We start from the raw sequence: 57,671 nt of genomic DNA on the forward strand, positions 1-57,671 counted from the left end.
TGCCAAAAACGAAAACCCCGGTGATCATCGCATAGCTCTTCATCTGCTGGGTGCTGCGAACCAGACTCTTCAGGCCCGATTCGGCCAGTACGTTGGAGGCCGTACGCTTCTTAAAGATCCGCTGGGATTTGCGGAAAAGCAGCGGTTTTCGTCTCGGGAAAGTCGGCTTCTTGGCCACTTGATCGCGCAGAATGAACGCAACGTATTTGTATTTTTGCGCACTGTCCCGCCGAACGTCCGACAGAAGCGCCGCTTTCGCTCGGAACCTTCGACGGAAGAGGGCCCACACGACAACCAAGGCAACAACACAGCATAAGAGTCCCAGGAGGGCGCCCTTCAGAAAGAGCCTTGTTGTTCCCGCGAAGACGAGGGCTAGTCCCATCACAAGGAACGCCTTGGCTAGATACAACCGCCAGCCGGCCAGTCGAATATCCGCAAACTGCAAGATGAGATGGATTCCCATCTGATAGAGCCACACGTAGAGGAAAAGCAGCAGAAACTCCGGCAGATTCAATCGGCCGTTCAAGAGCAGGACCGGCGTCAGAAGAGCGGCTAGGAAGGCAATGACGCCCCCTCCGACCACGGCGGAATATACGGCGCCGTAACGGCGGAACCGGTCAGCCCAGCGCTCTCCCTGCTCAAAATGAAGCTGGTCGGCTTCCACGAGAAAGTACCTAACCGTTCCATTTAGCATGAAGAGGAAGAGTCCAGATCGGATTACACCGAACGTGAGAAACGAGAACCACTCTGGCGGCGTTACCCACCAGGTGACATAAAAGTAACCGAGGATCGCCAAACCCGGAAGCACCACGTAAACCGCAACGATCCAGTCCACGATCAGGCGCAGGACGCGCCATTGAAAAGCCCAATTGGAGCGGACCCGCGAGAGAAAATACGACAAGGGAGCCATCACTCGGTCATTCCTCCTCCGTTAAAGCCGTAAAACATTCGAAGAGCGTAGCTTCGGGAAGCCCGCATGCCTCTCGAATGTCCTGCAAGGTCCCGGAGGCAACGATCCCTCCGTCGGAGACGAGCAAGAAGGAGGAGCAGATGCGCTCGGCCGTGTCGAGCACGTGCGTACTCATGAGGACGCCGGCCCCCCGCTCCCGCTCCCGATCGAGCATCGCCAGAAAGTCGCGGATCGCCTTCGGGTCCAGGCCGATGAAAGGCTCGTCCACAATGTAAAGCTCCGCCTTATGCAGAAAGCCGAGCACGAGCATAATTTTTTGCTGCATGCCCTTGGAGAAGCTTGAGGTCAGATGATGCCTCACTTCGGTCAACCGATAGAGGGTCAACAGCTCTTCCGCTCTCTGCTGAAACTCGTCTCCCTTCAGTCCCATCGCACTGGCGGCAAGCTCCAGATGCTCCCAGAGCGTCAAATCCTCATAGAGCACAGGGTGCTCCGGTATGTAAGCATAATGCGCCTTTCCATCTCCGAAGGTGATTTCTCCCTTCACCTCCGGCAGAAGTCCAAGCAGCGCCTTGATGGTCGTGCTCTTCCCAGCTCCGTTCGGACCGATCAAGCCGACCAACTCTCCCGGTGCAACCTCGAAATGCACGTCCTGAATCACATCCGGACGCCCTCTATAACCTGCTGATTCAATATGGGCGGTTACAACTGCCATGTGGGTTTCCCTCTTTCGCCTATCCCTTATCGGTTGGTTGCCATCATCCTGCTCTATCTAGGTACGATTCAGCGGAGGACTCGTTTCACTTACCCGAGCTGCTTCCGCCAATGGTTTAGCAGGGCCGTTAGCCATTCTCTCTCGCCGGGAACCCGCTCCCGAAGTCTCGCTGCTGCCACGACCGGAAGCCATTCTTCCATCTCAGAGAGTGTCATGCCGGTAAGCTTCCTGTATTCTTTTACATAAGTTTTCTCCATGATGCCATTGAACCAGCCGGAAAGCTTCATCACCATAGCTGGCATGCCGGGAGGCCGGAAGGGAGATCTCAGGAGCAGGAGCGTTCTCGCCACATCGAATCCGGGATGCCCTGTCTCAGCGGTCGTCCAATCCAGCACCATCCATTCTCCGTTACTCTCCATGATATTCCCGGGATGGAAGTCGCCGTGGCATATCGCTTGTCCGACAGGAAGCTGTTCGGCGTAACGGAGGAACGGTTGCAGATCCAGCCCGGTCACGGTCTCGCTGTCTTGGATCCGCCCAGCTAGATTCACCCTCTGCTCGGGCAAGCCAACGGCAGTCGAGCGATGCATGCGAGCATGCAGCTGTGCCATCGTTCGCGCAGCTTTCTTTAGCACCCATGGGGACTTTTGCAGCTTGTCGAGCAGGCATTCCCCTTCGACCCGGGCAAAGACGATGCCCATTCCTTCATCTGTCTCCAGCAATTCATATACTTGCGGAGAAGGGACGCCTGCTTCGAAGACATCCTTCGCCATCTTGTATTCCCATTCGATCATGCCTCGGTCAAACCCGGGTTTAAACTGCTTCAGAACCTTGCCCTCTCCCCATTCCCAAACCTCGGCTGTTCGGCCGCTGCCGATTCGGTTCCCCTTCGTCACCATTCCGATCACTCCTCGTTGTCCAGTACACAAAAGCCCCCGCACCTCGAGTGGGCACGGGGGCTGTTCTTCCCTTATCCTACCACAATATCTCAAAAGCGTGTTTTGCAAATCCATGTCCGGTCGAACAGGGGTTGCAAAACACGCTCCAGGCAGTTCGCGGGCTTAATGATTGATGAGCTTAATGACCTGGGCTTTGACGGGCTCCTCCCGCTTCCCCACATGATCGGGGTAATACCGGCATAACAGCTCGACGAGATCCTCGTCATACTGGATATCGCTCCATCGGTACAGTTCCCCGAGCGCTTCCGCCGTTCCCGTCATTTTGCCGTTTCGGGTATCGGCCACGGTCATGGAGGCAAATCCGTCTGCGACACGCAGAATGCGAGCATGAAGGGTAATATCTTCCCATACGAGCCCATAAGGATAGCCGGTCCCATCCAGATTTTCATGATGGGCCAGGATGGCCTCGCGGTCAATTAAGCCTTGTTCGATGAGGGAGGCAAGCGCCCCGACAGTCAAAAGCGGATGATCGAGCACGGTGGCCGCTCCGTCCTTAGGCTGTCCGGATCGGGCAGGAGCCAGGAGCAGCTTGCCGTAATCCATCAGGAGCGCCGAGCGGTAGACCAAATCCTGCTCCGGCTTTGGCAATCCGAGGCCGCGGGCAAGCATAAGGCTGAAGAAGGCAGAGCGAAGGGAATGCTCATAAACCAATCGGTCATGAGCCTTTAAGCGCTGAAGTAAAAAGGCCGTTTGCGGGTTTTCTCGACAAAATTCGCGGGCTTGGGCTCGATAGTCTTCCCCCGGATTTATTGTGCGGTTCATCATAAAGATCCACCCTTTTCCTATCCTCCATCCTGGAATGAAGGAAGTGTCTATATACTTGTATTTTCTATTTAATTACACAAAAAATCGATCACCTAAGCTTCTCATTTTCCCACTTTTTTGAAAGTGCGGATAATCACACCTTCTTCCTATCATTGTATGACAAAAAATGCTAATTGTCGACATCCTCATGAAAGAACTTTTCACGCGAAAGCACGTCAAATGGGGTGTCCCCCAGGTAGAAAGCCTGGAAAGACACCCCTTTGTCTATGCAAACACGGTGTGATTAACTTCTCTTGTTGAACGATCTATCTGCTGACAAGGGTCAGGGCAAGCGCCACCACCCGCTCTAAATCGGCACGGCACTCAGGTATCCTGGTAACGAAAGCGACAATTCTTTGTCCTTCGCCATTATAGCAGGCCCTTCGCAAAATGCAAAAAAAACCGCCCCTTCGGGCGGCTCTCGAGCGGATAGCTCAAGCAAAGGAAGGCTTGCGGTCGGTTACGCGTCCGCTGATCACCTTCACATATTCTTTGTCTTCGCCATCCAGTGACGGTCCGATGTACACATGGGCAGGACCGTCCGGGTTCCCCCATGGCGCGGCGGCTTTGATGTCCCGAACGACTCGGCGCTCTGCGGATCTGGCGGAATCCGATGCTCGCGCTTTCGTGGACTTCCTCATCTCGAATCCCCTCCGATCAGGTTGCGGATGGTATTCAGCAGCTCGTCGTTCGCCGCAACGATCTCCTCCAGCTGCCGATCATCAAGCGTATCCTCACCCGAGATGTGCACGGATAGGACATGCTCGTTACCTAAAGGATAGCACAGGATGTAGACTTCCTCAATCTCGCGTCGGTTAAAGAAGGACCAGACCTTGCTGTTCAAGGCCTCTAATACATAGACCGGTTCGCCGCTTCCACCCTCGGTTCCGTCCAGTGGAAAAGCACGGCCACGCCCTACGTTACCCCCGACCTGGCGAATGATCCCCTCCACCGATTCCCAGATCGCAGCTCCCGTCGTACGGAAGCCTGCAGGGGTAAGAATGGAGTTGCGAATCGCTTCGGCGAAGGCGGCATAACGCTCCGCTTCGTCCGGCGCCGTGATGTTTCGCAGGTAGCTCCAAAAGAACCGGAGAATGCTTTGCTTGCGCTCCAGTTGCTCCGTCTTGTCTTTCAGTTGACGCACCGGATCGACATAGTGCTTCTCGCGCCGAATGACAGCCGCAATCTCTCCGCACGGAACATCCATGGCCGCTGAATGCCGGCCATCGCTTCGGCTTCCGTATCGAAGCAGCGTCAGACCCTCAAAGTCGGAGGGAAGATGGAACTCCGACGGAATTTTGCCCGAGACAGGTTTACGCAATTCAGGGAGGTCACGGGGGACAAGGCAGAACACGCGTCCCCTGCGCAGCCTCCCCCAGAACAACCCCATCTCAAACAGTGTGTTATCCCGGGTGATGAATACGGGCTTCTCCCGAATCAGCGCGACGTCCTCGGGTGCGAAGACGAATACGCCGTAGTCATTCGTGTCCAGTTCTCGCTCCAAAGCTTCCATCGTATAATCATTCGGTCCAAAGGTACCGGCATACCAAGGGTTTACTTGCGCTATCCGCTCCAGATGGGAGCTGGCAGCACGTGCAAGCTCGATCGCCTCCCGGGAACATCCGAGGAAGACGTTGGGCTTGCGTTCAACGGCTGTCAAGGCCAATGGGTTCACGCTCTCTTCGGCGGCGGCCGCCTCTATTTTTTACGTGAAAGATCAGTTGGCACTAGTATACCTTGTTTTTCCAGTTAAGGGAATAGATGATTACCCGTCCTACGGTCCCATTTTTCCGGGAACCGCCGGACTCTCGTTGAGGCTTATCCCGAATCTCCTGCTTGCTGGTAGCCGAGCTGGTAGACCCAAGCGATCAGCTGCGAGCGATCGTTCACTCCAAGCTTATGAAAGATATTGGTCATGTGATTCTTCACGGTGTGCTCAGAAATAAATAAGGTTTCCGCCACCTCCCGATTGCTCGCCCCGGTGGCCACCAGACTTAGCACTTCCTGTTCCCTTGAGGATAGCGCGGTCAGATCGCGAATCGCCAGCAAGGGATTGACTCGCAGAGAGGCCTCGTCCCGGTCGTAGACCGATTGCCCGAGGGTAAGCTCCAGGTCGATCCGCTCCCTTCTGACCAAGAAAGCTTGAAACGCCTGAGCGAGCTCTTCTTCCACAAGACCCGGACTCAGCTTCCTTCCGGGCCGGGTGCTGTGGAGTGCCAGCGCCGCAATTTGGCTGGCTTGCCGCGTGATGAGTCCGGATAGCCCAAGAGACCCCTCCCCCAGCTTTGGATTGGCCTCCTCTTCCGGGAGCTGGATCGCCTTCAGTTCGAACAAGACCTCTGCCAGCTCCGGCTCCACCTGTTCCTGAACCAGAACAGGGTCATATTCCGCAAGCAGGCAAGCAGTTCCGGCGAGGCGTTCCAGCCGCTCGTTCCCTTCCTGCGTTCGGGCGAATGCTGCTGCAAGCTCTCTCGCCTGCGCACCGTGTTCATAAGCGTCCGGTGCCCATTGCTTCAGCGCCAGGTGGAGCAAGATCGGCCGGTCGCGGCTTTCGCTTCGCTCCTCCTGCCGAATTCGGTGGATGGCTCCGCTTGCCGTCAGGGCCAAGGTCTCCAGATAGCTTCGATGCTCCTCCGCCTGATTTCGATCCCGCAAGGCGACTAGAAGCACCCCATAGACCTCATAGCGAGAGGAAAGCGGGCATTCCAGCACCGGCACCCCCTGCCATTCGGCCAGCACGGCTTCTCCCTGGATGAGGTTGTCCGACGTCCCTCCCGCATACCGCTCTGTCATCTCCTGAAGGGCTTGTTCCCCCTGCTGTTGAGATAGACCGCGCGAGACCAATTGGGCTTTGCCATCTTCGCGCAAGTGCAGCGCCGCTGCGAAGGAGCCTTCAGCAAGGCTTAAGCTCATATCGATCAAAAGGTACAGGACTCGTTTGACATCCTGCATCTGATTCACGGTACGCTGGATCTCCATCAGCATGGAGAGCTTCAGCACGACCGAATTCCGCTCGTCCCGAAGGTTCTGCGCCGCAACACGGACATGAATAAGCGAGTGAAGGGTTTGCCCAACATCAAACAGCTCATCGGAAATTTCCTGCAAGGTGCGGCTTCCCCCGAACAGGATGCCGACCAGCTCGCCCTCTCGAAGAACAGGGAAGCTGAACAGCGAGCGAATGGGCACATTGTTTTGCCGAAAAAACAAGATGCGCGGATCGCGCGACACGTTGCCCCAGCGGCCCGGTTGGCGAGTCGTTGCCGTCTGTCCGAGAAAACCCTCGCCAAAGGAAAAGCCGGAGCCGATCATACTGAAGCCCTCACCCAGCACCTCTGTGATTCGAAAGCGAGCTTCGCCCTCCTTGGCCGCATATCCGATAAAGTCCAGGCCGTTGCCAAGTGCGAAGATCGGCTGCAGGCTGTCCTTCACCCGCCCTCCCGGGCTATCGATGGCAGAGGCTGCTTCCCGAATAGCGGCAAGCGTCCGCTTCCCTGCCCGCTCCAGACGCTCGGTCTCCATGAGACGGCCTGCGATGGAAGCAAGCGAGGCCAACTTCGCCGACAATCTGCGCTTCCGCTCCCCATTCAGCTCGGGAACCGCATCCCTCAGCTCTCGATAGAGCGCCCCCTCACTCTCCTCTCCTTCATAATAGCTTTGCAGGAAGAGGCGAGCGCGGGAATCGGTAAAGAAAACAGCCCAAAGATAAAACCGCTCTGCTGATGGTCCCGGCAGCCGCGTCGTCATCAGCTTCATACCGGGCCGAAATTCAAACTCCATGGGTCGACTCACGCCATCAAGCGATGGAAGAAGGCGAAGCGCCTCTCCCGCGAGACGTCCGGGTTCCCTCTTTTCCTCCAACGGACCGAGCCATTCCCTCTTGCCTGAGGGTCTTGTAACCCAGCGTCCCTCTTCGTCCGAAATTAACAGGCAGATTCCGCTGTCTGCCGCGTAGGTGTCCTGCAACTGCTGCAGCTGCTCTACAGTTCGGTCCATGGCGACTCGTCCCGTGCGGAATGATCGGGAAGCTTATACCAATAGACGGAGCGCGGACCGTCTTTGCTTTGTTCCAAAATCCTCAATTCCATCAACCGCTCCAATACCTGCTCAAGCTCCTCCGGCTTTTTTCGCAAAAGCAAGGCCAGCCCTTCGCAAGTTTCCCTCGCATGGGGATGATCGCGAAAATAGGCCGCGCACTCCATTTGCAGCTGCATGACGAGCCGACAATCCCGTTCCTTCATGTGTGATCCCCCCTCCACCCTTCATCATCAGGCACAGCGATCCCCATACCCCCTCTTTACCCACAGGGCGTGTTTGCAAACCCTTGAAAAGGTCGAATGGCAGTCAGCATTCCGCTGCATTGGAGAAGCGGTGTTCTTTACAAATAATGAAAAAACGCCCTCCCCGAATGGGAAAGGCGCTTAAAGCGAAAGTCAGTGCGTAGGGTTACAGGATCAGCGTGTAGATCAAGTGATAAACGAGGAACCCGATGACCATCGAGATGGGAATCGTAATGACCCAGGTCATGATCATCGTAGTGACGACGCCCCAGTTGATCGAACGAGCGCGAATGGCGGTTCCCGTCCCGATAATGGACGAGGTTACGACGTGCGTGGTGGAGAGCGGAAGCCCGAAATGCGTACCCACGGAGAGCACCGTCGCCGACGTTAAGTCGGAGGCGAAGCCGTTCATCGGCTCGATCTTGATGATCTTGCTGCCGACGGTCTGGATGATCTTCCAGCCGCCTACTGAGGTTCCCAGCCCCATCGCCGTAGCCGCAGCCAGCTTGACCCACAACGGAATGTGGTCGGTGACCTGCAAATAATCTCCCGATACGAGCGCGAAGAAGATGATCCCCATTGCCTTTTGGGCGTCGTTCATGCCGTGGGACAGTGCTTGCCAGCCGGCAGAGAGAATCTGCATGCTGCGGAAGCCTTTGTTGATCGTCCCGGGCGAGGTTTTGCCGAACCAGCGGAGAAGCTGGCGAATCATCTTCAGAACGAAGAAACCGGCCACGAACGCAATGAGAGGGGACAGCAGAAGCCCGCTCATGATCTTCCCGAAGCCTGCCCAGTGAACTTCATTCACCCCGGCGCCCGCGATGACCGCACCGACCAAGGAGCCGATCAGAGTGTGGGACGAAGACGAGGGAATGCCGAAGTACCAGGTCAACAGGTTCCAGAAGATCATCGAGATGAGAGCCGCGGTGACGATGGCAATGCCGTTGTCCAGATGGCCGGGATCTGCGATCCCCTTGCCGATGCTGTGCGCCACCCCTTCTGCGATGATCGCACCGACGAAGTTCAGAATGGCTGCATAGAAAATGGCCACCCGAGGCTTGAGCGCCTTGGTGGAGACGGAGGTGGCGATGGCGTTGGCTGTGTCGTGAAAGCCGTTGATGAAGTCAAACAGCAGCGCCAGGATGACGATGATGACGATCGAAGTCACGTGGTTCCTCCTAATTATGGGTAATGGACGGTAACGAGCCCCCGCCGAATGACCGATCAGCAGTTTGTCGAGCATAAACCTTCCATGCAAAGGCATGTTATGGCTAATGGCAACATGAAAAATAATATCACAATCGCCGACAAATGTTGAGGAAATTTTAAGGCGCTTCTGCCAAGAAAGCGCTTTAAAGATTGAACAATTGTTTTATTTTTGTCGGAGGGGCTATTCATTATCCATTCGTTAGGAGGGATATTCCATGTGGAAGCGGACCATTCTCACCGAGCTGCTGGGGCTTGACTGCCCCATTGTTCAAGCCGGAATGGGGCATATCGCCGGGCCGGAGCTCGCTGCAGAGGTCTCGCGAGCCGGGGGACTCGGGACCCTCGGCGCGGAAGGCCTCCCTTCTGAGGAACTGCGAGAGAGGATTCGGACGCTTCGTCGGCGAACCGAAAGCCCCTTCGCGGTCAATGTCCACGTTCCGACACCCGAATCCGGTTCTCCACCGGACGAAGAAGCGCTTCGTAGAACGATGATGGGCTTGGCAGAAGCCCGGCAGGAGCTTGGGCTCCCTGACAGCCGGGAAGAACCAGTCGAGCTCGCCCAGGAGCGACAGAGGCGCAACCGTCTTCACGAGGAGCAGTTGGCTGTGCTCCTCCAGGAGCGGGTGCCGGTCGTCAGCTTTACCGGCGGCATCCTCGACAATGAGTGGATCGACCAGCTGAAGAGGGCTGGCATCTTGCTGATCGGAACCGCGACGACCGTGTCCGAGGGGGCTCACCTGGAGCACCAGGGCGTCGATCTCGTCGTCGCCCAAGGCAGCGAGGCCGGCGGAGAGCGCGGCACCTTCCTCGGCGCGGCAGAGCAAGCGGCCGTCGGGACGATGGCGCTCGTGCCGATGCTGGCCGACATCCTGCACGTGCCGGTCATCGCTGCCGGCGGCATCATGGACGGCCGCGGAATCGCCGCGGCGTTGGTCCTGGGTGCCCAGGGGGTGCAGCTGGGCACCGCTTTCCTCGCGTGCCGGGAGAGCGAGGCCTCCCGCCGCACGAAGGAGCTGGTGCTCTCCAGCATGGAGGAGAGCACCGTACTCACGCGCGCGTACACCGGGCGGCTCACGCGCGCGCTGCGCAACCACTTCGTCGCCCATGGGTCGGGCGGCGAAGACAGGATTGCCTCCTGGCCGTACCAGGAGGCGCTGACCCGAACCATCCGGGAGGCGGCGGAAGAGCAGGAACGGCCGGATTACATGGCCGTCTATGCGGGGCAAGCCTCCCGGCTGGGCACCGACGAGCTGCCCGCCGCCGATCGGCTGGCGCAGCTCGTGAGCGAGACGGACGCCGCCTTCACGCGGCTCCGGGAGCTGGCGGGCCCGGCGAACACCGGTGAAGGGCCGGGCGAAGCCTAAGGTGGACGAAGCTTCGTCCGATGCTACGGATGAAGCAGGCAATAGCCCCAAAAAACAAAAACCCGGGAGCCTCAGGGCTCCCGGGTTTGCTTTAAGTGGATAGCGTTCATGATGCGGACGATATCGAATGCGATGCGGACCAGGCCGATTATGCAGCTACGTTTGGCTGCGCGCCCTAGTCCACCTGGCTTCGACGGCGGGCAATGCCTTCTTCGTAAGCCGCATACAGAACGGCTTGGCGGACCTTCTCCGCCACAGACGCGTTGAAGGCGCTCGGGATAATGCAGGTTTCGGACAATTCCTCGTCCGAAACGGAGGCTGCGATCGCGCGGGCGGCGGCAAGCTTCATTCCTTCCGTCACCCGTTCCGCCCGGCAGTCCAACACGCCGCGGAACAAACCCGGGAAGCAGAGCACATTGTTGATCTGGTTCGGGTAATCGGAGCGCCCCGTTGCCATGACGCGGACATAGCCATCCGCCTCCTCCGGCGTGATCTCCGGGTTCGGGTTCGCCATCGCGAAGACGATCGCGTCCTTCGCCATCCGGCTGACGTCCTCTCGCTTGAGGAGCCCCGGCGCCGAGACGCCGACAAAGATGTCCGCTCCGGCGATTACCTCCGACAGCGTTCCCTCTTCCAGCTCCGGGTTCGTCCGGGACGCATAGAGGTTCCAGGCTTCGTTCGCATAGGACCTGGAACGAACGAGTGCGCCTTGGCGGTCCACCCCGATGATGCGGGTGACGCCTGCCGACAGCAGGATATTCGTGCAGGCCGTACCAGCTGCGCCTACTCCGGAGACGATGACCTTGCACGCAGACAGCTCCTTGCCGACCAGCTTAACGGCATTGAGGATCCCCGCAAGCATGACGACAGCCGTTCCGTGTTGGTCGTCGTGGAAGACCGGAATGTCCAGCTCCTCTACGAGTCGCCGCTCGATCTCAAAGCAGCGGGGTGCCGAGATGTCCTCGAGGTTGATGCCTCCAAAGGCGGGAGCGAGCTGCTTCACGGCCTTAATGATCTCCTCGGTATCCTGCGTGTCCAGGCAGATCGGGAAGGCGTCCACGCCGCCAAGCTGCTTGAACAGCATGGCCTTGCCTTCCATGACCGGCATCGCTGCAAGCGGGCCGATGTTGCCGAGGCCAAGCACAGCCGAGCCGTCGGAGACGACCGCCACGGTGTTCCGCTTGATCGTCAGGCTGTGCGCCCGCTCCGGCTCCTCGTGGATGGCCATGCAGACCCGAGCGACGCCCGGCGTGTACACCTTGGCGAGGTCATCGCGGTCGCGGACCACTATCTTGGGCAGCGTCTCCAGCTTGCCTCCCAGGTGCATACGGAATGTCTCGTCATACACCTCGAGCATCCGCACACCCGCAAGCGCTCGAACCGCCGTCTCGATGCGGTCTACGTCCTCCGCGCGGGTTACATCAATCGTGAGCTCGTACAAGCCCGTACACTCGTGAGCGCGGCTCGTTTCCACCTGAGAAACCTCCCCGCCTGCTTCCCCAATCGCGGCGGCAAGCCGGCCGAATCCGCCCTTCTCGCGAGTCATTTCGACTCGCAGGGTGATCGAAGGCAGCACTGCGGCGGCCCGGTTGGCCTCTTTTTGCAAGAGACTGATGGCCGGTCTCCCCGCTTCGCCGTCCTTCTGCTCCTCGCCTGCCGCCGCCGGACGTGACGGGTCCTGCCGGTAGGCCTCTTCCCTCTCCAGCCATTCGCTCGATCTCTTCGCCATGGTTAATCCTTCCCCAGTTATCCGTTTTGCTGTTCGGATTTCTCTTTTTCCTTGCGGTAGCATTTGCGGCAGAGCGGACGGTACTTGTCGTTGCCGCCGATATCTAATTGTTCGCCGGTGAAGACGGCCTTCTCTCCCTGGAACCGGGTATTGAAGCGCGCCTTGCTGTTGCAGTACCAGCAGACGGTTTTGATCTCCTCAATGCGGTCCGCGAGTTCCAGAAGCCGCTTGCTTCCTTCAAACATTTTGCCCTGAAAATCGGTCATCAGCCCGTAGGCAATGACGGGAATGTTCAACTGGTCGACGATCTCTGCCATCCGGTCAATCTGATGGGTCGTTGCGAATTGCGCCTCGTCGATCACGACGCAATCCGGCATCGCCTCCTTCACCCGCTCGACCATGTGCTCGTCCAGGAGCAGCGCTTCGCGTTGAAAGCCCACCCTCGACGTCACCTTGCCGATTCCGTGCCGGGTATCCACGACGGAGGTGAAGATCAAAACGGACTTGCCTTGCTCCTCGTAGTTGTTGGCGATCTTGAGGATGTCCATCGACTTGCCGCTGTTCATCGTTCCGTAACGGTAATAGAGCTTAGCCAAGGTGTGATAATTCCTTTCCCTCAATTTGCCGGTTACCGGCATCCCCCCAAAATTCTTCCCTATTGTACTCCGACCCCGACCGAAAAGAAATAACCTTTGTCCCCAACCTTTATGGAAATTCCTTGTCTCTTTTCGGCTTTGGCTGGATGGAAAGGCTTTCGTACGACCCCTACCCGCTTTTCGAAAAAATGTCACCGCATGGAACGCTCCTGGTGTGGTATGGTAATACTATTGCTTTCAAATGCTTTCAATAAATCATTCGATTTCGACGGGATGTGGATGGCATGGCGCCAAAGAATCGCTTTGCAACTCCCCTAACGGATTTCATCGCAGAGGAAGTGTGCCGCCTCCGACTATCGGAGTCCCCGCTCCCGATTCCCCTGTATGCTGACTCCCGAATCCAGCTCCAAGACCAAATAAAACCTTCAACCCGGTTGAAGGTTTTTTGTTTCCTTATGGAAAGAAGTTTATAGGAGGGAAAAATCTTGTCCAGTCCGTCTGCCCATCCAGCCAAAAAAATAAGCTCCGCCATCTGGGGAGCCTGGATCAGCCTGATCAGCAACTTGGCCTTAACCGGCATCAAGCTCGGCGTCGGCGTTCTCTTCAACAGCCAGGTTTTGGTTGCCGACGGCGTCCACAACGCAGGGGATGTCATTGCCTCGGGAGCGGCGCTGAGCTCGATGCGCATCTCCAACCGGCCCGCTGACGAGGATCATCCATACGGTCACGGAAAGGCCGAGGTGCTTGGCGCGGCCCTGGTCGCCGTCATCCTCGCCATCGCTTCACTCTACATGGCCGTTCATTCCGTTGAGATGCTCTTTGAGGAACCGGCAGCTCCTCACGTGCTACCGCTCATCGCGGCCATCGTATCGCTCATCTGGAAGTTTCTGCTCTACGTCTACACCATCCGCATCGGCCGGGAAAGCGGAAGCCAAGGGCTGATCGCTACCGCCAACGACCATCTGGCTGATGTCTATGCCTCCGCCGCCGCTGTCCTCGGCATCCTGCTCTCACTCATCGGAGAATGGACGGGCACCTCGTACCTGGCTTACGGCGACCCGATCTCCGGGATCATCGTCTCCCTTCTCGTCATGAAGCTCGCCTACACGATGGGCCGCGAGTCGCTCGACGTGCTGATGGAGCACAGCGTGGACCTGGCTATCTTGAAGGAATACAACGAAGCGGTCCTCACCGTGCCGGAGGTCAAGCGCATCGATCGCCTGCGCGGGCGGAATCACGGCCACTACATCATCGTGGACATCCGCGTCTCCATTTCCGGCACCCTGACCATTCAGCAGGGTCACGACATCAGCCGCACCATCAAAAAAGCGATCATAACCGCTCACCCCGACGTTGGCGAAGTGCTCGTTCACCTGAACCCTTGGTATCCAGAGGATAAGGCGTAACGGCGAAGCTTTTGGCTTTTCATACGCTAGTAGATCCGCCGTACAATCTCTTCGAACTCCGGCTCGGAGGTTTCGACGTCCTCCACATCTCCCCATTCGCTCACGGCTCGCAGAACCTCCATCGCCGTGACCTCGCTGCGGTTGCATTCCACCGTCAGCTGCCGTCCCTCCCATTTGCGAATGCGAAAAGGTGCCCCCGCGAGATCTGCAGCAGATTCCTCCACGCTGGCTCTGAGCGGCGTCAAGCCTACCGCCGCAGACTCCGGCACGTTCGGTTCCCTCTGGAATCGGATGCGGATCACAGTGGGAAGCCCGATCCGCTCCCGCAGCTCGGGGATCGTGCCGTCGTAGCGGAGCATGCCGTCGTTGATCACCAGCACGCGGCTGCAAAGCCGCTCGATGTCATCCATGTCGTGCGTGGTGAGCAGCACCGTCTTGCCGTATTCTCGATTGAGCGTCCGCAGGAAGCCGCGGATGCTCTCTTTGGCATTGGCATCGAGCCCGATCGTCGGCTCGTCCAGGAAGAGGATGTCGGGATCGTGCAGCATCGCCGCTGCCAGATCCGCCCTCATCCGCTGCCCGAGCGAAAGCTTGCGCACCGGGGTATCAAGGAACGAGCTCATCTCCAGGAGCTCGATCATCTCCCCTTCCCGCTTGCGCCGGGCGGCTGCGGGCACGCTGTACATGGCGCCCAGCAGCTCGAACGACTCCTTCACGGGCAGGTCCCACCAGAGCTGGCTCCGGTGCCCGAAGACCACCCCGAGCCGCCGTGCAACCTTGCGCCTTTCCTTGTGCGGGTTCATCCCGCCGATGGTGACGAGCCCGGAGGTCGGGCGCAAGATGCCGGTCAGCATCTTGATCGTCGTCGACTTCCCCGCTCCGTTCGGTCCGATGTACCCGGCGAATTCCCCCTCCGGCAGCGTGAAGCTGATGCCGTTTACCGCCTCCTTCACCCGATAGTCTCGGGCAAAGAGGCTGCGAATCCCGGCGAAGGGTCCTTCCTTCGCCACAGGAGTCCGAAATTGCTTATGGATATCGACTGCTTCAATCATGTTGATCCCTCCCTTGGATTACGAATCGGCCTTGCTTCTCTTCAATAAGATAAGTGGAGGCAGCAGGCTGACCGTCAGCTTCCGGTGCTCTGGTAGCGCGAGGCTCCCACTCGCCAGAAGGCGAGCACTCCCGCAAGACACAGGAGGGCAACCGCAGTGGTAGCGACAAGCAGCCACGGTCCATACTCGTGCCGCAGCACGTAGAGAGACGGCACATAGTTGGCGAAGGCTACCGGGATGAACGTGAAAAAGATCGACCGAAGCCAGCCTGGATAGAGGGTTAGCGGATACTGCGCCGCGCTGCGGGCTGCGTCCTCCGTCAGCGTCTGCAGCACTTCTACCTTCGTGAGCCAGAAGCCGAAAGTCGACGTGGTGAGCCCAATTGCAAACAGGATCATAGCCCCGGTCAGAATGATCCACAGCGTGAGCGGAATGGCGATCCACCCGACCTGTCCCTGCTGAAGGAGCATGACAAGACATACGGCGAGAATGCCGCCTCCCTGAATCGTCTCCCCAAGCATGATGCGGAAATTCTGTGACATCAGCGCAAGAAGTAGCGGCAGCGGACGTGTGAGCAGCTGATCCAGCTCACCGTTCACCAGATAGCGGTCCAGGTTATGAACGTCATTGGCAAAGCTGCGATAGATCACTTTGGACAAGCTGATGACCGCATAGAGATAGCCCACCTCGTAGAGCGACCAGCCCTGAATGCCGTCAAATCGCACGAGAACGACCGCCACCATGAGAAACTCGGAGACGTTCACCAGTGTGGCGAGCAGCGTCGACAGCCAGAAATTGAATCGGTATTGCATGCGGCTGCGGATGCTGGCCCGGATCAGCATGACGTACAGGCGAACAAGGTTCATCCTCCCTGCACCTCCACCCGTTGCCTCGCCAGCCAAGTGACCATGGCGCAGACCAGGCTGAACCCGACGCACCAGACGAGCCCGCCTGTGAGAACGGATGCTGATTCGTGGCCGAGGTAGATTTTGACCGGATGATATTGCAGATAGGGGTAGAAGGAATGCAGGCTGATCGCCCGAAGCCAGGAGGGCAGCCACTCCACGGGAACGAAGAAGCCCGAGAGCAGCATCAGGAAGGCATAATTCAACCAGTGAAACCAGCCGGATTCCGTTGTCCATAAGGCCAGGACCCCGACGAGGTACTGAATGCAGATCGCGAGATAGGCGCCGATCGCCAGAGCCGCGAAGGTTCCGGCATAGGTACTGAACTGTGTGGGAAAAGAAAAGGAAAAGACAATGGCGTAGATGAGGTAGATGGGGAGAAACTTGTAGACGAATTGGTAGGCAACCTGCCCCCATTCGCGCAAGGCCGTCTGGTAAAAGAGGCTGACGGGCCGCATCAGATCGAGTGCGATCTGCCCGGTCCTCACCCGCTGGGGAATGCCCAGACCGAAGGTTGCGAAGCCGGTCACCCACAAAGCCGCCTGGTTAAAGCCGACGTAGTGGATCATGCCGGTCACCCCATAGCCCTCCAGCTCGTGGGTGGCCCCGATGCCCATCCAGATGAAGATGTACATGAAGCCGAAGAGGGAGCTCGCCAGGTTGTGGACGAGATGAGAGCCCCGGTACTGCAAGTTGACTCGATACGCTTTGCGCACGAGCACAGGGAACAGCATGAACAGCACCTCCAGGATTTGAGTTACACGCAAAAGGGAACAGCTTAGAAGCTGCAAGGAAAGTAGGATCCGCTTTTGCTGACAAAAGCTCCACGGTTTAGGGAGTTTTTCAGCAATTTAGCGGTACTTATTTCGTTGCCGTCTCTTGCATGGCGGCTCGTCTTACGCCCTTTTCCAACAAAACGACAGGGCGGCGAAACCGTGCGTACACTTTCAAATCTTGCAGACCAAACGCACATTCGGTGAAAATGCGAGAGCTCTCAATAATAGCAAAGGTTCCCTGCCTTGGCAATGAGAAAAGTACAGCGTTATCGATGCTTCCTCGCAAAGGATCGTCCCGGAATGCAAAAAGACTCTCTTCCGAGGGAGAGAGTCTTTCGATATGGAGAGGTTATAACCCGAGATAGCCATCAGATCATTACGGCTTTCCCGCCTCCTGCGGCGAAGAGTTGCCGCTCGCCTTGAACGAACTCCGCGCTTGTCGAACCGAGCTCAAGGTCGCATCCGGCGGAAGCTCCCCCATGCGAGTCTTCGCCGCACCGATTCGCTGGGAGAGGTAGATGCCGGTATGCCCCGAGAAAAGGTAGCTGACCGCGCAGGCCAGGAACAGGTAGGGCAAAAAGCCGGTGCCGAACAGCTCGATGCCCATGATGAAGCAGGCCAGCGGCGTGTTAGCCGCCCCGCTGAACACCGCGACGAAGCCGAGGGCGGCCAGAAGCGGCACCGACACGCCCAGCACCCCGGCAAGCGTGCTGCCGAGCGTTGAGCCGATGACGAAGAGCGGCGTCACCTCGCCGCCTTGAAAGCCTGCGCCCAGCGTGAGCGAGGTGTACAAGCTCTTCCAAAGGAAGGCGAAGGTCGGCGCCTCGCCCTGAAAAGCCTGTCCGATCAGCGGCAAGCCGAGGCCGAGGTAGTCCCGTGTTCCGCCGAGATAGACGAGGGCGATCACGATCACTCCGCCTGCGAAGCTTTTGAGCGGAGCATAGGGAAAGAGCCGCGTGTACTGAGCCTTGAGCCAGCGCGTGGACTCGCTGAAGAACCACCCGGCCAAGCCGAAGGCCACGGAAGCGAGCGTGACCTTGAGCAGCAGCTCACCGCTCAGCGCAGGCGCCAGGTCGAGGTGATAGTCATGGTGGCGAATGCCCCATGCGCGCGTGACGAGGTCGCCGGTGAGGCTCGCGATGAAGCAGGGCAGGAGGCCCTCCGAGCGCAGCAGCCCGATGGCGAGCACCTCCATGCCGAAGACCGCGCCGGCCAGCGGGGTTCCGAAGACGGCGCCAAAGCCGCTCGCGATGCCGCACATCAGAATGAGCCGCCGGTCGGCCGCATCTAAGCGCGCAAGCTTGCCCACGCCTTCCGCCAGGCTTCCGCCCATTTGCACGGCGGTGCCTTCCCGTCCGACTGAACCGCCGGTAAGGTGGGTCAGCACCGTGCCGATGAATACCAGCGGCGCCATTCGCAGCGGCACGCGGCCCTCCGCCCCGTGGATTTGGTCAAGGATGAGGTTGTTGCCTTTGGCGGACTCCTTCCCGAATCGCACATACAGGAAGCTTATCCCGGCTCCGACAACCGGCAGCAGCCAGAGGAGCCAAGGGTGTGCAAGACGAGCATCGGTTGCTTGATCCAGCAGCTCCAGGAAGAGCGCCGCTGCCGAACCGGCGAAACTGCCGACGATTCCTCCAAGCACCAGCCACTTCAAGAGGAAGCCTCCTGCTGCTAGAGGCCCCCTCTCCTTCCACCTTCCCATCAAGGCAAGCTCCGGTCTTCTCCAGCGTCTCTCCATCTTCTCCATCTTCTCCATCTCCCATGAACGGCGGGACCACTCCCGCAAAATAAACAGACTCCTACCAGCTGCAAATCAAGCTGGTAGGAGTCATCAGCCCTCGTGCGGGCGGTTATGGCGAACTCCATCGCCTTTTGTTTCCATTTGAGAATACGGCAGTTTATACGGGTTGTCAATCTGCGTTTAGGAAGAGGTTGCCTGTCTACTCCTCGTGTTTTACATAGACAACCGAATCCTTCTCGATGTCCTCTGCATTCACACGTTCAAGAATATTGACGCCGATGGACAGGCTGCCCCAGATGGAGAATGACACCTGAACATCCTTTACGGTGAATTCAAAATCCGTTTCATTGCGATTGGCAACTACGATCGTGGACCCTACAGGAATTTTGATGGTGGCAGGGATGTACTTAGGATCATCGTTCTCGATCTTGACCAGCAATACCATGCCTCGGCCCGGGATATCCACGACGTCCACTATTCTCATTTCCTCCATAAGATCATCCCCCCTTCCCCACAGGAAGATGCCGGGAGAGCCCTTTTCCGCCCTCGTAAAAGGAAGAGCAGGAAGGGAGGACCCAGGGCGACGAGCAGCAGAATTCCCCATCCGAGATCTCCCCATCCTGCCACTCCGTCGGTTAGGCATCGATACAGGACATAGTAGGAATAGGGCAGAACAAGGCCGACTGCCGTCCCGACTCCCGGCGTATACCCTTTGAAGTAGATAGACTGAAAGACGTGCGTGAATACATGCAGGAAGAAGATCGCCATCAGCCCGAGAAAAGGCCAGATCCAGGGGGAAAACACGGCCAGAAAGGTCGCTCCCGTTATGAGACTAAACACATACAAAACATCTTGGGCGAACCGATGCGTCGTTGTGTGAAAGGACGGACCGAACACTCTTTGCATCCTGATCGGCATCTGAGGAAGGCGATCCCGGTACTGCGCCCCCCACTTCTCCACGGTCAAAATCTCTTCAAAATCATGAAACAGGAACAACACCGGAAACATCCACACCAGATCGGTCCATGAGACTGTTGCGAATTGAAGGGTCATGATTTCTCTCCTTCCTTCGGAAGGACACCGCTCAGAAACATTCGGGCAACCTGCCGGCTGAGTTCTTCCTTGCTTCTCTCGCCGCTCAGAAGGTATCCATAGGTAAGCTGCTCCACAGCCGCCACCAACGAATAGGCGACGATCTCCGGGTCGATCTCCTCATGGACGATACCGCGAGCCTGATTGCCTCGCAGATTGACTTCCACCTGCTTGGCAAGGATCGTCCGAAGCCGTTCTCCCGATGGTCCCTGCAGGGCAATGCGCGTCAAGTTAGCGTTCTCCCCCAAGAGCGAGAACACCTGCGCCAAAGCCCCTGCAGAGAACTCTTCCAACGATCGATCCAGGTGATGGGGCGCCTCCTTACCGGCATCCCCCAGAGCCGCAAGCTTTTGCTCGAACCGGTCGAGCAGCTCGGTCAACAGCTCCTCCTTGCTCGCGAAATGCAGATAAAAAGAAGCTTGCGTCACTCCGGCCCCGGAGACAATCTGGCTGACAGTAGCCGCATGGTACCCTTTTGCAGCAAACAAGGTCTCCGCCGAAGCCACCAATCGCGCTCGGGTCGCTTCTCCCTTTGGCCCCGCCATATTGGTCCCTCTCTTCGATAAATATATAACTAATTAGTTAGTTATCTCATTATACCACTCTGCCCTGCCGATTGTGAACCCTTCCTTCTGGCGTTATACCGAAATACCTGCACACCTTATTTGCATGATTTCGTACTTGGACCGCAAGGAATCCGAAGACCAAAAGTTGAATAAGAAGGCTATACTTCAAAGGGAGTGACGACATCCATGGAATGCTTGGGCTGCAGAATTGCGAATGGCATTGAACCCAACTTGAACATCGTTTATGAAAACGAGCTGCTTACGTGTGTGCTTGATATCGCTCCGTTTCAGGAAGGACATCTGCTCATCCTTCCCAAACGCCATTACAAGGATGTCGAAGAGCTGGAGCCGCAGACGGCCTATGCGATCATGGATGCATCCATGAAGCTCTCGGTTGTCTTGAAGAGTTTGTTTGCACCGGATGGGATTAGCATTTGTCAAAATGGAGGGAAATTCAACGACCTTAACCATTACCATATGCATCTCATACCCCGGTACGAAGGGGACGGATTTAGCTGGAGTGAGCCCTTGCATCCGCACGGTGCGGAATTGCGATTAGGCGAAACCAAGGAAAAGATGATAAGGGCAATAAATAAAGAGGGAAAAAGTCGATCCTGACTTCTTCCCTCTTCGTTCTACTCTACCGGAATCGTATAGAACGTCCGATTGCCCTTCATGTCGGCGTACCAAACGACCTTATCTCCAGACAAAACCGGATTGCAATCGGATAGTGCAAAATACGGAGCGGTCTGGATGGCTCCGAGCGCCGTCCCTTCCCCATTCACGTAGACATACTTCAGGCTGCCGATCCGGCCCTCTCGATCAAACTCCTGCCACAGCACCATTAGCTTGTCGTCTGTCAGCTTGACCAGCTTTGGAATCGAAGTCGTCTTGTCGCTTCCGACATAGCGGGCCAGCGTGACCGTCTTTGCACCCGTCATGCTGTTTCGGGGCAGCAGGGCCAGCAGAATGTCTCTCTGGTCCAAGTCCAGGCCGACCAGTTCATAGGAGGTGTAGCTCTTCACCTTCGAATGATCCACCGAATTCATCGCGACGATATAATGGCTGGCCGACAGCTCGAAGCCGCCGAGCGAGACACCGGTGGCATTGGCTCCGATCGCGCCGGGAATCTTGAACAAATCGGCTTCGGTATACTGAGATCCGCTGCCTTTATGCAACACGATGGAACGTGGATACGCATCGCCATGGTCCACCAGCACATGAGAGCTGCCGTCAAACTGAACATATTGATCGAAGGAATGGCTTACGTGGTTCTTTTGAAATTTGCCCAGGTCGTTCACGACCTTCATGGTCGAGGTATCCACGATAATGGTGAGCTGAGACTGATGGTTCAGTCCATCCTCGGACGTATATCGTTCCCGGGAAGTATGGAACACCAGCTTATTGCCGCTCTCTGCCATACGCCCTGAACCCGCATCGAACGGGATCACCGTGTAGCTGGGTCCCCCTTTGATCGAGACACTGTCGATTCGGTTGAAGCTCTTGTCGTACCGCACGATGCGGATGACTTCCTTTTCGTCGTTCTCTTCCTTGTTTTTCTGTCCGAAGGCGACGTAGTTATACTTCTCTCCACTGTAAAAGGCCCCGAACAAGGGAAGCTCAAACGGTAAGCTCTTTTGGCCAACCAGCTTGTAGCCGGCATCATACGTTTCGATCGTCAGTTTGTCGGATGCTTCGATGACACTTATCGTTCCATCCTGGTTTTGGATGAGATTCGATTTGACCTGACTTTGCCAGCGGGGAAGCTCGCTCTCGACCACGTTGGATTCGGAGGCAGTGAAAGCCGTCTTCGCTCGATAAGCATGCTCCGGCACCTGAGAATAGACCGCGATTCGATCCTCCTTGCTGTCATATTCGACCTCAAAAGGGATTCGGGTCGCCAGGTCACGCAGTTGAAAATAAGTGCTCCCCTCAATGGTGTACGCGAGAATCTCTTGCTTCGTCCCATTGATGATGACCTTGGAGGTGGAGCGGACCGCACGATAAGATTCAGACGGATAGTAGGAGGGGATCTCCTCTGATTCATCGGAGAAGTATGCCTTCCCCGTCACAATCTCGATGGCGTTCTCCTTACCGTTCCACGTTACGTCGAATTGGCTGGTGGTTTCCGATAGATTGCGGGCCAGGTCACGAAGGCGGTAATAATTGTTGCCCTTGATGTTGAACCCGGCGCTCTCCTTCCACTCTCCGTCAAAGGACGTGCTGCTTGTCGTTACTCGTGCCTGTACGCTGTCGCTCGCATGAGCAGTCGAGCCCACACCTGTTGCGATCAACAAAAAGGCCATGACCAAATGAAGCGTTCTTTTCATCATTTCCGTTCCTCCTGCCGATTCTCTTTCCTCCGTGATTCGACAACCTTCCAGCCTATTCCTGCCCGAACGGGCCAAACAAGAGCCAACAAAGGCCAAAACAACCCAAGATAAAAAGCCTGCACAACGACCTGTGCAGGCTCTTCATCCAACCGCGCCAAAAGGGTTACCCTCTCGGAGAGGCGCAGGTAAGGCTCTATCTCATCTATTGTTCTCTGCCCATTCTACCGATTCGGCAGCAAGCTGTTGAAGAACAAGCGCTCCATCGCATCCATCCGCCGATGGTAATCCTCTTCCTCACCGCCTGCGACAAATTGCAGGGCGATCCCGTCACGCATCGCCCAGAACAAGGCCGCGAGCTCCGCCGGATTCGCGTCCGCTCGGAATTCGCCCGACCCGACGCCTTCTTCCACGATCGCAGCAAGGAAGCCTTCCGCGTAGGCGCTTTGTCGCTCCAGCTCGCCGCGGCGGTCGGTACGACGCGCCGAATCGAGCCAGAATTCCAGGTAGAAGGCAAGCAGCCGCTTGAGCTCCGGCAGAGGCTGCTCGCGGAACGCCCGGATGACCTGCCGCAGCTTATCCTCTGCGCTGTCCTCCGGACGAAACCGCCGCTTCATCCCGTTCAGCGAATGCTGAATGCGCTCCTCCATCACCTGGTTGTACAGCTCTTCCTTACCGGAAAAATAAAGGTAGACGGCCCCTTTGCTCACGCCGAGCCGGGCGGCGATGTCATCGACCGTGGTGGAGCCGTAGCCTTTTTCCGAGAAGCAGTGAAGAGCAGCATCGAGAATGGCCTGTCTTCTCTCTTCCTTGTATGCATCGGACACCTTGGGCGACATGACCGCTCTCCTACTTCAGGTTTTCCGGGTTGAGGATGTCAAGCTCCGGCACGACGAAACGACCGTCCTTGCGGATCAAACGATCATCAAACCAGATCTCGCCTCCGCCGTACTCCGGACGTTGGATACAGACCATGTCCCAGTGGATCGCGGATTTGTTGCCGTTGTATGCCGCGTCGTAGCATTGGCCCGGGGTAAAGTGGAAGCTGCCGTCGATCTTTTCATCGAACAGCGTGTCCTTCATCGGGTGTTGAATGTAAGGGTGGAAGCCAAAGGAGAATTCGCCGACGTAGCGGGCGCCTTCGTCCGTATCGAAAATTTTGTTGATCCGCTCGGTGTCGTTCGCTTCCGCCTTCACGATCTTGCCGTTCTCGAAGGTCAGCTTTACGTTCTCGAACGTAAAGCCCTGGTAAGGCGACGGGGTGTTGTAGGACAGCACGCCGTTAACTGAATCGCGAACCGGAGCGCTGTATACTTCTCCGTCCGGAATGTTGCGCTTGCCGCAGCATTTGACGGCGCCGATGTTTTTGATCGAGAAGGTCAGATCGGTTCCGGGGCCGACAATGCGCACCTTGTCCGTCTTCTTCATGAGGTCCTCGAGCGGGTCCATCGCCTTTTCCATCTTGCGATAGTCCAGCGTGCAGACGTCAAAGTAGAAGTCCTCAAACTCCTCCGTGCTCTTGCCGGCGAGCTGGGCCATGGCCGGAGTCGGGTAACGCAGAATTACCCACTTGGTCCGCTTGACGCGGTTTTCACTGTGAACCTTGTGGCTGTACAGCGCTTGATAGTTCTTCATCTGCTCGGCCGGAACATCCGCCATCTCATAGCTGTTGCTGCCGCCGCGAATGCCGATATAAGCTTGCATCTGGCTCATCATGTAGTTGTCGATGTCCGACCAGGTGTTGATTTGGTCCTCCGTGGAATCGAGAACGAGCGCACGAGTCACCTGCGGGTCGCGGATCGCCACGAACGGGTTGCCTTTGGCCGCATGGACCGCCTTCACAACCTCCTGCACAAGGGCGTTGTCGATGCCGATTGCTTCGATTAGCACATTTTCACCCGGTTGAACCGAGGTTGAGTAGTTGACCAAGAGGTCGGCAAGCTTGGTGAGACGAGGGTCTTTCATCACGAATCGCTCTCCTTCATAAAAGTAGGGTTCCGAAGCGTCGGCCGCTTTCGGTAGTCTTTGCGAAAACTGACCGACCAGTCATGTTAAATTATCTCACAACTCAAAGGGCTTTTCAAGGGAATCGACGGGAGCTCCAAAGTCATGCCCTTGGACAAAGTTCAACCTTCGTAAACATTTGGCCGGCCCTATGCCCGTTGCTCGCGTTATAATGGCTAGAGTGTGCATAAAAGTCATGCTGCAAGCTGAATTTCGATTGGAATGGAAAAGAGGCTTCTTCAGTGGGCAAGCGAAAGATTTATCTATTCTTAGTGTTGGCTAATTTGTTCTGGGCAGGAAATTATGTATTCGGCAAGCTGGTGGTGGCAGAGCTGTCACCCGTTCAGATGACGTTCTGCCGTTGGGCGATTGCGATATGCTTGCTGTTTCCGATTGCGCAGATCGCGGAGAAGCCGGATTGGCGCGCGGTCTGGAGGAAGTGGCCATTGCTCCTGCTGATGGGATTGCTCGGGGTCATTGGCTACAACTTTCTTCTTTACGAGGCATTGCGCTTCACGACCTCGCTCAATGCTTCCTTAGTCAATGCAATGAATCCCGCGTTGATCGTGCTGGGCGCTGCCCTCTTCCTTAAAGAGCGGCTTACGGTTTCATCCGTAGCGGGGCTCTTGGTCTCTCTCGTCGGAGTGTTACTGGTCCTGACCAAAGGATCTCCCGCATTGATCCTCCAGATGGCTTACAATACGGGAGACTTGATCATGTTGGCCGCCATTTCCGTTTGGACAGCCTACTCCCTGTTGGGCAGGAGGACCCGGGGGATTCCGCCGATTACCGCTACTGCCGTATCCGCTCTTCTGGGTCTTACCGTGCTCCTGCCTTTTTTCCTGGCCTCCGGCAACCCGTTCCCCTTGAGCGGCAAGGCGGTCATCGGCATCCTCTATATCGGACTGTTCCCTTCAGTCGCGTCATTTATTTTTTGGAATGCCGGGATTCGAAAGGTTGGGGCTAGCCGCTCAGGCGTCTATATGAATCTGATTACCGTGTTTACAGCTGTCTTGAGCGTCCTCATGGGGAACGCCATCGAGAACTCTCAAATCGTTGGGGGGCTCCTTGTATTCGCTGGTGTCTATCTGACTACATTCGGCTGTTCAAACCAAGAGACACCCGCCGTACACGCCCATCAAAAAGAGGCACCTTAGGGAAGGTGCCTCTCCTGGTCAGGCCTGTCATTTCTTCTTCAATGGCTATTCTCCCGCGGTCAAGGGAGGTCGATGAGCATGAACAAGCTGTCCTCCGCCGCTTCCAGTGCCAGCTCGGTTGTCTCCGTCACGCGCGCCTCATCCCTCCTGGCCAGCTTCTCCCCATCGTTCAGCAGGAGCGCCCCTTCCAGGACAAACAGATAGATACGCCGGCCTTCCGGCTGAGTGAAGGTAAGCGGCTGCCCCTTGGTCAAACGAGAAAGGTATATGGTCATGTCCTGATGAATGGCTGCCACACCGGGTGCCGGGTGCTTGGACACGACCGGCAGGAGAGCACCTTTCAGCTTTTCAAGGTCATAGTCGCTGGCTTCATAAGAAGGCTCAAGCCCGCGCGTCTGTGGCTCGAACCACATCTGCAGCAGCTTAGCGGTCTCGGCACCGGGATTCATCTCCGAGTGAACGACTCCCGTGCCCGCACTCATTCGCTGAACCTGGCCAAACCCGGTGATGGCGGTCTGCCCCGTACTGTCCTGGTGCTTCAGCTTTCCCTCCAACACGATCGTGACGATCTCCATCTCACGGTGAGGGTGAGGAGCAAAGCCGCGATGTCCGTCGATCGAATCGTCATTCAAAACGCGCATCGGGCCGAATTCCATGTTATGCGGGTCATAATAATCCGCGAAGGAAAAGCTATAAGAGGTCTTTAACCAACCGTGGTCTGCCTGGTACCGATCTTGCGCTCGCCGAATGGTAATCATGGAAGCAACTCCTCATCGATAAATTTTAGTAACTTACTTTTATTTAGAATGTTATCAACAAGCACTTACTTTTGTCAAGTAACTGTGTTATGATGAAGGTGGAGATGATGACAATGCACAACTTACATCCTCTGTGCCCCAAATTTGAGGCGGCCTTTGAACTGTTTGGCAAACGCTGGACGGGCTTGATCTTGCAGGTTCTGCTTACGGGAAGCAAACGGTTCGGTGAAATTGTCGACCGCATCCCGAACATGAGCGACCGCATGCTGGCCGAACGGCTGAAGCAGCTGGAAGAGGCGGGAATCGTTACCCGTCAGGTGTATCCGGAAACACCGGTACGAATTGAATATCTGTTGACGGAGAAGGGCCGGGAGCTGGACCCCATCATGCAGGAAGTGCAAAAATGGGCGGATAAATGGATGACGCTCGCTCCCTGCTGTCCAGAAGAAGCCGCTGAGTAACCTTAGGGTGCGCGCGGCTCTCGCATACATTTGGAGCAACTGCGAATACTATCCGTGGTTGCTTTTTCTTTTTGGCAAATCCCGATTCCAAACGCCTCAATTGCTTATTATTTGTTATTAACTTGACAATGATTAGTCTATGAGGTAGGATGGCATCACGAGAACCATTCTAATCTTTCGTTTCTTAAAAAAAGGAGAGAAATCCATGTCGAAACTTCTTTATGTTGTTGCACACCCTCATGATGAGAAAGCTTCTTACAGCGTTGCAGTCGGCAACGAATTCCTGAATGCCTACAAAGCGGCTAACCCGCAAGATGAAGTGGTCGTTCTTGACCTGTATCGCCTTGACATCCCGCAGATCGATAACGATGTATTCAGCGGCTGGGGCAAGCTGGCTCAAGGAAGCGCATTTGATGCCCTCACCGATGCTGAGCAAAAGAAGGTTGCCCGCCTCGGAGAGCTCGTCGATCAATTCGTCGGCTTCGACCGTTACGTGTTCGTAACCCCGATGTGGAACCTGAGCTTCCCTCCTGTTCTGAAGGCGTACATTGATGCCGTAAGCGTAGCAGGCAAGACGTTCAAGTACACCGCAGAAGGTCCTGTAGGCTTGTTGACCGGCGACCGCAAGGTTCTGCACGTTCAAGCAGCCGGCGGCTTCTACTCCCAAGGCGCTGGTGCCGAAATGGAAATGGGCGACCGTTACCTCCGCACCATCACGGCGTTCTACGGCATTCAAAACTACGAGCTGCTTCGTGTCGAAGGCATGGCGTATGTACCGGAGAAGGCTGCTGAAATCAAGGCAGAAGCCATCGAACGCGCCAAGAAGCTGGCCACCACGTTCTAAACAAGTCGAATATCGCAAGAAGCCTCCTGTCACCGCATATGCGGCGAACGAGGAGGCTTCTTTTTATGGGTAACGATTAGATGCGGCGCTCTTCCCGAACCGAGGAACCGGGGTCGCGTTGGAGCTCGGTTTTGTATTCCACCAAACCAATCTCGCAGTTCGGTCCGATGGTTACGTAATTGCCGCGAACCACGTGGGCTCGTGTCGCTTCCAGAACGACATGATCCCCCTCGATCACATTTGCGGTGAGCCGATCGCTGATGCCGATGAAGTCCTTGACCACCTTGCCCAAGCCGCTTCCCATAAACGAGCGCTTGACCTGGATGGTTTCTCCACCGATCTCCTGTGCTTCGCTCGAGCCATGGAGCGTAAGCTCCAGCTTCTCTACATTCAGCAGGCCATCTACGCGGAATTTTCCATTGCAGGCAAGGGTCTCGGCGTCCATCTTCCCGCCTACCGACAGACTGCCGCGAATGTCTACCCGATCGACCGTAACTTGCCCATTGAACCGGGTATGGCCGTCAACCCGAAGCTCCTGCCCTTGAAAGGAGCCGTTTACCGTCGAGGACCCGTGAACCACCAACTGGTTTACGTTCGCGCTGCCTTCGATGATTGAGCTGCCATTGACCTGGCAATAATCAGCCCGCACCTCACCAACCAGCCGGGACCGACCGTTTGTCGTAAGATTGCGGCATTGGAGACCCCCGTTCACTTTGCCATGTCCGTTGATTTCAACGTTCTCATAGGTACCGCCGTTTGCGCTGCCCATTCCATTGATGGAGATATGGTTGCCTTGCTCACTGATCATGCGCGTGCCCTCCCGCTCCCAATTTAAGTTTAAGCTCCTCGCTCCTCACGGCAATGGAACTGCGTGCAAGGACCCTCAGCCCGTCTTCCAGCCACAATGTGTCCCGATTTGCCGTCGCCAGGACGATGGAGATTCCCAGCTTGCGCACCAAGAGCACTTCGCCGCTCAGCCCTTTTTGCTCGTTCAGCTGGGTCTGCAGGATTCCAAGCAGCTTCCTGCCTTCGTCAAGAACCATGTCTCCCCGGTCCAGGAAGCCATGAAGAATGTAAATACTAAGTAGATGGTCGAAGGATAACAGGCCGCTTGTCGAAGCGAAGACCTCTTCATACAAAGCAAGGGCTTCCTTCGAAACGATGCCGCGGCGAACCAGCTCCCACCCGTCCATTTCGATGGAGGCAGGCTCCGGAGAGAACACATCAGCCAGCTCGTCGAGCGAAAGGTCTTCCTTCATGTTCATGATTTTGGCAATGCGCTGCAGGATCTTAGCCCGCGGGAAAAAGGTCTCTTGGCCGGTAAAGGTCGATCGACGGACAAACCAATCCTCTGGAATCAGGTTTTTTCGCTTCCAGCGGTATAGCTGCCCATAAGAAATGCCTGCAAGCTCAAGCAGGTCTTTTTTGGAAATCAAGTCGTCCTCCAACAAAATCCCTCCTTGATCAAGAGCGTAACATAACACTGTTACGCATGTAAAGCGCCACAAGCCCATTGTTTGTGATATGATCGTCCTTGATATCTTTTCACCTGAAAGGAAGACTACTTTATGAAACAATCTACATCTTCATCCAAGACGTTGACTCCCGGTGAAGCTCCAGCCAAACGAAGCGCTGTCTTCATCCTCATTCTTGGCATCCTGTCCGCCTTCGGGCCGCTGTCGCTGGACATGTATCTTCCGGCGCTTCCTGTTCTCACCCGAGAGTTCGAAACGACCGCTTCGCTTGCCCAGCTCAGCATCACCGCGTGCCTCATCGGCCTCGCCTTAGGCCAACTCTTCGCCGGGCCGCTCAGTGACAAGCTCGGCCGCCGCAAGCCGCTGATCGTGTCGCTCTTCCTATACGCCGCCGCTTCTCTTCTCTGCACCTTCGCTCCTTCGATCACCACCCTGCTCGTTCTGCGGCTGCTCCAGGGAATCGGCGGCTCGGCCGGTATCGTCATCTCACGGGCGATGGCTCGCGATCTCTACGCCGGCTCCGAGCTGACCCGCTTCTTCGCCGTGCTCATGCTCGTGAACGGAACCGCACCGGTGCTTGCACCCGTGCTCGGTGGATTCCTGCTCACGCTCATGCCTTGGCGCGGCGTCTTCGTCGTGCTGGCTCTGATCGGGGTCGTCATGCTGCTCGCTGTCGCCTTCCGACTGGAAGAAACCTTGCCAGCCGAACGCCGATCTACAGGTGGACTCGTCCAAACGTTCTCCACCTTTGGACGCCTGCTCAAGGACCGCTCCTTCATGGGCTTCGCCCTCACGCAAGCCTCGACCGCCATCGCCTTGTTCAGCTATATCTCCGGCTCCTCGTTCGTGTTCCAGAATATCTATGATGTGTCGCCCCAAGGGTTCAGCATGATCTTCGCCCTGAACGGCCTGGGGATGGTTCTCGCGAGCCAGATCACCGGACGGCTCGCCGGCAGGGTGCGCACCGAGAAGCTCCTCGGCGTGTCGCTTCTTCTCATCGCATTCGGAGCAGCCGGTCTGCTCACCGCCATCCTCATGGAAGCCCCGCTCGCTTTCATCATGATTCCGCTGTTCGTCACCATCGCCTCAATCGGCGGTGTGAACATCACCTGTAACGCGCTCGCATTGGAAAACCAGAAGCAGCACGCCGGAAGCGCCTCGGCCATCCTTGGCCTGCTGCCGTACACGGCGGGAGCGCTCGCTTCTCCGCTTGTCGGAATCGCCGGTGAGTCTTCGGCGCTGCCGATGGGGCTGCTTGTCGCCGCCGCTGCTCTGCTCGCGCTGCTCTTCTTCCTGCTCACGCGCAGCCGGGGACGTCAGACGGAGGCCGCTTAAGAGGCCCCGTCGAAATAAAAAAGAGTGCCGCCGATCGCTAAGCCAGAGGGCTTAGGGGGATCGAGGCACTCTTTTTGGTGTTTTGCGAGCGAATCAATGAACGTCCTTCGCCCCGCCTTGCGCCTTCAGCAGGTCGCGGATCTCGGCAAGGAGAGCTTCCTCGCGCGAAGGAACGATCGGCTTGGCCGGCTCAACGGGCTTCTCTTTCTTGCGCTGAAGCTTCGTTAGGAGCTTGATGAACAGGAAGATGGAAAAGGCAATGATGAAGAAATCAATGGTTGTTTGCAAGAACTGACCATACTTGATCGCCGAATCCCCCACGGTATAAGACAATTCCTGAAAGTCATACCCGCCCAGCAAAATCCCTACGAGCGGCATGATGATGTCGGCTACCAGCGAGCTGACGATTTTCCCAAATGCTCCCCCGATGATGACCCCGACGGCCAGGTCGAGCACATTCCCTTTTAACGCGAATGCTTTGAACTCTTTCCACATGATCCCGACAGCCCCCTCGTCATTTCAGGACGGACTGAGCCTTCCGTTTCCCCTACTGCGGGACAACCTTGCGGCACTCAGGACAACAGCTTCAACTGCACCACCGCTAGTGTCACGAGGAAACCGGACAGGGCCACGATCGCAAACGAGCCCAGAAACCACAGAATGCGCTGTTTTCCGCGAACATCACGAAGCAGAAAAGCGTTGGCAAGCAGCCAAATCAGCAGGTAGATCGTCGCCATCGTCATGGCTGCCGCTTGTCCCCTTCGGGTTGGCGGACCCATGAACCCGTCGATTCCAATGACGGTAAAGATGAACACGAACCCTCCCGGCGCACCGATCATCAGGTTGATGACGGCCCACCACCATTTGCGATTTCGGGTCATGCTGATCGCCCCTTTTCTTAGACAAGATGGCTCAGGCGTCCCTTCTCCCCCCCATTATAGCCCATCCATTCCGGTCTGAACAGAAGCTTCCACTTCTTTGGACACCTTGCCAAAAAACACCTTCATCAGCGGCGGGGTGACGACCGTCGTGACGAGGACCACCACCACCAGAACCGTAAGCAACGAGTCCGACAGAAGCCCCGCTCCCTGGCCGATTCCGGCAAGGATAAGCGCTACTTCTCCTCGTGATACCATGGCGGAGCCGATTCCAAGCGAGCTGTTCCAGTTGAAGCCCGCCGCTCTTGCACCCAGGGCAGCTCCGACCAGCTTGGTCGCAACGGCAAGCAAACTCAAACCGAGAATGAGCCACAGCTGGGAGGCGATTCCGTCAAAGCTGACCTTGACGCCGATCAAGGTGAAGAAGACGGGGACGAAGAGGGCATAGCCGATGGTCTCCACCTTTTCCGTGACCTCGTGCTTGAACCCGGTTAGGCTGATCGCAATGCCCGCTGCATAAGCGCCAATGATAGCCGCAACGCCCGTATATTCGGCAAAATAAGCGAAACCAAAACAGAGGATGAGTGCCGCTGATATGACGGTCTCCGTGACGCGCAGCCGAGCGAATTGCTTCATCATCCAGGGAACGACCTTCCAGCCAGCAAGGATCGCGACGCCAAAGAAGAGCACCTTTTTCCCCACGATCATGCCCAGGTTTACGTCCCCTCCGGACAGGCTCATGAGGAAGGCGAGCGCGATGATGACGAGGACATCGTCAATGACCGCGGCCCCCAGGATCGTAGCCCCTTCTCTCGATTTCAACTGACCCAGCTCCTTCAGCGATTGAACCGAAATGCTCACGCTGGTCGCGGACAACAGGAGACCGAGGAAGGCGGCTTCCATCCCGGTAAGGCCCATCACACTGACGCCCGCCGCATAGCCCAAAAGGAGCGGAACGACGATGCCTGCCAGCCCCACATAGGTTGAGCTTTTGCCGGAACGCTTGAATTCGTCGATATCGGTTTCAAGCCCCGCCAAAAACATGAGCAGGATCACGCCGATCTGGCTGAACTCCTCTAAGACATGGTTGGGGGAAATGAGTCCGAAAACAGCGGGTCCGAGTATGACCCCGACGAGAAGCTTGCCGAGCACAGCAGGCTGGCGCAGCTTCAAACTAAGCTCTCCCGCCAGTTTGGAGGCGAGCACGATGATGGCAAGTTGCAGAATAAGCAAAGAAGGTCCACCTTTCTATTTAAGTTGGGTTCATTCATGATGCTGCGGCGGTCCGCCTTACCCAAAATACCGAAGGTAGATATACCCGCTGGACAGCACAATCGAGAGGATCATGAGCGGGAACCCCAGCTTCAGGTAGGGCACGAATCGAATCGGGTGGCCTTCCTTGGCGGACAATCCGGCCACCACGAGATTGGCGCTCGCGCCGATCAAGGTGCCGTTGCCTCCGAGGCATGCCCCGAGGGCCAAGCTCCACCAGAGCGGCTCCAGGTTGTGGACACCCATCTGGCCCATCTCCTGGATGAGCGGAATCATCGTTGCCACGAAGGGAATGTTGTCCATAAACGCAGACGCCAGCGCGCTCATCCAGAGGATCAGCATGGAGGCGGTGAGCGAATCGCCCCCCGTCCATTCCATCGCCTTCTTGGCGAGCTCGCCGATCACTCCCGTCTCCACGAGGCTGGCCACGAGAACGAACAATCCGATAAAGAAGAAGATTGTCATCCACTCGACCTTAGTGAACGCCTGCTCCATGGCTTTCTCACCTGTCAGCAGAAGAAGCAGGAACGCTCCGCCAAGCGCCACGGTAGCCGATTCCAGGTGGATAGCCTGATGAAGGAAGAAGCCGAGGATCGTGACGGCGAGGACCGAGAGACTCTTCACGAGCAGTCGCCGGTTTGTGATCAAGCCGCTCATGTCCATCTCCAGAAGCGCTTGCTTTCGCTCAGGGGACGCCTGCAGCTGCTTGCGGAAGAGCAGGTAGAACAGAACCAGGTAAACGGCAAGCACGAGCAGAATAATCGGCGTCAGATTCTGAATGAATGCCAGAAACGTCAACTCCTTGGCCGCGCTGCCGATCATGATGTTCGGCGGGTCGCCAATCAAGGTAGCGGTTCCCCCGATGTTGGAAGCCATGATCTGGGCGAGCAGGAACGGCATCGGATTCACCTTGAGCTGCTTGGTGATGCTGAACGTAACGGGGACCAGCAGCATCACCGTCGTCACGTTGTCGAGGAAAGCCGAGCTTACGGCCGTAATCGTCGTGAGCAGGAGAAGAAGCCGCATCGGTTCTCCCTTGGCTCTTCGCGCCGCCCAAACCGCCGCGTACCGGAAGATCCCGGTATCCGCCGTGATGCTCACCAGAATCATCATGCCGATGAGAAGGCCGAGCGTGTTGAAATCGATATGCTGCAGCACCGTCTCCTGCGAGACGATGCCCGTAGCCAGGACCACGATCCCGCCCAGCATCGCCACAATCGTCCGGTGTACCTTTTCCGAGATGATCCATGCATACGTAACCAGAAAAATCCCTATTGCCCAATAAGCCTGCTGTTCCATATCCACACTCCCTATACCGTCAGCCGCACCTGTTAGAATGTCCGGCGAATGCCCAAAAAAATGCAGAAAGAGCCCGCTTTGGCAGGCTCCTCCGGTTGTTTCGCGTATTTACTTAACGCTAGTATAGTGCATCTCTGCTAGATTGTAAATCGCAGAGGTCAGGCCTCCTCGATGATCGACAGCCCCCATCTGCTTAGCCAGTTTATTCACTTTTGTGAATAGAAAAATCCTGCTTCCACTGGCTCCCTTGATTGTTCCCGCCTTTCCAATGACTCTGGATCTGATCCAACTGCAGTCTACAACAAGTTCGATCCCTGTTATGAACCCACATTGTATGGTGTCTAGTACAGGTAAATATTATTATTTGATATTCACCGACTCGCTGGCATAAGGCGGGAGTTCATGCTAAGCCCTTGAAATGGCTTCCCATTTCCATTATTAATCACACGGTAGCGCTTCTTTATATGAAAAAATATATCTCTGACTATACTGGATGTCCACCTTTAACTAGAATGTATGAAAAAGCAACACCTTTTACTAATAACAAAGGGCAGCCTTTCCTCATTGTCTTTTAGTTTTATTGGTTTCCACCAAGATGGTAGCGTCCGGGGAAATTTGTGCAGTCAACATAATCTCATCTTCATTTAATTTAATTATTTTTAGGTTCTTTTTGTTATTCATGAATACAGCCACCCTTAATTCCAAGACTCCTTCAAGCTCATCTGGAGGTTTAGGAAAGGAGATCTCCAATGTTTTCTGAGACTCCATTTGGTAGGTTGATCTCATAACCCCGTCCCCTTTAATGAATGAAGCCGTGAAAATGAATTCAGCATACACCTGATAGGATTGGGTGGAAACAGCTGGAAGAGGTTTCCCTTGATCGTCTATGTGTAGAACCGTTAGATAATGCTTTCTGATCCAAGCTTCTGGCTTAATCATGGTGATAAGCTTGTTCTCTCGGGCCGATAACTTACCAACCTCCTTAACTTCGGGCCACCCTTTGGGACTATATTTTATCACAGCTTCCCAATTAACTTCCAATGTCTGCATCTCATCTGTAGTCCACTTATGAGAGAGCTTCCCGCCTTTAGAGGTGAAGGTTTGGCTCATTGATAAGCCGTTACTGCCAATCAACGTAACGATCACATGCTCCACGATAGGGTCCCCGGAAACGATCACATGCGTTTCATTCTCAATCTTCGGGTCTGTAATGGTGATGACCTCTGGTCCAAACTGACCCAAATAGATACTGGCAGGCAAATTAAATTGAAATATATTTCTTTCGTCAAATAAAGGCAATCGAGGTTTGGGTTGACCTTCCTCCATGAAATCAATATAGCCATTGCTGTAAGTGATCATAACTTGATGAATGCCAGGAAGTTGTTCTCCATGTTTCTTCTCTAGCATTTCTTTCCACATTAGTGCGCCGCTCTCAGTGAGATTGATTTCAACGAAGTTCAGCATTGAGATAGAAGTGTGAATAGTTTCTTTCGGAAGTTCCAATTTATGCTGTTCTATCTCAATGTCCAATGGTTCGAAATTGGAGCCAATCTTTCCAAGTTCCTCTAAGCCTTTTCTCCAAGTGAACTGTTGTAACTGTATTTCCGAATCAGATACATCGATATCCGCGACGTAAGAAAGGCTTCCGCCAGTAATCTTAATTGTACTGCCGATCACCTCTTTATGAAGAACCAGGTGAAAATCATGTATTTGTGGTATTCGACGGCAAACAAACATAACATGATTATCTTCCGTTGGCCAAAAATAATAGTCCCCAACTTGGAGGGGGTGATCCGCTACAATTTTGGCATTGATGATTTTGATTCCAACACTCCTTAATTGAATGCCGTTAATCTCGAATGGTTTTATAAACTCAATGGGTTCATCAAAATGTGGATCATCTGGATGTGGAGTAAGCCCGACTTCTCGTAAAGGATCTTCCGAGTGCGGAAGAACATCCTCACCACCTCTTCGACTTCGAAGCCGATCATACAGATCGCGCCCCTCAATTACCCTGTCAGAACGAATCAACCTGCCCTCTATTTCCCGTAAGTCACCAGACCTAAAATCCCTAAAGTCATTAGGCATTTCGCTTATCTCCTTACTCAATGTTTAAGGTTCAATTGAAACCCTAACGAGCAACAATTTCAACGCCATCCTTATTTGCCAATAGATAAAGCGTGACTTTCGATAAATCGAGTTGCTGTTCATTTGATTGGATGAGATTCCCCCCAATGACGCCGAAGATGCTCATCGTTGCCGCGCTTGAGCGTCCCTGCATATCGATTGGGTAGGCAAATTCTAAGGGTTCGTTTGGTGTAACTCTCATGGATTCTTTAATGGCTGTCGATAAGTGGGGACCCGAGTATGCAATATTAACTGTCAGATAGTCATCCTTAGATACTTGGCTATGCGGGATAATTTGGTTCCCCTCTCGAATCTCCATATTTATTTTCAGTCTCCCCACCCAACTTGAGGTTTTTATCGTGAGTTGTCTGCCTTCTCGACCCTTTTCCTCCCCGCTTGTTTGGATAATAGGCCAATTGTCAGGCTTATAGTTGATTTCCGCAGTATACCGAATTACTACTTCATCCGGCTTCTGGCTTGTTACAGTATAGGTCTTATTTCCACCCTCACTAGTAAAAACAGGTGATTGTGGAGTACTGGATTGATTCTCCTCATCACTGGCGCTCCAGGAAACGCCAACGTTTTCCAACATTTCATCTGGGTCAACCACGATTGCGGCTGGATAAGAGATCTGGGTTTGAACATCAGTTATATAACTCTCATCAATACCAGCAAACAGAGCAGCTCCACCAACATCCGTATCTTGAGTAATGGATGACCACCCATCAAAATCAAGGGTTAAGTTAAGATCGACTGCGTCTTCCTTCTTAACCCACTTCATTGCAAATTTCCCTCGAGCTAAAAACCCAGAACCTCCGCCTGAAGTTGATGCAGGTTCGACTTCTGGTATTGGCTCGAATAGGAGAGCGAACCAAGACTTCAGAGCTTGATCTAAAAAAGTAGTAACAAGTTGCGATTTAAGTTGCTCAACTTCTGGAGAGCCACTACCTGTGAAATGAACACTAACTGCTCCATCCCTTTGCATATTCTCCCAAACGGTCTCAATTTCTGTCTTCACCGATACCCAACGGTTACCATAAGTTGCCTTGAATGCTGTGGAGAAATGCTCAAACGTCTTCTTGCCATCTAAACGAACTTCTGCACTAACTCGCGGCAGCCATCTTAAGTAATCATATGAGAATAGGACGCCAAAAGGTAACCCGCCCTTCTCTTTGATGCCTTGTTCACATACTTGAGCACCGAGCTCTGTTAAATCAATTAGGAAGGTATTCGTTCCGCCCTGAATACCTGCCTTGATATCATTATGAGCGCTATGGGGAGTACCTATTCTTTGGTCATACACCAGTTGGGACTTAGCGCTTTCCATACGCAAAGGTATAAAGTTTGGATTGTCGGTTTTTGCATTCCCGGAATTAAGTAGAGTAGTACGCCAACTGTCCTTCACCTTACTTAGCTCCTCTACGCTGTACTGTATCGCTGATGTGAGAGTGAATATCACAGAACCTCCTGTAATTTTATACGTGTCATCTGTCTGTTCACGATATATGAACAAAGAGAAGTGATATCTCCCGTCTGAATCTTTAGAGAGGGACGGCAGCTTCTTCGTAAAAAGAATTGTGTCTTCTCTCGAGCTCTGAAATAATTTGAAGTCACCAACATCCCAAATCACTCCAGATGTTGCAACGCCAAGCCCCTCGTTCATTGAACTTGTCAATTTGATTCACTCCTCCATAATGTTTACTGAATGTATGACCCTTGCTCATACCCATTAAAGCTTCGATTAGATTTTCGACAATATATGTCCAGGCATCACGAAGGAGCCTTTGCTCACAGTGTGGTACGAAGCATCATCTACACTTTCGATCAGAGTTAGACATGTCGGAGTTGCAGAACCCTTCCTTAGCCCTTTTTATTATCTACAAAACCAAAAAATTGAATACACTTGGTAATAATTTTACTTAAGTCGAGTAGTAAGAAGCCCTTGGCCGCCGTCTCTCACACCATCTAATATGCGAGTCCGCATTAAGGGAGTTACACTGATTAACAAAGCTCCAGGAAAGCTGCCTTTTCAGCCCTTTCGCTTCCCGGGATTCGGATGGGTGATGTTTACGTCTCGATACATTTCGCATTCACTCCTTTTATACTTAGTCATGACAAGTCAAGCACAGTCTCAAACACAAAATGCCGAAGCTTAAGGATACTGGTCGGCATCAGTGTCCATTGCTTCCATAAACACGTTTCAAACAAACCCATCATTCAAATTTCCCATCTGACTAGTTACTCTAACCAGGCTTTTATGCCTTACAACCAAAAGGAGTTGTCCAGATAACCTGGACAACTCCTTTTGGTTTACGAAGGGTTTTCTTGGCATTTCTACAGTGCGACAGGATCCGATTACGGTAGCACCACAAATTGGATGTTTCCTGCCCGATAGTCAATTTTTTCCCCAACATATGGAAAGATAATATTCTTCATGTACATACAGATACAATGCTACAAGGGTGAAAAATAGTAATGAAATAGTACAGCTATGCTACATGTTCATTCCAAGTGAAACGATCTCCCCTGCAATCATTGGTTAGTCTAAGGTTACCTATAATAGGACTTCTTATACTTTCCTCATAGCTTTTCTTCAGAGCAAATGATTTTTTGCAGAACCGGAGTGGCAATAACCCGAATTACCCACATCTCCCCCGCTTGCTTTACAGCTTATAAGCCTTCATGGCCTTGCGAATTTCCTTGATCGTCGGACGCTTGCCGTACAGGAGGACGCCCGTGCGATAAATCTTGGCGGACAGCCAGCCGAGGAACAGGATGGACAGCACCAGGATGCCGATGGACAGCCAGATCTCCCAGGTGGGGACGCCCGACATGCCGATCCGCAGGAACATGACGTTCGGTGCAAAGAACGGAATGAACGAGGTTACGCGAATGAAGGTATTGGCCGGAGCGTTGATGCCGAACAGGCCGATGTAGAAGGCCGCCAGCGACAGGAGCGTGATCGGCATGACGGCTTGGCCGAGGTCCTCCGTCCGGCTGACGATCGAGCCCATCGCCGCGTACAGGATGACATACAGGAAGAACCCGAGCAGGTAGAACAGCACGAAGTAGACATAGAGCATCGGATCGATGCTGCCAAAGTCGAGGTCATTGCTGATGAAGAAGTCACGATTGCTCGGCAGGTTCAGGTTAATCACCGCGACGAGAATGAATACGGTGATCTGCATGACGCCGAGCAGGAACATCCCGAACACCTTACCAAACATCTGCTTAAGAGGCGCGACACTGGTGATCAGCACCTCCATGACGCGGGAGCTCTTCTCGGCCGTGATTTCAGACGCGGTCATGTTGCCGTACATGGACAGGGCCATGAAGAGCAGGATCATGAGCGCATAGACGAGGATGTAGGAAACGAGCTGCTCGGAAGGCGTCTTCCCTGCCCCCGCGGTGCCGTGGCTCGGGGTGTCGGAGGAACCCGCGTCCACCTGAATCGGCTCAAAATCGACCGGCGCGTTCAGGAGGGCCACTTGCTCAGTCGTTAGCTTCAGCTCCTTCACCGTTTCACTCAGCTTGATCTCTTGCAGGGCTACCTCCAGCTTGGTGCTGGGGCCGGATTGCATGAACGTTCCCTGCGACAAGTAGCGGAACGAAGGGAACTGCCCTTCCTTGGCCGACTGGACGACGAGGAAGCCTTTGACCTCCTTGTCGAATACCTGCTTCTTGGCGAACTCTTCGTTCGCCGCCGCCGAGCCTTGATCCGGGTATTCCGCAATTGTCAGCTTGGTATCGCCCTTGTCTTTGAAATATTGAATCAGAGCAGGAGAAATGGTGGTATCCGCAAAGACGCCGACGGTAGTCGTCGATCCTTTTGAGAAGGAGGAGATGACGTTCGGTGCGTTGATCCCTGCCGCGATCAGAACGGCAAAGAGGATCGTCGTCACGAGAAACGATTTTGACTTCATGCGGTTCAAGAATGTAAATTTGAAGACCGTCCAGAACCCTCTCATTCCCCATCCCCCACTTTCTTAATAAAGATCTCCGTCAGGGTCGGCTCCAGAATCTGAAACCGGTGAATGGCCGACTGAGCCATCGCCTGCTGCAAAATCTGCTGGGCCGCTTCCGGTACGCTTACCCGAAGCTCATAGCGATTGCCCTCACTCTTCACGAGGCTTACGTGATCCAGACGATCGAGTCCGCTTACGGGAACGGCCGTCTCCAGAATAACCTTTTCCTTCGGATAAGATTGTTTAATGTCGCGAAGGTTTCCTTTCAGGACCGTCTCGGACTTATGTAAGATACAGATGTTCTGACACAGCTCCTCGACGTGATCCATCCGGTGACTGGAGAAGAGGATCGACTTTCCTTCCTCCCGCAGTTGAAGGACGGTAGCCTTGAGCAGCTCTACGTTGACCGGGTCGAGGCCGCTGAAGGGTTCGTCGAGAATCAGGATATCCGGGTTATGAATGACCGACGCGATGAATTGAATCTTTTGCTGATTGCCCTTCGAGAGCTCCTCGACCTTCTTGTTGTAATACTCCGGGACACCGAAGCGCTCCAACCAGTCCTTGAGGTCTTTGTCGGCGGTCTTCCGGGAGACGCCGCGCAGCTCGGCAAAATAAAGAATCTGCTCGCTAACCTTCGTCTTGGGATACAAGCCGCGTTCTTCCGGTAGGTAGCCGAGCCGCTTCAGCAATTCGTTGGAATAGGGCTTGCCGTTGTAGAGGATCTTGCCTTCATCCGGGTAGATCAGGCCCAGCACCATACGCATGGTCGTGGTCTTGCCTGCCCCGTTGCCTCCGAGCAGTCCGAAGATTTCTCCCCTCTGAACATCGAGCGAGATTCCGTTAACGGCCGTCTTCTCGGCGTAGCGCTTGGTGACCTTATCAAGCTGTAGAACCGTCATTGTCTGCCTCCCCTTCATCATGGTTACTCTCTTCTTACGTTGGCTTCCTGCAAAATGATTCAGAAACAAGCCGCTTCTCTATCGTATCGGAAGTCGGCAAGGTTTGCCAATACGAATAGAGGATGTTGGATGGAAAAACGAACAGCAAAAAGCAGGCGGCCCGCTGGACCGCCTGCCTGCTTCCTTGCTAAACTGACCGCTTATTTGCTTTCTTGTTGCGCCTTGTAGGCATCCAGCTGCTTTTGCAGCTCCGCCTTCACCTTGTCATAGCCTGCCGTCTTCAGCTTGGCGCGGAATTCGTCGACCGCCTTCACCGGGTCGCCGGCTTTTCCGTAGGCGATGGCCGGTCCAAGCTCGGAGGATACTTGGGAGATTGCCGTCAGCTCGGCTTCTACGTTCGTCTTGTCGAAGACGAATTGCCCATAGAGGTACGGCTTCTTGATCTTGTCATACTGAGCGTATACATCGCCGATCTTATCCCACACCGTTACGCTCGGGATTTCGAATTTGTCCATGCGACCGCCCCAGAAATCGGAGTAGAAGGCGTCATTGGTTTCGTTGTAGCCTTCCGGAAGCACGCGCTTGCCGTCCTTGATTTCATATTGGACGCCTTCCATGCCGTAGTTGATCAAGTGGTAGATTTGTTCGTTGTTGCGGATGAGGTCATAGGCCATGAGAGCACGTTCCGGGTTTTTGCTGTGAGCGCCAAGCGAGGTGCCGCCATGGGTGATGGACAGCGACATCAGGTTGGTGCCGCGGGTGCTGTTGAAGGCGAACATCTGCAGATCAGAACCCGGCTGCTGCTTATCCATTTCCACGCGCAGGGTGCTGTACGTTTGGGTATGGTGCTGGTCGAGACCGGACAGCCCGGCCTTCAAGGCTACGCGGTTGTCGTTCTTGTTGTTCAAGGCATCCTCGCGCCAGAAGCCCTTGTCTGCCCATTCCTTCATCATCGTCGCATACTTCACCATCACATCGGAATAGATCGGTTCTGCGACGGTGTAGGGATCTTCAAAGGAATTGGCAGCGAACAGCGGGATATTGCCGGTGCTGATCGGAAGCTCCAGGTTATCCGAATAAGAGGCGTTGAAGCCGCCGAAGGTTTGAGCGCCCGAAGCCAAATCCCACGGAATTACGTCCGGCTTGTTATCCTTGATATATTGCAGGTATTTGCCAAGCGTCTCCCAATCCTTGATCGGCTCGGTAATGCCGGCTTCCTTCGCCCAGTCTCCGCGATAGAAGAAGCCGTGGTTGACCCATTGGGTATATTGATCCTCGGGAATCAAGACGATTTTGCCGTTGTACTTGCTTTGCTCCCAGTCTTCCGCTTTGACGGATTTCCAGGTTTCCGGCGCGTATTTCGGCAGGAGGTCATCGAGGTTTTTGAAGGCTCCACGCTGTGCGTTCGCCCAGGTGTCCAGCCAGTCGGTTCCGATGGTGATCAGATCGATCGATTCTCCAGAAGCGAGCAAAAGGTTGTATTTCGTTTGCCAGTCCGCCCATTCGACCCATTTCCATTCGAGCTCGGCGTTGATCTTTTCCTTCATGATCTTGTTCACTTCCGCCAATACCTTCTCAAACTGTCCATTCGTCGGCTTGTTGCCTAACACGACATAGCTGATCTTGACGAACTTGGAGGTGTCGATTCCGCCGTCGGTAGCGCTTCCATTTGTGGAGCTGGTGGACGGCTCGCTGGAGCCGTTGCTCTTGGAGCACGCAGCGAGGACGAAGATCATCACGAATACAAGCAGCAGTGCTGAAAGCCTCTTCACTTTTGCCATAAGTGTTGCCTCCCTTTTGTGTATAACGCATCTATGTGACGGCCATTTGGCGCGAACACATCAACCTTTGACAGCGCCTACCGTGATCCCCTGGATAAAGAAGCGCTGGATGAACGGGTAGAACAGGATAACCGGACCCGTGGCGATGACGGCTGTCGCCATCTTCATCGATTCAAGCGGGACATCGCGAAGCTGGACGTTGGATGCAGCAGCAGAGTTTCGGACGAAATCGGCGGTGGTGACCACATTGTAGAGGAAGAGCTGCAGAGGTCGGTATTTCACGTCTGCACTCAGAAACAGCATCGAGTTGTACCATTCGTTCCAGTAGCCGAGGGCGATGAACAGCCCGATGGTCGCGAGTGCCGGCGTAGACATGGGCAGGATTAACTTGAGGAAGATCGTGAAGTCGCCTGCACCGTCGATCTTCGCCGATTCCGTGATGGCGTGGGGGATCGAACGAATGAAGCTTTTCATCATGATGATGAGGAAGGGACTCAGCAAGGCGGGCAGCAGAACCGCCAGGTAGCTGTCCTTCAGGTGAAGGTATTGGGTGATCAGCAGATAGAAAGGCACGAGCCCGCCGCTGAATAGCGTAGTGAAGTAGATGTAGAAGGAAATGTTGTTGCGGTATTCGAAGTCGGGGCGCTGAAGCGCGTACCCGGTCATCGCGACGATGAACAGCCCGATCGCCGTGCCTACCACGGTAAGCCCCACGGTGACCAGATAGGCGCCGAGAATCTGATTGGGATTCTCGAAGACGATCTTGTAAGCGAAGGTGCTGAAGTCCTTCGGCCATAGGTTAAAACCGAATTTCTTGATGGTCGACTCCGCCGTAAAGGAGGTTCCGAGCACCAGCAGGAAGGGCAGCAAGCAGCCCACGGAGAACAGGCCGATGAAGATGTAGCTGAAGACGCGGACAACTATGCTGCTTCCGTCCTTGCGGACTGGATGAGTTGCGGTTGCAGTCGCTTTTGCGGTCATGTTGCTCATGATCATCGCCTCCTAAAACAGGGAATTCTCCGGAGAGACCTTGCGGACGAACCAGTTAGCACCGAGGACCACGAAGAAGCCGAATACGGATTGATACAGGCTCACCGCGCTGCCCATCGAGAAGTTGAAGTTGGTCATCAGGGACCGGAAGACGTAGGTTTCAATGATGTCAGTCGTTCCGTAGAGAGCCGTGTTGTTCGCCCCCACCAGGTTGAAGAACAGTCCGAAGTTCCCCTTCAGGATTCCTCCAAGCGAGAAAAGCAGCAGGATGATAAAGGTCGGCTTCAGCCAAGGCAGAATGATGTAGCGAATGCGCTGGAAGGCGTTGACTCCGTCGATCTCCGCTGCCTCTACGATCTCATTGTCCAGCCCCATGATGGCGGCGAAGTAGACGATGGAACCGTAGCCGGTCGTCTGCCAGAGGTAGGTGATCATGATGATGAAGGGCCAGATGTGCGGGTTGGAATAGGCTTTGACCGGATCCATGCCGAGCGAGGTAAGAAGCGAGTTCAGAACCCCGTAGTCATAGCTCAGGATGTTGTAGGCGATCAAGCCGACGAGTACGGCCGAGATGAAGTGCGGCAGGAACATGAGGGTTTGGGAGATTTTCTTGAACCACTTCCCTCTCATCTCATTCAGCAGGATGGCAACGGCGATCTGGGCAAAGTTTCCGAGCAAAATGAACCCGATGTTATAGATGACCGTGTTGAAGGTCAATCGCCACAGGTCGCCGGTCATGACGAGGAATCGGAAATTCTCAAAGCCGACAAAGGGGCTTTTGAAGATCCCGTCGGAGTAGTTGTATTTGATGAAGGCCAGATAGACCCCTGGCATCGGCAAGTAAGCGAAGATGAGGAAGAAGAGGATTGCGGGAAGACACATGAGCAAGAGCGTACGGTTGTTCATGAAGCGCTTCAGCTTCGAGGAACGGCTCTTCGCCCGTTCGGCTTGGCGAATTTGTGCACTGGCAGCCATAGATACTCCTCCTTGGGTGGTCGATTCGTCAAACGGGCAGCAGCTCAAGCCGCTCCAGTCGGGCGGGGGCTTCCGGGTTGACGGCTTCCAGCAGCAGGACCACCTGCTCGGAGGAAGCATGGAACCAGGCTCCGGGCAAGTAGAACGAATCGGGGCTTCCGCCGGTCATCCGCGGCCGTTCGTTTCCGCCGGGAAGCCACAGCCTGCCTACGGCGCGGCCGGCAAACAAGGCCGTCACCTTCACGTGCTCGCCGGCGACCTTCACCCGATAACCGGCTCCAGAGGAAGAAGCGGGCACGGTTCCGCTCAGCCATGCGACTTCACCCGGCGTAAGCTCGATCGGAAGGCGAACTGCAAGGGCTTCCTTCTGAACCGAGGCAGCGTGTGCGAGCAGCTCCGGCTCTTCGGCTCCCCCGATGCGCCAGTCGGTCAGCTCAAGCGCTTCATAAAGATGCACGCTTCCTCCAGCCTGACCGAGCGACCGCTCGAGAACCACTTGAATCGCCGCTGCTTCTCCAGGCACCACATAGGGGGTGATGGCAACGAACGGATCGAACGGGTGGATGATGCCTGCTTCCTGTCCATTTACGGTGAGGCGTGCTATTCCTTGCAGCCCGCGGAATTCCAAGGTCCAGGAATCCGCATCCGACCGGATCGGAATGGACCGGCGGAACACTTCCCGGGACGGATGGCCCGGGGACAGCCAACCGCCGAAGGCAACCATCGGCCGGAAGGGGACACTCGCGACTCCCTCCTCGGCAAGCGGCGTCATCTGCCAGTTACTGCTGAGGTCGCGCACGGCAAGGACAGCCGCTGCTCCGTGAAGCCCCTTCCGGGAATCGATGCGAATGGCGGGCAAGCGGGCATCATCGAAATTCGAATGCCCCCATATCTCCGTCCGCACGGTCAGCTTCTCCCCGGCTCCCTTCTCCCCAAGCGGCAGATAACGACTCCCGCCGCCGGGGACAATGGTTCCCAAGTAACTCTCTCCCGCGTAGACAGAAGCCACATCGCTTACGCCGCGAAGCAGTAGGCCTTCCGCGATACGCTGTCTCTCGGAGAGAGCGCTTTCATACCAGCTGTAGCCTCGGTAGATTCCGGCATCCTCCAAAGGAATGGCTCTCTCCTGCTGCCCTCCTCCCCTCACCGTTGGGAGTGCTTCCTGCGGCTGTGCTGCTGCGAGCCTCCAATCCGCATCCCAAGCGATCGGCGCTTGCGGCGCGAAGGTCGGTTCGATCCGCTGCACTTCGCCAGTGGGAAGATGCTTCTCCGCGAAGAGCGCTTGCCGGCGCGTCCCCACGACGAGGATCAGGCGCTTGCCCTCAGCCGTTGCAAAGGAGAGGCTTGCTCCGCCCTCCGCATCATCCAGCTCGATTCGCCAGCCCTCTTGGCATTCTTCCACTCGAACCCCTGTGCTGGCGAGCAAGCTTGTTCCGCTCAGGTGGAGCTTCAGTTCACCCGGACCTTCGAGGTGGAACGCGAGCAGCAGGTCTTCCGGTCCGGAGCTTGCATGATAGAGCTCTGCCGTGGAGCTGAGCGCTCCTTCGATTCCCCATGGGGCCATCGGGACGGCTACCGGAAGGGCAAGGGAACGACCGGCGGCCAATGAAACAACCTCACCTTCGGGATAGCGACGGCCGTCGTCGTGTTCAAGCACGAGGCTCTTCTCTACCTCTTCCAGGTTGGTGACAAACACGAGTTCTCCGCCGCCCGGAAGCGAAAGGGTGCGAACCGCGACTCCTGCGACGCTTGCCTTCCAAGCGGTTGCAGCTCCTGCCGATGCTCGGGCAAGCCGTTCTCCGTAGCTTTGAATCAGCCTGCGCAGCAGCCGTCCTTCATAAGCTTCCTCGCGGATATGCCCTTCCGGCGAAATCATGCCGGCAAAATCGTAGTCCGTTGTCAGGAAGGCAAGAGGCTCTCCCCAGTTGTTCGTGGAGGTGGTGAACCCAAAATCGGTTCCGGATACCTGCAGGTAGGGACCGAGCAGTTTGGCTCCGCCGGAGAGGAGCCTTCGGAGGAGGTAATGGCTTCGATTCGTCTCCGTGACGAGGAGCGGATAACCAAGTCCGGCGAGTGCTTCCCGATACGCGCTCACTTTATCATCAAATTCGGGATCGGCGTCATTCGGGTAAAAATTGCAGGTAGGCGTTACTCCTTCCACATGTCCGCTCGCTTCAGCAAGTCCGCCCTGCCCGGCACAAGCGACCAACGGCACGCTCAAGCCGTGAGCCTTAGCCATATCCCGCAGCGCCGCAATGTAAGCCTTTGGATCAGGACAAGCATAGAAATCCAACTCGTTCTCCAACTGGACGGCGATAACAGTCCCTTTTCGGCCGAGCTCATAATCGCGAAGGATCGGCAGAATCCGGTCGAACCAGAGGTTGACGTAGCCCAGATAAGCGGGGTCTGCGGATCGGATCGCGAGTCCCGGCTTCGCCAGCAAGTAGGCCGGCAAAGCCCCTCCATCCCATTCCGAGCAGATGTATGGGCCCGGGCGAGCGACCACCCAGATCCCGACTTCCGCAGCGGTCTGCAGGAACGCTTCCACGTCCCGCTCCCCTGAGAAGTCCCACTGTCCTTCGCTCATCTCGTGATAATTCCAAGGGAAGTACACATCGATGCTGTTATACCCGAACGCTTTCACCTGCTCCATCCGCTCCCGCCAATAAGCTCGGGGGATTCGGAAATAAAACAGGGAGGCGCTCATGAGAATCTCCGGGGTTCCCTGAATCGAAAGTCGATCGGGAGCCAGTTCCACTACCGCAGGTGCCAATACTCCGTTATCCATCAGTTCTCTCCTCACTCAGGCTTCATGGATGCAGCCACCAGATAGTAACCGGTTTCATGAAACCCGTTTCATTATGAGTAAAAAAAGACGCAGGACCTTTTCTCCAGTACAATCGAATAACCATCGGGAGGGGCGGCACTGCTCGTTTGGGTCCAGCATTTGGATGTAACGGGTTACAGTTTTTGCAAAATGTAAGTGCTTACACGTAAAATGTACCTCTAGGCGATGCTCCTTGTCAATAACTTTTCGCAAAAATTAGAACGCAATTTCCTTCACGTTCTTAACGGCCGAGAGGCGGTCGTTCCCCGCACTTTCAGCTCCGGCTTGAGCGTCACGGTCAGCGGTGTCTTCTCCTTCGAGATCACGCGATGGAGCATCAATGCGGCTGTATGCCCCAGCTCCTCCGCCTTCAGCGATACTGTCGTCAGCTCCGGGATGCTGTTGACCGAGAACGGAATGTCGTCGTAGCCCGTGATCGAAAGCTCGTCGGGAATGCGGACTCCCGCTTGATTGGCCGCCTTAAGAGCCCCGATGGCCACCAGGTCGTTCATGCAGACGATGGCGGTCGGACGAACCGGTTGGCGGAGCAGCTGCTCGGTGAACAGCCGGCCCTTCTCCACGGTAAATCCTCCGTGCAGAAGCCAGTCCGGGTTCACGGCAAGCCCATTGTCCTTCATGGTTTTCAAGAATCCCTGCTTGCGCTGGACGGTATTGGTCATGCCCAAATAACCGCCGATAAGCGCAATATCCGTGTGGCCGAGGTCGATGAGGTGCTGCGTAGCCAGGGAAGCGCCGAGCCGCTCATCTGCCATGACGCGATGAATGCGCGTTCCCGGCAGGTTGCCGTTGATCAACACCAAGGGAACCCGCTTGCCAGCCTCCAGCACGTCCTGAACGAGATCGGGCTGCGGCCGTGCCAAGTCGATCCTTCCGCCCAGCATGATGATGCCGTCGACCTGCTTTTCCAGCAGGACGCCGAGGTATTGCGTCTCCCGAGTGTACTGATCCACGCTGTCTTCATTCGAGGAGACGGTGTCGCACAGAAAATACGTGTACCCTCTTCTTCGGGCCTCTTTGTCGAACCCGGACAGCACCTCCGGAAAAAAGGGATTGGTGATGTCGGGCAGAATGATGCCGAGCATCCCCGTCGCTTTCTTGAAGAGGCTGCGAGCAAGGGCATTCGGTTGAAACTGATGCTTGGCGATGAGCTGATTGATCCGGTCGCGCGTCTCCTTCTTAACAGGCGCTGTATTGTTCAGCACCCGGGAAACGGTTGCAACCGAGACATTCGCTTCCTTCGCGATGTCGTAAACCGTAATGGATTTCATACCTTCACCCGCTCATGAGTTGGACATGACGTCCTTCAACTGGTACGCTGACAACTCACAATCGTTGCCATTCGGCAGCTCATGTGGCCTCTGTGCTGTCCATCGGTAATCTGCTAGCCTAGCCGCCGCGTACTAGGATGATCGTATCACGAGCGATGCCCCTCCGTCCATGACGGCAGCCTCAATTCGCTTAAGAAAGGTTCCGCAAGCAAATTTCCACGCAAAAAGGTGCGCACCTGCTCCAAGGTCAGCCCGATTTGCTTGGCATTTGCGATCAGTTCCATCCATTCCTCATCCAGCTCTTCCCGAAAACCCAACCGTCCGTTCAAGCCGTTCGCCTCCGCTCGCCTATTCGAGGAAGAGGGGCTCCCCTTCCCTTAACGCATTATAACGGATAGGCCAAGTACAAGGATGTCAGAATCCGTTGTCGGACAAGAGAATCTTCCAACAGGTTCATACCGAATTCCCCGCAGTCCGACAGGTGTCTCCTCTTGGCGTTGCAGCCAAAAGAAGAAGGCCCCCGAAATCGTCCGATTGGACGCCGGGAGCCTTGTTCTGCTAATCGCTGCCAACAGCGTGTTTGCAAACACGCTCTGGACGGTCTGGATTATTCGCCTTTTTCCTTGTTCAGTCTCCACTTGTTGTATTCCAGAAAATCGCGAAATTGTTCCTTGCTGATGCCGGATGCCATCGCGTCCCTCACCAAGGTGCGCCATTCCTCATCCAGCTCCTCCGCCCGCCTTGCCGGTTTCCTCTCCTCATCCGGATGAATCAGGGTTTCTACCGATACATTTAGAACGGACGCTATCTTTTCCAGGAATTGAATGGATGGATTGGACTGGATGTCTCTCTCCATCGTGCTCAGGTAGGATTTCGCCACCCCGGCCCGCTCGGCTAACTCCGACAGGGTCAGCCCTTTCTTCAAGCGCAGCTCTTGCACACGTTTCCCGATCATGAAAGTCTCCTTATTCCCTAAATACCTTCCGCCCCATTATAACAAAAAATAAACCGATAGGGGAGGGAAGCCTGTCTCCTTATTCCAGATGCTCCTGGATTAACTTCATCTTCATATCCCAGGCCTTGCGACTCAGGTCCACCGGGTAGATCTCCGGGTTCAAGCGGCGCAGGTATTGCGGCCAAAACAACTTAAGCCGTTCAGAATGAAGCTTACGGCTGACCGCAAGAGGGGGAATGTCATAGACCTGCACCCCGTCTTGGAAGATCGGCTTCAGAAGCGGAAGCGCCTCATAATCCTTTACCTTCTTCTGAATAAAGGTATGCGTCGGGTTGAACAGGTGGATCGGGCTTCCGTCCGGCTCATCCCCTTCGGCTAGTGTAATGAGATCGCCCTCCGCACGGCCCGATACTTTGCTGACAATCCGATAGATGTTCTTGATGCCCGGGGTGGTAATCTTCTCGGGATTCGCGGAAATCTTGATCGTCGGGACGAATTCCCCGTCCTTCTCCCGAGCGACCAGCTTGTACACACCGCCAAGAGCGGGCTGATTGCCCCCCGTAATCAGCTTGGTGCCTACGCCCCAGATGTCGATCCTCGCCCCCTGGGCCTTGATCTCGAAGATGGTGTCTTCGTCCAGGTCATTGGACGCGGTAATCTTGGCATCGGAAAGACCGGCTTCGTCCAACATTCGGCGGGCTTCAATGGACAGATATGCCAGGTCACCGCTGTCGAGGCGGATGCCCTTCAGCCGCTTGCCCTTCTTCTCCAGCTCATGCGCGGTCTTGATGGCGTTCGGTACACCGCTCTTCAGCACATCATACGTATCGACGAGAAGTGTGACTTGGTCGGGCAGCGCCTCAGCAAAGCGCAGGAAAGCCTCCTCCTCCGTATCGTGGTCTTGGACCCAGGAGTGGGCATGCGTTCCCTTAGTGGGAATGCCGAACCGGGCTCCCGCCATCATATTGGACGTCGCGTCGAAGCCGGCGATGTAGGTGGCCCGCGCTCCCCAGAGCGCGGCATCCTGCTCCTGCGCCCGCCGCGTTCCGAATTCAAGGAGCATGTCGTCCTTCGCTACGTGGCGAATCCTCGCCGCCTTGGTGGCGATCAGCGTTTGAAAGTTAACGAAGTTAAGCAGCGCCGTCTCGATCAGTTGGGCTTCAAACACCCGGGCTTCCACGCGAAGGAGGGGCTCACCGGCAAAGACGATCTCCCCCTCCTCAACGGAATGGACGCTTCCGTTAAACCGGAAGCGTCGCAGCTCGTCGAGGAAGCGCGGATCGTAGTGCTCCTCCTGCTCCGCCAGGTAGCGAAGGGCTTCTTCATCAAAGTGAAGGTCGTTCAGATAATGAATGACGCGTTCCAAGCCGGCGAAAACCGCAAAACCTCCCCCAAAGGGCAGCTTGCGAAAGTAGACGTCGAACACGGCCTTTCGATCCATCGTTCCCTGAACCCAGTGGGCGTACATCATGTTGATCTGGTACTTGTCTGTATGTAAAGCAAGGCTGTCGTTGGCCATGTGTCTCTTCCCCTTCATCTTCGGCGCGGCTCCCTCGTGCGGAAGCCGGGTCTTGGTCATGTTTACCTACACGCTCTTGTAGTGCTCGACTAGTTAATCGCGTACCTCCGCTCCAAGCGAAGCCCGGAAATGCTGCAGCGCCCAATCGTGCCCGGCTGGATTAAAGCTCGCTACCGCGGACGGGTGCACAATGGTGCGATAGCCCAGGTTATAGGCGTCTACCGCCGTATGAAGCACGCAGATGTCGGTGCATACCCCGACGAGACGAATCGTATCGATGTTTCGCTTGGACAGTTCCTCCTGGAGGGCCGTACGGAAAAAGGCGCTGTACCGCGTCTTGTCCATCCACAGGATTCGGTCTCGGTTTCGGTCGTACACCTCGCGGAGCTTCCCGAACAGCTCCCTTCCCTCGGTGCCCCGTATGTTGTGGGGCGGAAACAGCTTCGTCTCCGGGTGATCGGGGTCGTTCTCTTCATGCAAATCCACGGCCATCACCACGAGATCCCCTCGGCGCAGATGTTCCTCCGTCAATTCAGCGATCCGTTCCTCGATCGCAAGCGCAGGCTCTCCGACGGGCAGCTTCCCCGTCACAAAATCCAGCGTATAATCAATGACGATCAATGCTTCCAATGCCCAGCTCTCCTTTCTGTCGCAAGCCCAAATGGATGTTATCGAGCGAATGAAAAAGAAATGGTTGCCTTTTCTTCGTTCTATTATATACTAAAGGACAATCCATCCCAAACACGTATGAAACCGTTCGAAAACAAGAATTTGTTGCCATGAACGGTTATTTTTATCGCGTTAAAGTGTTAATCCACTAAATTTTTCATTGACACTCTTTTTGTTCTCCCAGTATCATTAAACGAAGCAACCAATGGTTAGAACGTGCTACTTTCCAAACCGTCCCGTCCATTCATCCGGTTTGACACACGCTCTTGAACGGCCTTCGGTTGCGCTCCAGTCTCGTGGGAAGGAAACCGAACAAGAGAGTGAGTGAAGCGGATGCGGGTTTCGAAAGGAGTCGTCACCAAAAAGAACATCGAAGACGCAGCGGCTAAGCTCTTCTCCAGCCAGGGCTTTAATCGAGTCACCATGAGAGAGATCGCGAAGGAAGCCGGATGCTCGCATACACTTATCTACATGCATTACAAAGACAAGGAAGATCTTCTAAGGCAGATGACCTGCCCTTTGCTCGAGCAATTGGAATCCATGCTGAGCGAGCTTGCGCTTGACCCGGTGCTGACGCCGCCTGATCGCCTTCGCCTCGTGAGCAAGGAGGTAATCGCCTTCTGCCTGTTCCAGCGCAGTGCGACGATGATTCTCTTCCAGAGCGCGGTTCCGGTTGCCCTTACAGAAGAGCAGGAGGATTGCGACAAGCTGCGGAGCCGCATCTTCGGACGTCTGCGCGAGGCTGTTATCGGCTGCCTGTCCGCTGACCGGATGGACTCGGCCCAGACGCTCTACCGCATCTATCTGTTTATGCTTCACGGCATGATCATGAGCTTCCTCGATCCGCCGGGCGATCCGACAGAGCAATTGTACCGAGCCTCGCGCTTGATCGACCGCTGCGTCGACATCCTGCTTGGAGGGCCGGAGAGCTGGCTGCCTCCCTCTATCCAGAAATCCCTTCCTTACTAGAACCGATCCGAACCATTCCCTCCCCTTGTGGGAGGAATGCCGTTCGGATTTTTATTTTTGTGCCGCTATAAAGTAAAAGCCCTTCCCTTGGTCGAAAGCCATAGGGAAGGGCGGTGAACATGGAACGGGGCTCTACTATAGCAAATGCACTTAATGCGTCAGCCAAACCCGCATGAGCGACAGCAGCTGATCCAGGTTGAGCGGCTTGCTGATGTAATCAGACGCTCCCGCCTCCAGGCACTTTTCCCGGTCGTTTCGCATGGCTTTGGCGGTGAGGGCGATCACAGGAAGCTTATCGAGCTCAAGCTCTCCGCGAATGACGCGCATCGCTTCGTAGCCGTCCATCTCGGGCATCATGATGTCCATGAGGACGAGGTCATAGGCCGGGTCCTTAAGCAGCTCTTCGATGGCTTCCTTGCCGTTCATCGCCGATCGAACCTGCATGCCCTGGTTTTCCAGAGCGACGGTCAGAGCAAACACATTCCGCACGTCGTCGTCGACGATGAGCACCCGTTTGTTGCGGAACAGCTCGTTATCCATCTGAACGAGGTTGACCGTGCCCGCGAGCAGGCGGTCGGCGGAATCGACCGTCTGCTCCGTGAGCGGGATCCCCTTCAAGCTTCCAGAGCCCTCCCGTACTTCCGAATGATCGATCGCAGAAGCGACCATGTGGCGGGTCGCATTGGCGACGCCGCCGGAATGGCGACTCGTGCACAGATCGGCCAATTCTTTGGTATACCGAACCGGCAAGTAGAGAGTGAAGGTGCTGCCCTTGCCCTCCTCGCTGTCCATAACGATAAAGCCTCCCAGAAGGGCGGCAAACTCCTTGGAGATCGACAAGCCGAGACCGGTGCCTCCGTACTTGCGGCTCGTCGCTCCATCCGCCTGCTGGAATGCCTCGAAGATGATCTCGCGCTTATCGCAAGGCACTCCGATGCCGGTGTCTGTCACCGCGAAGGCAACGCAATCGGGAAGCTGTCGACCCGCGAGCTCACGGCTGGACATCTCGCCCGGAGCGAAGAGGACCGCTTGTTCCGCCTCTTCGCCGCATGGAGCCACTCGGCGGAGCTCTTCTTCATTCGGCTGGTAGACGCTAAGCTCCACCGAGCCCTGGTGAGTGAATTTGATGGCGTTGGAGAGCAGGTTTTTGAGTATTTGATGGAGCCTCAGCTCATCGGTGAGCATGACATCCGGTACGCCCGGCTGTACCACCGTCGAGAAGGCCAGCCCTTTCTTTTCAGCAAGCGGTGCAAAGTTCCACTTGAACATCGCAGGCAGGTCATGCAAGCCCACCTCACCGATCTCCAGCTGCACCTTGCCTGCCTCCACCTTGGACAAATCGAGAATGTCGTTGATGAGGGTAAGCAAATCCTGCCCGGACTGATGGATGGTTTGCGAGTACTCCCGCTCCTCCTCGTTCAGATGCCCTCGTCGATTCTCGGTCAACATCTGGGAGAGAATGAGGATGCTGTTCAACGGAGTCCGCAACTCATGCGACATGTTGGCCAGGAATTCCGATTTGTAGCGGAAGCTCTGCTCCAGCTCATCGTTGCGGTTCTGGAGCTCCTTGCGAATGCTGTCCAGCTCTCCGGCTCGCTGAAGAATGAAGCCGTTCTGCTCCTCCAGCTGTTCGTTCGAGATGCGCAGCTCTTCGGACTGGGATTGCAGCTCCTCGGATTGTGATTGCAGCTCTTCCGATTGCGACTGCAATTCCTCCGTCTGCGATTGCAGCTCCTCCGTCAACGTCTGCGATTCGGCCAGCAGCCGTTCGACCTCCATCCGCCCTTCGATGTTGTCCACGGTGATGCCCATTGTCGCGGCGATCTGGGTGAGCAATTCCTCGTCCTCAGCGCTGAAGGGATTGAGCGAGGCAAATTCCAGCACGGCAATGGTACGGGATTCATACAGAATCGGAGCAATGCGAAGGAAGCGAGCCGGAGCCGTTCCAAGTGCGGAGGATATCTGGATCAAGGAATCTTCCTCTTGATCGAGCTTGATCACCCTCTGCTCCAGTGCGGCTTGCCCGGCAAGTCCTTGCCCAAACCGAATTTCGTTCACGCCGACCTCCGCCGAAGAGTCAGCATAAGCCGCCAGCTTGAGCAGGGTGTCGCGGCGAGCCAGGTAGATGACCCCGTAAGAAGCGTTTACCATCGGGGTGACCGTTCGAATAAATCGCTCGCCAAGAACCGTCATATCGGATATGCCCAAAAACAGCTCCGACACTTCCGCGAGGCGCGCTTGAAGCCGATTTTCCCGCTCCATGCGAGTGTTGTAAGCACGCTCGTTGGAGCGGAAGGTCTCGATATGAGTGATCATCTGATTGAAGGCGGCGGAGATCGCTCCGATCTCGTCCGCCGTTTCGATCTGAAGGGTCGGAAGCGCCTCCGGGGCCGCAACATCCACCCGGTTCATCGTCTCCTTCACCTTCCGCAGGCTGCCCGTGGTTGTCTTGATTACCCAGAGCGCAGTCAAAATCCCCAGAACAAGAAAGAAGAGGCCGGAAACGACAATGATTTGGAAGGTCAGCTGATGATTCTTCTCGTAATCCGCCCTGCGGTCCTCTACGGTCTTTTGCTGGAAGCTCTCAAAGGAATCGATGGTGGTCATGAGCGGCTCCATCATCGAGCTTCCCTGCGTGAAGAGAAGTTGAGCCGCCTCCTCCCGGTTCCCTGTTGAGAGGGAGCTTGCGATCGATTGCTGAAAGACATAAAAGTCATTCAGCTGATTCTCCATAACAGCGACTAACGATATGCCTTCCGTAGTATTGACCATCCGTTGCAGGCTGCTCATGAGGGTGCTGATTTCTTGCTTGATCGGACGAATGCGGTCGAGATGCTCTTGCTGATGCTCTGCGTCTGCCAAAGCTTTGGTCATTTCGCCGTCAAATTTATTCACCAGGAAGCGAACGTCTGAAATGGTGTCGACCTTGCCATACCGGTCCCCGGTAATTTCATCAAAGCTCCCCTTGAGCGTGTTGAGCATCAGGATCATGATGGTTAGCAGCAAGAATAGGAAGGCGAGAATGAGGCCAAACCCTGTATATTGCCTTTTGGAAAAGCCCACAGTGCTTCGATCCTCCTTCGGGTATAGATGGATAACTTCACGTTATAGCATAAAAATCTATCAGTTTATTCTATCGAATCCACAGGTCGACTTCAAGGTTTCGCCCCTGACGATTCCTCCCTGACATACATGTTGTCACCAATCATCGTTTATAATGGAGCCAGACCTGGACAAAAGTGAGGGTATCCTCTTGAAAAGACAAGACCGCATGATCGCGCTTCTATTGGCGCTTCAGCAGCGAAACGAAACCGCCGGAAGCCTCGCTGCCAAGTTTGAGGTGTCGCCGCGCACCATCATCCGTGACATTCAAGCGCTGGCCGAGATGGGCGTCCCGCTATACTCGGAAAGCGGCCCTTCCGGCGGGTACCGACTGATGAGCGGCTACCGCCTGCCCCCGCTCACGCTTGACTCGGGCGAAGCTCTCGCGCTTCTGCTGGCTCTAAAGGCGCTGCAAGGGTATTCGGACACGCCCTTTAACCAGGAGCGGTGGACGGTCTTGGACAAATTGACCGCCATCCTCCCGCAGGAGCTGCTGGATCAGGTTGAACCGCTTCTATCGCGAGTCGATCTGGACGTACCGAAGCGAAGCTACCGAATCCCGCTTTTTCCAGAGCTGATTCGTCACGCTGCGGAGGGGCGATGGCTCAGAGTCGACTATCGTTCGAAGTCCGGCCCGAAGCCGGTGACCCTCCGTCCCGATCGCATCTATGCGGCGAATGGCTTCTGGTATTGCGAAGCTTACTCCTGGACGCATCGGGAACGCCGCCTCTTTCGCATCGACCGGATGGACCGGCTGGACGTAATTTCGGAGCCGGAAGGAGCGCGAGAGGCGGAGCAGGCCGGATCAACCTCGTCGGACAAAGAAACCGGAGTGCTGCATATCCGAGCCCGTTTGGGCTACCGCGGCATGCTTCAGATCGAGCGCGATCCGCATATCGGCGAATGCCTCACCTACCTCGGGGAGGACCAGTGGGAGGCCGACTTTCAACTACCGGCAGCAGAAAGGAGCTGGGCGGTAACCCTGTTCCACTCCCTCGGTCTGGATGCGGAAGTGCTGGACCCGCCGTCTCTGCGCCAAGAGATCGGACAACTCGCGCTTCAAGTAGCCGAACGCTACTCCTAACCCATGTACTCGAAAGGAAGCGAACGTCATGACCACCCCCTATATCGGCACTTATGAAGAAGCCAAGGAGCTTGTGAACCGCTATGGCATCCTGCCGCTTGCTCCCTCCGTTCCCAGCCATCCCTCTATCTCCGCCAGCACCGCCCCAGAGGCTTGGCATACCGGGCAGCCGAGCGATCCCTGGAGCTGGCGAGTTCGATTTCCGTCCGAAGGAGACGCCGCATACGGCAAGTTCTTCCGCGGGAAATCGATTCTTGTTTCGGCCGATCTCTTTCCTCTGCTCAAGCGAGTGGCTGGAAGAGGCGGCTCGGTGAAGGAACGGTATCGCGACGGGCTGCTTCCCCGCGAAGCCGTCGATTTGTACGAGGTCATCGCAGCGGGCGGCATCGACACCCGGGAGCTGCGTCAGGCCGCCGGGATGAAGGCCAAGACCCGCAAGGCGGATTATGATCGCGGCATCCGGGCGCTGCAGGAGGCGATGGACATTGTGGTCACCGGTGCCCACACTCGCCTGAACGCGGATGGGGAGCCGAGCGGCTGGAGCAGCGTCGCTTACTCTACAGCAGAGGCATGGATGAAAGAACACGACATCGACGAGGAGAA

The 57,671-nt window shown here is 55.5% G+C and carries 52 protein-coding genes and 1 riboswitch (2 of these 53 cut by a window edge); of the genes, 10 read left to right on the top strand and 42 right to left on the bottom strand.

Going from position 1 to position 57,671, the window contains the following annotated elements; genetic code table 11:
• From AAFN83_RS13840 to AAFN83_RS13880, 9 genes are all read right to left on the bottom strand, one after another.
• Positions 1-910: the 5' portion of an ABC transporter permease gene (locus tag AAFN83_RS13840; protein ID WP_347770751.1), read on the bottom strand. Its footprint begins 356 nt before the window's first position; the window shows 910 of its 1,266 coding nt (coding positions 1-910); its start codon is at positions 908-910; the stop codon falls past the left edge of the window.
• Between the two features lie 7 nt (positions 911-917).
• Positions 918-1,625, bottom strand: coding sequence for an ABC transporter ATP-binding protein (locus AAFN83_RS13845; protein ID WP_347770325.1), 708 nt, complete (start codon positions 1,623-1,625; stop codon positions 918-920).
• Positions 1,626-1,714: 89 nt separating this feature from the next.
• Positions 1,715-2,524, bottom strand: a complete 810-nt coding sequence (locus AAFN83_RS13850) for a phosphotransferase family protein (RefSeq protein ID WP_347770327.1) — start codon at positions 2,522-2,524, stop codon at positions 1,715-1,717.
• Between the two features lie 162 nt (positions 2,525-2,686).
• The gene (locus tag AAFN83_RS13855; RefSeq protein ID WP_347770329.1) at positions 2,687-3,346 is read right to left on the bottom strand and encodes an HD-GYP domain-containing protein; all 660 of its coding nucleotides are present in this window, start codon (positions 3,344-3,346) and stop codon (positions 2,687-2,689) included.
• A gap of 476 nt (positions 3,347-3,822) precedes the next feature.
• Positions 3,823-4,029, bottom strand: a complete 207-nt coding sequence (locus AAFN83_RS13860) for a hypothetical protein (protein WP_347770331.1) — start codon at positions 4,027-4,029, stop codon at positions 3,823-3,825.
• Entirely contained in the window at positions 4,026-5,063 is a 1,038-nt protein-coding gene (locus tag AAFN83_RS13865; RefSeq protein ID WP_347770333.1) for a TIR domain-containing protein, read from the bottom strand. The genes AAFN83_RS13860 and AAFN83_RS13865 overlap by 4 nt, the downstream gene beginning before the upstream one ends.
• Before the next feature lie 143 nt (positions 5,064-5,206).
• Positions 5,207-7,381, bottom strand: coding sequence for a LuxR C-terminal-related transcriptional regulator (locus AAFN83_RS13870; protein WP_347770335.1), 2,175 nt, complete (start codon positions 7,379-7,381; stop codon positions 5,207-5,209).
• Positions 7,366-7,626: a hypothetical protein gene (locus tag AAFN83_RS13875; protein ID WP_347770337.1), complete on the bottom strand. Its 261-nt coding sequence runs from the start codon at positions 7,624-7,626 to the stop codon at positions 7,366-7,368. Before AAFN83_RS13875 ends, AAFN83_RS13870 begins: the two co-directional genes overlap by 16 nt.
• A 205-nt stretch (positions 7,627-7,831) precedes the next feature.
• Complete coding sequence (locus AAFN83_RS13880) at positions 7,832-8,833, bottom strand: inorganic phosphate transporter (protein ID WP_347770339.1); 1,002 nt, start codon at positions 8,831-8,833, stop codon at positions 7,832-7,834.
• A gap of 319 nt (positions 8,834-9,152) precedes the next feature.
• On the opposite strand from AAFN83_RS13880, the gene AAFN83_RS13885 reads away from it, so the two are divergent.
• Positions 9,153-10,238: an NAD(P)H-dependent flavin oxidoreductase gene (locus tag AAFN83_RS13885; protein ID WP_347770753.1), complete on the top strand. Its 1,086-nt coding sequence runs from the start codon at positions 9,153-9,155 to the stop codon at positions 10,236-10,238.
• A 175-nt stretch (positions 10,239-10,413) separates the two neighbouring features.
• Here the strand turns inward: AAFN83_RS13885 and AAFN83_RS13890 are convergent, their stop codons facing one another.
• Complete coding sequence (locus AAFN83_RS13890; RefSeq protein WP_347770754.1) at positions 10,414-11,784, bottom strand: NAD-dependent malic enzyme; 1,371 nt, start codon at positions 11,782-11,784, stop codon at positions 10,414-10,416.
• Between the two features lie 200 nt (positions 11,785-11,984).
• Positions 11,985-12,563: a thymidine kinase gene (locus tag AAFN83_RS13895; protein WP_347770341.1), complete on the bottom strand. Its 579-nt coding sequence runs from the start codon at positions 12,561-12,563 to the stop codon at positions 11,985-11,987.
• Between the two features lie 485 nt (positions 12,564-13,048).
• Here AAFN83_RS13895 and AAFN83_RS13900 point away from each other — a divergent pair, with 485 nt between their 5' ends.
• Positions 13,049-13,969: a cation diffusion facilitator family transporter gene (locus AAFN83_RS13900; RefSeq protein WP_347770343.1), complete on the top strand. Its 921-nt coding sequence runs from the start codon at positions 13,049-13,051 to the stop codon at positions 13,967-13,969.
• Positions 13,970-13,995: 26 nt separating this feature from the next.
• On the opposite strand, the gene AAFN83_RS13905 is transcribed toward AAFN83_RS13900, so the two are convergent.
• The 7 genes from AAFN83_RS13905 to AAFN83_RS13935 form a co-directional block, all read right to left on the bottom strand.
• Entirely contained in the window at positions 13,996-15,021 is a 1,026-nt protein-coding gene (locus tag AAFN83_RS13905; RefSeq protein ID WP_347770345.1) for an ABC transporter ATP-binding protein, read from the bottom strand.
• 74 nt (positions 15,022-15,095) lie between these two features.
• A complete protein-coding gene (locus tag AAFN83_RS13910; protein WP_347770347.1) occupies positions 15,096-15,887 on the bottom strand; it encodes an ABC transporter permease in 792 nt (263 codons plus the stop codon).
• Positions 15,884-16,660 carry an ABC transporter permease gene (locus AAFN83_RS13915; RefSeq protein WP_347770349.1) on the bottom strand — a complete coding sequence of 259 codons (777 nt, stop codon included), beginning with the start codon at positions 16,658-16,660 and terminating at the stop codon, positions 15,884-15,886. The genes AAFN83_RS13910 and AAFN83_RS13915 overlap by 4 nt, the downstream gene beginning before the upstream one ends.
• A 418-nt stretch (positions 16,661-17,078) precedes the next feature.
• Entirely contained in the window at positions 17,079-18,407 is a 1,329-nt protein-coding gene (locus tag AAFN83_RS13920) for a voltage-gated chloride channel family protein (protein ID WP_347770756.1), read from the bottom strand.
• 113 nt (positions 18,408-18,520) lie between these two features.
• Positions 18,521-18,584, bottom strand: a riboswitch (Fluoride riboswitch).
• Between the two features lie 61 nt (positions 18,585-18,645).
• Positions 18,646-18,939 (bottom strand): hypothetical protein, encoded by a 294-nt coding sequence (locus tag AAFN83_RS13925; protein ID WP_347770351.1) that lies wholly within the window; start codon positions 18,937-18,939, stop codon positions 18,646-18,648.
• Positions 18,927-19,499: an HXXEE domain-containing protein gene (locus AAFN83_RS13930; protein WP_347770353.1), complete on the bottom strand. Its 573-nt coding sequence runs from the start codon at positions 19,497-19,499 to the stop codon at positions 18,927-18,929. The genes AAFN83_RS13925 and AAFN83_RS13930 overlap by 13 nt, the downstream gene beginning before the upstream one ends.
• Positions 19,496-20,083, bottom strand: a complete 588-nt coding sequence (locus tag AAFN83_RS13935; protein ID WP_347770355.1) for a TetR/AcrR family transcriptional regulator — start codon at positions 20,081-20,083, stop codon at positions 19,496-19,498. The genes AAFN83_RS13930 and AAFN83_RS13935 overlap by 4 nt, the downstream gene beginning before the upstream one ends.
• 207 nt (positions 20,084-20,290) lie before the next feature.
• Between AAFN83_RS13935 and AAFN83_RS13940 the strand changes: the two genes are divergently transcribed.
• The gene (locus AAFN83_RS13940; protein ID WP_347770357.1) at positions 20,291-20,722 is read left to right on the top strand and encodes an HIT family protein; all 432 of its coding nucleotides are present in this window, start codon (positions 20,291-20,293) and stop codon (positions 20,720-20,722) included.
• Between the two features lie 17 nt (positions 20,723-20,739).
• Here AAFN83_RS13940 and AAFN83_RS13945 read toward each other — a convergent pair whose 3' ends face one another.
• The 3 genes from AAFN83_RS13945 to AAFN83_RS13955 all read right to left on the bottom strand — a co-directional run bounded on the left by AAFN83_RS13945 (position 20,740) and on the right by AAFN83_RS13955 (position 24,399).
• Entirely contained in the window at positions 20,740-22,437 is a 1,698-nt protein-coding gene (locus AAFN83_RS13945; RefSeq protein WP_347770359.1) for a hypothetical protein, read from the bottom strand.
• A 221-nt stretch (positions 22,438-22,658) separates the two neighbouring features.
• Positions 22,659-23,273, bottom strand: coding sequence for a TetR/AcrR family transcriptional regulator (locus AAFN83_RS13950; protein WP_347770361.1), 615 nt, complete (start codon positions 23,271-23,273; stop codon positions 22,659-22,661).
• 10 nt (positions 23,274-23,283) lie between these two features.
• Positions 23,284-24,399 (bottom strand): aminopeptidase, encoded by a 1,116-nt coding sequence (locus AAFN83_RS13955; RefSeq protein WP_347770363.1) that lies wholly within the window; start codon positions 24,397-24,399, stop codon positions 23,284-23,286.
• Positions 24,400-24,680: 281 nt separating this feature from the next.
• On the opposite strand from AAFN83_RS13955, the gene AAFN83_RS13960 reads away from it, so the two are divergent.
• On the top strand, positions 24,681-25,595 hold the full coding sequence (locus AAFN83_RS13960; protein ID WP_347770365.1) for a DMT family transporter: 915 nt from the start codon (positions 24,681-24,683) through the stop codon (positions 25,593-25,595).
• 59 nt (positions 25,596-25,654) lie between these two features.
• Here AAFN83_RS13960 and AAFN83_RS13965 read toward each other — a convergent pair whose 3' ends face one another.
• Positions 25,655-26,353 (bottom strand): pirin family protein, encoded by a 699-nt coding sequence (locus AAFN83_RS13965; RefSeq protein WP_347770367.1) that lies wholly within the window; start codon positions 26,351-26,353, stop codon positions 25,655-25,657.
• 104 nt (positions 26,354-26,457) lie between these two features.
• Here AAFN83_RS13965 and AAFN83_RS13970 point away from each other — a divergent pair, with 104 nt between their 5' ends.
• Together AAFN83_RS13970 and AAFN83_RS13975 are read left to right on the top strand one after the other, a co-directional pair.
• Positions 26,458-26,814 (top strand): winged helix-turn-helix transcriptional regulator, encoded by a 357-nt coding sequence (locus AAFN83_RS13970; protein WP_481810511.1) that lies wholly within the window; start codon positions 26,458-26,460, stop codon positions 26,812-26,814.
• Between the two features lie 205 nt (positions 26,815-27,019).
• Positions 27,020-27,658, top strand: a complete 639-nt coding sequence (locus AAFN83_RS13975) for an FMN-dependent NADH-azoreductase (protein WP_347770371.1) — start codon at positions 27,020-27,022, stop codon at positions 27,656-27,658.
• Between the two features lie 76 nt (positions 27,659-27,734).
• Here AAFN83_RS13975 and AAFN83_RS13980 read toward each other — a convergent pair whose 3' ends face one another.
• Positions 27,735-28,466, bottom strand: coding sequence for a hypothetical protein (locus AAFN83_RS13980; protein ID WP_347770373.1), 732 nt, complete (start codon positions 28,464-28,466; stop codon positions 27,735-27,737).
• Positions 28,456-29,106, bottom strand: a complete 651-nt coding sequence (locus tag AAFN83_RS13985; RefSeq protein ID WP_347770375.1) for a YhbD family protein — start codon at positions 29,104-29,106, stop codon at positions 28,456-28,458. Before AAFN83_RS13985 ends, AAFN83_RS13980 begins: the two co-directional genes overlap by 11 nt.
• A 120-nt stretch (positions 29,107-29,226) precedes the next feature.
• Between AAFN83_RS13985 and AAFN83_RS13990 the strand changes: the two genes are divergently transcribed.
• Positions 29,227-30,468 (top strand): multidrug effflux MFS transporter, encoded by a 1,242-nt coding sequence (locus tag AAFN83_RS13990; RefSeq protein ID WP_347770377.1) that lies wholly within the window; start codon positions 29,227-29,229, stop codon positions 30,466-30,468.
• A 93-nt stretch (positions 30,469-30,561) separates the two neighbouring features.
• Here the strand turns inward: AAFN83_RS13990 and mscL are convergent, their stop codons facing one another.
• The 17 genes from mscL to AAFN83_RS14075 form a co-directional block, all read right to left on the bottom strand.
• Entirely contained in the window at positions 30,562-30,963 is a 402-nt protein-coding gene (gene mscL, locus AAFN83_RS13995; RefSeq protein ID WP_347770379.1) for a large conductance mechanosensitive channel protein MscL, read from the bottom strand.
• A 77-nt stretch (positions 30,964-31,040) separates the two neighbouring features.
• Positions 31,041-31,349 carry a hypothetical protein gene (locus AAFN83_RS14000; protein WP_347770381.1) on the bottom strand — a complete coding sequence of 103 codons (309 nt, stop codon included), beginning with the start codon at positions 31,347-31,349 and terminating at the stop codon, positions 31,041-31,043.
• Between the two features lie 54 nt (positions 31,350-31,403).
• Complete coding sequence (locus AAFN83_RS14005) at positions 31,404-32,579, bottom strand: cation:proton antiporter (RefSeq protein WP_347770383.1); 1,176 nt, start codon at positions 32,577-32,579, stop codon at positions 31,404-31,406.
• A 57-nt stretch (positions 32,580-32,636) separates the two neighbouring features.
• Positions 32,637-33,917, bottom strand: a complete 1,281-nt coding sequence (locus AAFN83_RS14010; RefSeq protein WP_347770385.1) for an ArsB/NhaD family transporter — start codon at positions 33,915-33,917, stop codon at positions 32,637-32,639.
• 561 nt (positions 33,918-34,478) lie between these two features.
• The gene (locus AAFN83_RS14015; RefSeq protein WP_347770387.1) at positions 34,479-36,005 is read right to left on the bottom strand and encodes a hypothetical protein; all 1,527 of its coding nucleotides are present in this window, start codon (positions 36,003-36,005) and stop codon (positions 34,479-34,481) included.
• A 43-nt stretch (positions 36,006-36,048) separates the two neighbouring features.
• Entirely contained in the window at positions 36,049-37,719 is a 1,671-nt protein-coding gene (locus tag AAFN83_RS14020) for a hypothetical protein (protein ID WP_347770389.1), read from the bottom strand.
• Between the two features lie 988 nt (positions 37,720-38,707).
• Complete coding sequence (locus AAFN83_RS14025) at positions 38,708-40,012, bottom strand: ABC transporter permease (protein WP_347770391.1); 1,305 nt, start codon at positions 40,010-40,012, stop codon at positions 38,708-38,710.
• Positions 40,009-40,908 carry an ABC transporter ATP-binding protein gene (locus tag AAFN83_RS14030; RefSeq protein WP_347770393.1) on the bottom strand — a complete coding sequence of 300 codons (900 nt, stop codon included), beginning with the start codon at positions 40,906-40,908 and terminating at the stop codon, positions 40,009-40,011. The genes AAFN83_RS14025 and AAFN83_RS14030 overlap by 4 nt, the downstream gene beginning before the upstream one ends.
• Before the next feature lie 200 nt (positions 40,909-41,108).
• The gene (locus tag AAFN83_RS14035; RefSeq protein WP_347770395.1) at positions 41,109-42,689 is read right to left on the bottom strand and encodes a DUF3502 domain-containing protein; all 1,581 of its coding nucleotides are present in this window, start codon (positions 42,687-42,689) and stop codon (positions 41,109-41,111) included.
• A 60-nt stretch (positions 42,690-42,749) separates the two neighbouring features.
• Complete coding sequence (locus AAFN83_RS14040; protein ID WP_347770758.1) at positions 42,750-43,670, bottom strand: carbohydrate ABC transporter permease; 921 nt, start codon at positions 43,668-43,670, stop codon at positions 42,750-42,752.
• 21 nt (positions 43,671-43,691) lie between these two features.
• Positions 43,692-44,654, bottom strand: coding sequence for an ABC transporter permease (locus AAFN83_RS14045; protein ID WP_347770397.1), 963 nt, complete (start codon positions 44,652-44,654; stop codon positions 43,692-43,694).
• Positions 44,655-44,682: 28 nt separating this feature from the next.
• Positions 44,683-47,442: a beta-galactosidase gene (locus AAFN83_RS14050; protein WP_347770399.1), complete on the bottom strand. Its 2,760-nt coding sequence runs from the start codon at positions 47,440-47,442 to the stop codon at positions 44,683-44,685.
• A 272-nt stretch (positions 47,443-47,714) separates the two neighbouring features.
• Complete coding sequence (locus tag AAFN83_RS14055; RefSeq protein ID WP_347770401.1) at positions 47,715-48,770, bottom strand: LacI family DNA-binding transcriptional regulator; 1,056 nt, start codon at positions 48,768-48,770, stop codon at positions 47,715-47,717.
• Between the two features lie 146 nt (positions 48,771-48,916).
• Positions 48,917-49,099 carry an anti-repressor SinI family protein gene (locus AAFN83_RS14060; protein ID WP_347770403.1) on the bottom strand — a complete coding sequence of 61 codons (183 nt, stop codon included), beginning with the start codon at positions 49,097-49,099 and terminating at the stop codon, positions 48,917-48,919.
• A gap of 278 nt (positions 49,100-49,377) precedes the next feature.
• Positions 49,378-49,725: a helix-turn-helix domain-containing protein gene (locus AAFN83_RS14065; RefSeq protein ID WP_347770405.1), complete on the bottom strand. Its 348-nt coding sequence runs from the start codon at positions 49,723-49,725 to the stop codon at positions 49,378-49,380.
• Between the two features lie 79 nt (positions 49,726-49,804).
• On the bottom strand, positions 49,805-51,244 hold the full coding sequence (locus AAFN83_RS14070) for a nicotinate phosphoribosyltransferase (protein WP_347770760.1): 1,440 nt from the start codon (positions 51,242-51,244) through the stop codon (positions 49,805-49,807).
• A 93-nt stretch (positions 51,245-51,337) separates the two neighbouring features.
• Complete coding sequence (locus tag AAFN83_RS14075) at positions 51,338-51,874, bottom strand: cysteine hydrolase family protein (protein ID WP_347770407.1); 537 nt, start codon at positions 51,872-51,874, stop codon at positions 51,338-51,340.
• 372 nt (positions 51,875-52,246) lie between these two features.
• Between AAFN83_RS14075 and AAFN83_RS14080 the strand changes: the two genes are divergently transcribed.
• Positions 52,247-52,882, top strand: coding sequence for a TetR/AcrR family transcriptional regulator (locus tag AAFN83_RS14080; RefSeq protein ID WP_347770409.1), 636 nt, complete (start codon positions 52,247-52,249; stop codon positions 52,880-52,882).
• 150 nt (positions 52,883-53,032) lie between these two features.
• Here the strand turns inward: AAFN83_RS14080 and AAFN83_RS14085 are convergent, their stop codons facing one another.
• Complete coding sequence (locus AAFN83_RS14085) at positions 53,033-55,945, bottom strand: response regulator (protein ID WP_347770411.1); 2,913 nt, start codon at positions 55,943-55,945, stop codon at positions 53,033-53,035.
• Positions 55,946-56,135: 190 nt separating this feature from the next.
• Here AAFN83_RS14085 and AAFN83_RS14090 point away from each other — a divergent pair, with 190 nt between their 5' ends.
• Complete coding sequence (locus tag AAFN83_RS14090; protein ID WP_347770413.1) at positions 56,136-57,068, top strand: helix-turn-helix transcriptional regulator; 933 nt, start codon at positions 56,136-56,138, stop codon at positions 57,066-57,068.
• Positions 57,069-57,096: 28 nt separating this feature from the next.
• Positions 57,097-57,671, top strand: the 5' portion of a protein-coding gene (locus tag AAFN83_RS14095) for an AlkZ-related protein (protein WP_347770415.1). Its footprint extends 103 nt past the window's final position; 575 of the gene's 678 nt are visible here — the first part of the coding sequence; its start codon is at positions 57,097-57,099; the stop codon falls past the right edge of the window.

The organism is Gorillibacterium sp. CAU 1737 (genome assembly GCF_039888655.1).
GTDB lineage: Bacteria > Bacillota > Bacilli > Paenibacillales > NBRC-103111 > Gorillibacterium.

Bases quoted from the DNA above. Each gene is read 5' to 3' on its own strand.
- AAFN83_RS13905 (WP_347770345.1), bottom strand. From the start codon at position 15,021: ATGATTGAAGCAGTCGATATCCATAAGCAATTTCGGACTCCTGTGGCG.
- AAFN83_RS14080 (WP_347770409.1), top strand. From the start codon at position 52,247: ATGCGGGTTTCGAAAGGAGTCGTCACCAAAAAGAACATCGAAGACGCA.
- AAFN83_RS14035 (WP_347770395.1), bottom strand. From the start codon at position 42,689: ATGGCAAAAGTGAAGAGGCTTTCAGCACTGCTGCTTGTATTCGTGATG.
- AAFN83_RS13965 (WP_347770367.1), bottom strand. From the start codon at position 26,353: ATGATTACCATTCGGCGAGCGCAAGATCGGTACCAGGCAGACCACGGT.
- AAFN83_RS13950 (WP_347770361.1), bottom strand. From the start codon at position 23,273: ATGTCGCCCAAGGTGTCCGATGCATACAAGGAAGAGAGAAGACAGGCC.
- AAFN83_RS13970 (WP_481810511.1), top strand. From the start codon at position 26,458: ATGATGACAATGCACAACTTACATCCTCTGTGCCCCAAATTTGAGGCG.
- AAFN83_RS13930 (WP_347770353.1), bottom strand. From the start codon at position 19,499: ATGACCCTTCAATTCGCAACAGTCTCATGGACCGATCTGGTGTGGATG.
- AAFN83_RS13855 (WP_347770329.1), bottom strand. From the start codon at position 3,346: ATGAACCGCACAATAAATCCGGGGGAAGACTATCGAGCCCAAGCCCGC.
- AAFN83_RS13875 (WP_347770337.1), bottom strand. From the start codon at position 7,626: ATGAAGGAACGGGATTGTCGGCTCGTCATGCAGCTGCAAATGGAGTGC.
- AAFN83_RS14040 (WP_347770758.1), bottom strand. From the start codon at position 43,670: ATGACCGCAAAAGCGACTGCAACCGCAACTCATCCAGTCCGCAAGGAC.
- AAFN83_RS13845 (WP_347770325.1), bottom strand. From the start codon at position 1,625: ATGGCAGTTGTAACCGCCCATATTGAATCAGCAGGTTATAGAGGGCGT.
- AAFN83_RS13920 (WP_347770756.1), bottom strand. From the start codon at position 18,407: ATGGGAAGGTGGAAGGAGAGGGGGCCTCTAGCAGCAGGAGGCTTCCTC.
- AAFN83_RS14055 (WP_347770401.1), bottom strand. From the start codon at position 48,770: ATGAAATCCATTACGGTTTACGACATCGCGAAGGAAGCGAATGTCTCG.
- AAFN83_RS13945 (WP_347770359.1), bottom strand. From the start codon at position 22,437: ATGATGAAAAGAACGCTTCATTTGGTCATGGCCTTTTTGTTGATCGCA.
- AAFN83_RS13915 (WP_347770349.1), bottom strand. From the start codon at position 16,660: ATGCTGTTCCCTGTGCTCGTGCGCAAAGCGTATCGAGTCAACTTGCAG.
- AAFN83_RS14000 (WP_347770381.1), bottom strand. From the start codon at position 31,349: ATGACCCGAAATCGCAAATGGTGGTGGGCCGTCATCAACCTGATGATC.
- AAFN83_RS14045 (WP_347770397.1), bottom strand. From the start codon at position 44,654: ATGGCTGCCAGTGCACAAATTCGCCAAGCCGAACGGGCGAAGAGCCGT.
- AAFN83_RS13990 (WP_347770377.1), top strand. From the start codon at position 29,227: ATGAAACAATCTACATCTTCATCCAAGACGTTGACTCCCGGTGAAGCT.
- AAFN83_RS13870 (WP_347770335.1), bottom strand. From the start codon at position 7,381: ATGGACCGAACTGTAGAGCAGCTGCAGCAGTTGCAGGACACCTACGCG.
- AAFN83_RS14050 (WP_347770399.1), bottom strand. From the start codon at position 47,442: ATGGATAACGGAGTATTGGCACCTGCGGTAGTGGAACTGGCTCCCGAT.
- AAFN83_RS13940 (WP_347770357.1), top strand. From the start codon at position 20,291: ATGGAATGCTTGGGCTGCAGAATTGCGAATGGCATTGAACCCAACTTG.
- AAFN83_RS13890 (WP_347770754.1), bottom strand. From the start codon at position 11,784: ATGACTCGCGAGAAGGGCGGATTCGGCCGGCTTGCCGCCGCGATTGGG.
- AAFN83_RS13925 (WP_347770351.1), bottom strand. From the start codon at position 18,939: ATGGAGGAAATGAGAATAGTGGACGTCGTGGATATCCCGGGCCGAGGC.
- AAFN83_RS13885 (WP_347770753.1), top strand. From the start codon at position 9,153: ATGGGGCATATCGCCGGGCCGGAGCTCGCTGCAGAGGTCTCGCGAGCC.
- AAFN83_RS13850 (WP_347770327.1), bottom strand. From the start codon at position 2,524: ATGGTGACGAAGGGGAACCGAATCGGCAGCGGCCGAACAGCCGAGGTT.
- mscL (WP_347770379.1), bottom strand. From the start codon at position 30,963: ATGTGGAAAGAGTTCAAAGCATTCGCGTTAAAAGGGAATGTGCTCGAC.
- AAFN83_RS13955 (WP_347770363.1), bottom strand. From the start codon at position 24,399: ATGAAAGACCCTCGTCTCACCAAGCTTGCCGACCTCTTGGTCAACTAC.
- AAFN83_RS13860 (WP_347770331.1), bottom strand. From the start codon at position 4,029: ATGAGGAAGTCCACGAAAGCGCGAGCATCGGATTCCGCCAGATCCGCA.
- AAFN83_RS14015 (WP_347770387.1), bottom strand. From the start codon at position 36,005: ATGCCTAATGACTTTAGGGATTTTAGGTCTGGTGACTTACGGGAAATA.
- AAFN83_RS14030 (WP_347770393.1), bottom strand. From the start codon at position 40,908: ATGACGGTTCTACAGCTTGATAAGGTCACCAAGCGCTACGCCGAGAAG.
- AAFN83_RS13975 (WP_347770371.1), top strand. From the start codon at position 27,020: ATGTCGAAACTTCTTTATGTTGTTGCACACCCTCATGATGAGAAAGCT.
- AAFN83_RS14065 (WP_347770405.1), bottom strand. From the start codon at position 49,725: ATGATCGGGAAACGTGTGCAAGAGCTGCGCTTGAAGAAAGGGCTGACC.
- AAFN83_RS13910 (WP_347770347.1), bottom strand. From the start codon at position 15,887: ATGAACCTTGTTCGCCTGTACGTCATGCTGATCCGGGCCAGCATCCGC.
- AAFN83_RS14070 (WP_347770760.1), bottom strand. From the start codon at position 51,244: ATGGCCAACGACAGCCTTGCTTTACATACAGACAAGTACCAGATCAAC.
- AAFN83_RS13935 (WP_347770355.1), bottom strand. From the start codon at position 20,083: ATGGCGGGGCCAAAGGGAGAAGCGACCCGAGCGCGATTGGTGGCTTCG.
- AAFN83_RS14025 (WP_347770391.1), bottom strand. From the start codon at position 40,012: ATGAGAGGGTTCTGGACGGTCTTCAAATTTACATTCTTGAACCGCATG.
- AAFN83_RS13980 (WP_347770373.1), bottom strand. From the start codon at position 28,466: ATGATCAGTGAGCAAGGCAACCATATCTCCATCAATGGAATGGGCAGC.
- AAFN83_RS14010 (WP_347770385.1), bottom strand. From the start codon at position 33,917: ATGGAACAGCAGGCTTATTGGGCAATAGGGATTTTTCTGGTTACGTAT.